This is a genomic window from Paenibacillus sp. DCT19 (genome assembly GCF_003268635.1).
Classification (GTDB): domain Bacteria; phylum Bacillota; class Bacilli; order Paenibacillales; family Paenibacillaceae; genus Paenibacillus.
Map to the genome: position 1 here is coordinate 17,501 of NZ_CP029639.1, position 57,671 is coordinate 75,171.

Here is a 57,671-nt window from a genome sequence, read left to right on the forward strand (position 1 = left end):
CGGAAAGAAAGCATAAAACCAGTATAATAGGACTATGTTAATTATGCTAAAAGTACCTCAACACAGAGCTGGAATGTGCAGCTGTGAAAAGGAGGGTGTGTGTGTTAAGTCGGCGAAGACTCGGACTATGTTCATTTCTTATGATCTGCATGTTGGTTATACTAACCGCTTGCGGTGAAACAGGAGTCGCATGGACTTCTTATGAAGGAGCGGTTAATGAAAAAGGATTCCCCGTTCCCAAGGTAGCCAATAAATCTGACCAATCTGAAGGTAATTCAGATATGGATTATGTTCGATATACATTGTCTGGTATTAGTGAAAGCACAAGCTTGCCTGAAGTATATCTAAACGAAATCAAAAATTGGGGCTGGACAGAGGAGCTGGCTAAGAGTAATTCCAATACCTCAAGTTCCCTACGTGTATTTGCTAAAGAGGGACATATCGTACAGTTAGCTGTGCATGATGGATTCTTTACGCTAATGGTTCCAAAGAATGATACAGCTCAAACGACTGTAAAATCATTGGATGACGAGGACTAGCGATGTCCGTGCATGATCATGAAGTAGTTTAGATTGATGAGTTCAAGCCTATATACAAAAGCACTCGTTACATTGACGGGTGCTTTTTTGTTTGCATGTAATGGATTTTATTTTGGTGTGAGAAGATGCAGTTGATCATTTGCTATCCAATAACCTCATAATTGAACGGAAAAGCCTAATGACGATTAGCGATCTGCTCACGACTAAGACTAAGGTAGCCAATGGGGAATTAAGCGCAGATGGGGTAGTGGAAGACAGAAGCATTAAGGTAAAGCGTATCACGGATATTTAAGGAATAGAGAGGTACAGAAGCCGAGCAAGTGCGGTGTCGGTCATATGTAGCCTAGGTCATAAAGGTCATGAGTTTTGACGTCCATTCTCACTTTCCTCCGGTTTGACCTAGGCAGTCCCCTTAGATCGAGGAGAAGAGTGAGCGACAAAGTAGCTAGAGGGCAGGATGATATGAAGCAAAATTGAAACTAAATGTTGGGGATAACTCTGATGGATTGTACCCAGCGTGTGGATAAAGGAGAAGTTAGGCGAAATAAACAAAGGTTATCCACTGTGGATAACCTTTGTTGCTATGTTGGTTGATGTATTGATTGAACATGAAATAAAGTAGAAGGAAAAGATGAATTAGCAAAGCAATATGTAGTACTAAAAGGGATGGTTCTCAATCAGAATGAGACCGGATTCATTATTGAAGATAATAAGAAACATCTTGATTAGTCAATTTGATCAGACCATCTTTGCGTTCTCTGGAAAGAAACAGAATTACATATAAACGAGGGACAAGCAGCCAGATATGCCAGAATATTAGCGCAAACGAAAAAGAAAGCGGTGACCAGATCAGACATACTGTGATGATGCATAGGCCAATCCAGCAAATATTAAAGTGTACGCGTACAAACATACGGTAGCTGAAATGCTGGTCAGGGATATACCCGAGCCAAGGCATACGGAGGCTCCAACGCCAGCGTTTGGTGTAAGAGCTACGCACTAGAAGGAGTATCGTTCTAGCGATGACATAGTGAATCCAAATTGTAATGGGGCCTGCCAGTACAAAAGATAAGAGACCCATCCAGGAGAATGCGAGTAGATTAAAAAATAGCATGATAACAGGCAAGCAGAGATAGCTGTAGATGACACTACGAGCGATGACCTTTTTTTTCAGAAGCCGGTATTGATAGAATGTAGCTTTATTCTCCGGTTCGGCGACCATACGTGGACAAATCCTCCTTCAGGGATCACGTTGATGTGCAAGATGCTTCAATCTAGATGTGGTGTGAGTCCTTATGCTTATATGAACCTTGTAAGTCATGATGAGATGATATACAAGATGTTTAACCTTAGCGAGTCTAGAATCAATTATACTCTCGATGAGACATACTGTCAGTTTCCAATGGTGATGTATTATATATCGGCTGTAAATCAAAGATTTTTTAAGATAATAGAATATTAGTTTTGGAGTGCATCCTAATGGGTGGTATTTATCGTTTAAATCTTAAGCACATCGACTATGTAATCCAGAATAAGTTTGTAGAACAGGCATGAATAGACGTTTTCTAAAGTGATGATGATGTTTATTATAGGTACAGACACCCAAGAGGGGAGAAGTGAATATATATATTTTGTAAAAGAAATGCACTATGAAAAGGTTTAAAATAATAGAAACTGTGCAATACTGATAGTAAACGTAAAACAAGGTGGGATGGTTGATGGAAGGACACGCCGAACACACATGTATCATATGCGAGCAACGTAAACGAGACGGCATTTTTATTGTATCCGAATTTATATGTGATACTTGTGAAGCTGAAATGGTTCATACCGATGCACAGGATGCAAAGTACAACTATTTTGTCCATCAGATGAAGCAAATATGGGTACAAAAGAACGCTTAAAGACAACATACAATATATAGGTGTAGGTATGATCGAGACCCCGTGAGGGTCTTTTTTCTGTGTGTTCAGGGGTTTGAGGGAGACCATCTCTTGAGTGCGTTAAAAAGGGATATGCTAAAATGGAAATTGAATTAGGAAATGAATTGGTTCAACGGACGGAGGAACATTGGTGTAAGAGCTACAACTAGAAGGAATATCGTTCTGGAGAAGACATAGCGAACCCAAATTGTAATTGGGCTTGTAGAGGAATACCGTTAAATTGATATTTTATCGTATATCATATAGGAAGAGTTATGAAGTCAGTGTTAATTTGAAACTGAAAAGAATGATGGACTAGTACTAGGTTTATTAAAATACTGAGCATATGGGAAGGGTAAGATATGGAATTGGAATCACATCGTGCACCGTTGTATGAAGCATTACTCGCATATCGGAACTCTGGACAACGTTCATTTCATGTACCCGGACACAAAAATGGACAAGTATATCGAGCTGTATTGCAAAAGGAAGAACATGTACATTCTGATGATCAAGCTGCAAAGTATAATGAGAGCCATTTAGGGAGAGAGCCGTTAGAGCAATCACAAGTAGATATAGTAGAGGGAGAGCATGTTGTTGCTGCCTATAAAAGACAGAAGTCTCCACAAGATACTACGCTATGGGAAGAGAAGCATCAGGAGAGGCAGTCCCAGTCTAATGTTGTACCTACGAGAGCATTTCTAGAGATGATGCGTATGGATGTGACGGAGATCTCGGGTACGGATGATTTACATCATCCGGAGGGGGTTATTTTGGAGGCACAGCAGTTGGCAGCGGATTGTTATGGTGCTGAAGAAAGTTTCTTTTTAGTTGGGGGAGTACAGCTGGTAATCTATCATTGCTCTTAACCGTGTGTGATGAGCCGGGAAGTATCGTGCTGGTACAACGTAATGTACACAAGTCCGTTATCCATGGGCTGATGCTGGCCGGTGCCAAGGCTGTATTCATGGAGCCTTGGGTTGATCCTACGTCTGGACTTGCCGTTATGCCGTCTGTTAAGACGGTACAAGCTGCTGTCCAGGCATATCCTGAAGCAAAGGGACTACTTGTCACGTTGCCTAACTATTATGGGATGGGCGCTGATCTGTCGCCCATTGCCCGTATTTGCCACGAGGCCAGCATGCCGCTGCTCGTGGATGAAGCGCATGGCGCGCATTATGGACAGCATCCGGAGCTGCCTGCATCTGCACTGTCCTGCGGAGCGGACGGTGTAGTGCAGTCTACGCATAAGATGCTGTCTGCCTTCACCATGGGAGCCATGCTGCACGTTCAGGGAACACGGATTAACCGTTCCCTGCTGCGTCAGCGACTGGCCATGGTGCAGAGCTCAAGCCCATCATACCCTGTGATGGCTTCGCTCGATCTTGCGCGCCGGCTCCTGCATGTGCAGGGCGCGCAGACCTTCACGGCGGGGCTCGCCGCCGTGCACACCTTCAAGCGCGGCCTCGCGGAGCTGCCGCGCTTCCAACTGCTGCAGCCTGCGGCGCTGCAGCAGCAAGGGCTGTCAGCCGAAGTAGAGCCGGCTGACCAAACCGCCCATGCATCTGCTGCACAGCCAGAGCAGATGCATGGGCAAGCGGCGGCGGCAGAGCTAGGCCACGCCGCCGCAGGATACACCGCTCAGGATCCATTCAAGGCCGTCATTTATGACGGGTTAGGAATACTGAGCGGTTATGGCTTGCAGCAGCAGCTTGAAGCGCGCGGCTGCATACCCGAGATGAGCGACGAACGGTACGTCGTCTTGCTCTTCAGCTTGGGCTCTACAGAGGAGGATGCCCATCATGTGTTACAGGCTTTGCAGGACATCAGCTTAGCTTCTGCTGCTGAGAACGGTTCGCTCTCGTCTGAGGGCTCAGAGGAGCATATGAGAGAAGAGAAGCACTACATTTCCACGTGGAACAATTTTCAAGAAAAGGTGTCTCACTCGGAGCCAATCCCATTTTCACTCCAGCCCATCAGAGAAGAGCACACCATAGAAGTAACTATTAATGAATGTGCTGGATGCCGTTCTGCAGAGATGGTTATTCCATACCCTCCAGGCATTCCTCTCGTATATCCTGGGGAGCGTATCAGCCCAACGATCCTTGCGCGTATACAGCTTCTGCGGGATGAGGGAGCCAAGTTCCATGGTGTAGCGGACGCTTCTCTGCAAACGATGAAGGTAATGAAGGACAAACAAAAGTAGGCGACCCAGCTGTCTCGCAACGCTCTAAAGCCAACTCGCGTAACGCTTTAATGGACGCATAGCCACCAAAATCTTGGTGAAACTTATTTTAGCCACAGAAGATGAAACGGCATAGAGGTGCCAAGTATTTTTGTTTCAATAAATGGGTGATAGAAATGGGAACCAACGCTATTAGCTAGAAGTTTAAAGTTCTACCCTTGAACTACCCTTCGAGGTGGACTTCTGGGACATATAACTTGTTATCCGCAGGGGAGACTTAACGTTAGAGCGATGACCTTGGTTTAGGGAATAGAACAGCTATTTATACCGATACCGCTGGGCGATTATAATATTAATTTTTCCACAGAGAGTTATTTATTTTAGGTAAAGAGAAAGAAGGTACACCGTTGGGTATTCCGCTAAAAAAATATATAGGAATAGTCCTACAAGTCATATGTATGTATGGCTTCTATTGGATAGGAAACATGATTCAAACTATACTCAATCTACCGCTTACGGGTAGCATTATAGGAATGTTAGTTTTGTTCATTGTCATTCAACTAGGCTGGATCAAAATCAGCTGGGGTGAAGAAGGCTCATCCTGGCTTCAATCCAATCTACAATTGTTATTTGTTCCACCAACCGTCGGTATTATCAATCATTTCGATTTCTTCCGAGCCAATACCATCTTACTTGTCCTCGGTTTAATCGTAAGCACACTAATCACCTGTCTGTTATCTGCTCTGACTAGTCATTGGATTATAGCTTGGCGGGCAAAGTATCAGCGTAAGGAGGAACTCTCATGTCATCCATCCTCCTTGGACTAGGAATGATTATATTGACGATTGTGATGTATGCGGGAGCGACATATGTGTATCGCCGATTGAAGTGGCCTATTGTGATGCCTGTTCTAACGACAACGGTTGTCCTTGTTCTAATTTTGGTTATAACAGATATCTCGCTAGATACGTATATGCTTGGGGGCAATGGATTCAGGAACTGCTCGGACCAGCTGTTGTTTCCTTGGCGTTCCCTTTATCCAAACATATCCATATGTTAAAAAAGAATATCTTCCCCGTTATAGGTGGCACTATTATAGGTAGCATTACAGGCATGTTTTCAGGTGCATCGGTTGCAATCCTGCTAGGGTATCCGAAAGAGATGGTTATCGCCATTTTACCCAAATCCGTAACTACACCTGTTGCCATTCAACTTGCTGATCAAGTTGGCGGGAACTCCTCTTTTACTTCACTGTTTGTGATGATTGCAGGTTTCTCGGGAATATTACTTGGGCCAATGCTATTAAGGTGGGCAAAAATAAAGAGCAGCCATGCCTATGGGGTTGGTCTAGGGTCAGCATCTCATGCCCTTGGGATGGCCAGATCTTTCGAGTATGGAGAGAATGCTGTGGCATTAAGCTCTGTTTCGATGATCATGAGTGCGATTATTGGTTCCATGCTGCTTCCGCTCTGGGTATGGGTGCTCTACGGTATCTGAGGTGTACCACTTGAAAAATCTAAGAGGTTGTCCTTTTTGAACATGATTATAAGGGAATTGCTGACCATCAGCCGTCGATCATGTATAGTAATATAAATAGAGCTTGTACCAAAGTAGACAGTGAGGGTTCTGTGTACATGGGCATACACCTTCAGGTGGGCTGCTTCATAATCTGGAGTATAGAGCCCATTGTACAGCATGATAAATTCAGCTATGTGAATTCAACTAACGGCGATCTTCATGAATTGCTGTCTCAAGAGAGGAAGTCGTAGAAGATATTTAGCTGAGCTTATACAGAGCATACTTATTACACAATACGCATTACTCATGATCACACAATTAGACGCAATAATCGATATAGAAAGCAGGGAAGCATATGCAGGGCAGAGGTAAATTCATTACGCTAGAAGGGGGAGAGGGTTCCGGAAAAACAACGATGATCAGCAGGTTAGGTTCTTACTTGGAAGAAAAGGGTATACCATTGCTAGTTACTCGTGAACCTGGTGGGATTGAAATTGCTGAGAAAATACGTGCCATCATCCTTGACCCTTCTCATACGTCAATGGATGCAAGAACCGAAGCGCTGCTCTATGCGGCTGCACGTAGTCAACACTTGGCAGAGAAAGTTGAGCCAGCACTCAAGGCAGACAAAATGGTCATCTGCGATCGATTTGTTGATAGCAGTCTGACTTATCAAGGGTATGCTCGCGGACTTGGCATGGATCAAGTATGGGCCATTAATCAATTCGCAATCGGTGATCTGATGCCGGATGTTACACTTTATCTGGATATTGAACCCGAAAAGGGTCTTGCCCGGATCGATGCTCATGCTGGACGTGAGGTAAATCGTCTAGACTTGGAAAGTCTGGAGTTTCATCGAAAGGTACGTGAAGGTTATTTCCTTCTAAAAGAACAATTTCCGGAGAGAATTCAGATCATTGATGCTTCTCTTACGCCAGATGAGGTTTTCGCTTCAATCATTTTGTCGCTTAAGACAGGGATTTTGAAGGATTTTGACGAGTAATTGTCTAATATATAAACATGGCATTTATGAAGTGCTTATTATTGAAGGAGGTTATGCAGGATGAAACTAATTGTTGCGATTATACAGGATAAAGACAGCAACCGATTATCCAGCGCCCTGGTTAAAGCGAACTATAGAGCTACGAAGCTGGCCAGTACCGGTGGGTTTTTGAAGGCAGGCAACACGACGTTTATGATCGGTGTCGATGATGGTCAGGTCGAATCCGTAATGAACGTCATTCGCAGCAGTTGTAAGGTTCGTGAACAGCTCGTAACGCCAGTTACGCCAATGAGTGGTACAACCGACTCTTACCTGCCGCTACCTGTTGAAGTTCAAGTCGGTGGAGCAACCGTATTTGTTCTGCCAGTTGATCGTTTTGAACACTTCTAAGCGATTAAGCAATCTCCATTGAGCCTGGAATGATTCATACAAAAAGGCTTTATTTCTCAAGGTCGTAATTTCCAAAAGTTACGTCCTCTTGAGATTCAACAATCGACGTTCTTCGTCCAAGGAAAATAATCCACATTAGTGTGTGTTCAAAAACCTTCTGAACAACCTCTTCTACAGGACGGCTCTTCTTGGACGAAGGCTGACTATTCTAGAATTGCACAAATGGTACATGATGGTGATTTTTTTCTACCATTATATATAGAGGTTTATACAGCTCATATACAGGTTGATTTCACGCACAGGCGCAATGCGCACTGTGCTGATGGGCGATTGACCTACTGAGAACGGATTTTTATAACACGTATTATAATAGAAAGCAGGCGTATCCATGAAAATCAATCCTGGGTTCCGGCCAATGCAGAGCGGTATCAGTTCTTCCGATTCCAGCTCCAAGCCGGTTCAATCCAAAAATTTCTCCGATATGATGAATCACCAGGGTGAACGAGCTTCACAGGCTGAATTGAACCGTAGATTAAGTGAAATTCAAATGCAGGGTGACCGATTGGCTCGATCCATGACGATCCGCGAACTCAAAGCCTATAAGCAGCTCGTAAAGAGGTTTTTGGAGGAGACGGTACGTCGCGGTGTTTCTATGAAAGAAACCCGGGGATGGGATCGCAGAGGACGGGGCAAACGGTATAAATTGATTGATGAGGTCGATGCAGCCCTGTTATTAATGGCGGATGAACTGCTTGAGACCGAGGATGGAAAAATTACACTGCTTCAACAAGTCGGTGAAATTCGGGGAATGCTTATTAATTTAAGCTTCTGAGGAGGAAGTATGTCTTTTCAACAAATTATGGGTCAGCAGGCAGCGAAGCAGATGTTACAGAGTAGCTTAAGGCGTAAGGCGATCAGCCATGCATATTTGTTCAGTGGGCCATCGGGCAGCGGGCAATTGCAGACAGCGATTACGTTTGCCAAGGCTATATTCTGTACAGAGCTAGAGGATGATGCCTGCGGTCAATGTTTAGAATGTAGAAAGGTAGAGCATGGTAATCATCCTGAACTAACTATGCTTGCTCCGGATGGAAATAACATCAAAATTGATCAAATTCGGGATTTACAGCGTATTTTCTCTTATCGTTCAGAGGCTGGACATCCTAAAGTGTACATTATAGAGCAAGCTGAAAAGATGACGGTCCAGGCGGCCAATAGTTTGCTGAAGTTTCTAGAAGAGCCTCAGGTGCCTGCAGTAGGCATTCTGATTACCGATAACGGGCAGGCAATGCTACCAACCATTCGTTCTCGTGCGCAACTCGTTCCATTTAACGCGCTTATTCCGGAAGAAATGCTGCAAATATTGATTTCGGAAGGACATCCGGCTAATCTAGCTCGTTCTGCAGTCCATTTAGCGTCAGGTTTGGAAGCATGTAGAGAAATTCTCCAGCAGAATTGGTTTGCAGAAATTAGAAACGTAATGTTACAATTAGGGAAGGAGTCCCTGGGTAGAGGAAGTACATCTTTGATCTCTGCACAGCAGAAGCTTTTCAAAACCGGACTCTCAGAACATCTGGATATGCTGCTTAGTCTATTCCACTTATGGTTTAGAGATATGCTTTATATTCAGTACGGTAGGCATGAACATATCGTTTTTATAGATCAGTTGGACATGCTGTCTCAATTGGCTCGAACCCGCAGTACAGATCAGTGGGTCTCCTATATGGATTCGGCCGCGGCATGTAGAAAAAAATTGCGTTTCAATGTCAATGGCCAGCTTTGTCTGGAGCAATTTTTGATCGGTTTGGCATAAGACTGGGAGAGGGCAGGTTGTTCCAATCATATGCGAACGGTTATAACTTCGGGGGTTCCTTAAGAAGATAGGGCTTCAGACGAAGTGGGATTGGCTTACAAGGGGGTTAATTTTTTGTATAGTGTAGTGGGTGTCCGTTTCAAAAAAGCGGGCAAAATTTATTACTTCGATCCCCTGGACCTTCCCATTGAGAAAGAAAACTGCGTTATCGTGGAGACAGCGCGGGGGTAGAGTACGGTAAGGTTGTAGTTGGTAAGAAGGAAGTAGGCGAGTCCGATGTGGTATTGCCGCTGAAGAAAGTCATCCGCGTAGCAGGTGAGACAGATGCTCGTGTGGTAGATGAGAACAAGCGTGCAGCCAAAGAAGCATTCGGTACTTGTTTAAATAAAATCAAAGACCATGGCCTCAAAATGAAGCTGGTCGATGTGGAATTTACGTTTGATCGCAATAAAATTATTTTTTATTTTACAGCTGAAGGAAGAGTTGATTTCCGAGAGCTGGTCAAGGATCTAGCCAGCATTTTTCGAACTCGGATTGAGCTTCGTCAGATTGGCGTTCGAGATGAGGCGAAGATGCTTGGAGGAATCGGACCTTGCGGCCGTGTGTTATGCTGTTCTTCCTGGCTGGGAGACTTTGAGCCGGTATCAATCAAGATGGCTAAAGATCAGAGCCTGTCACTGAATCCGACGAAAATTTCCGGGTTGTGCGGAAGACTCATGTGCTGTCTGAAGTTTGAGCATGATAACTACGAAAGTGTGAGAGAAGAACTTCCGGCTGTAGGCAAATTGGTTGTCACCTCAATGGGTGAAGGAAAAGTTGTCGGAATCAATGCCGGTAATCGCACAGTCCATGTTCAACTGTTCGACATCAGTAAAGTCAAAGAACTTCCGCTGGATGACGTCGTTATCAAGTAAACCATAAAGGTTGCTTCGGGGTGGAAACTTGGAAAAGAAAAATCTGTTTACGCACATTCATGAAATGGAAACCCAATTGGGTCAGTTGCACAGTGATTTAGGTGAGTTGAAAATGATTGTCAAAGAGCTGCTTGAGGATAATCAGCGGCTTACGATTGAGAATGAGCAGTTGCGTAAACTGCTCAAGCGTGAAGCTCCAGCTGATCTGCCCGCTGCTTCTGCACTAGCTCCGATTGCAAGACCCGCAGGGCCGGCTACCGGAGAAGATGTTGTAGGTGAAGGGTATGATAACTTAGCTCGGTTGTATCACGAAGGCTTCCATATCTGCAATGTCTATTATGGACATTTACGTACGGAAGGCGATTGTCTGTTCTGCCTGTCTTTTCTTAATAAATGAAGTGACCGTAGGGAAGATACCCTACGGTTTTTTTTAAGGTTAAAATATTTTAAGGTTAAAGAATGTAACGAAGCATAGCTTACCGGAGGATGAGTGCATCATATGACAGAAAATTCAGTAATGTTACAGGAGTCAGAGCGAATTGATGACTTGCTCTCTCACGATCTAAAGATTATTCAAAGTGACGAAGTGTTTAGCTTTTCCATGGATGCTGTGTTGTTAGCGAGATTTGCCTCTGTTCCTAAACGTGGTCGGGTGCTTGATCTATGTACAGGTAACGGGGTAGTTCCGATTTTATTAACGACACGCACACAGGCTAATTTGGAGGCAATTGAGATTCAGCCACGATTAGCAGATATGGCAAGACGTAGTGTGCAACTCAATGGACTGGGCGAGTCGATCACCATCCATGAAGGGGATTTGCGCGAGCTTGTCAAAGTGACTGGACATGCAGCTTACGATGCAATAACGGTTAACCCACCTTACATGCCACTGAATGGCAGTGATCTGAAGATGAATACTCATCAAGCTATGGCACGCCACGAGATCGGATGTACATTGGAAGAAGTGATTCAAGCGTGTAGTAGACTGCTTCGTAATGGCGGAAAAGTGTCGATGGTTCATCGTCCTCAGCGTATTGCCGAGATCATTTCTCTCATGCGGGAATACAAACTGGAACCCAAACGGATTCGAATGGTTCATCCTCGCTCACATCTAGAAGCAAATATGGTATTAATAGAAGCTTCTAAGGATGGAAAGCCAGAAGTAAGGATGCTTCCACCACTCATTGTGTACAATGAAGAGGGAACCTACTGTGAAGAGATTATGGATATCTACTATGGCTCACAAAACAAATCGCACCCCGTGGAAGGAGGGCTATAGATGACATTGAACGTTCAGAAAAGCTATGTAGATCGAACGGAAGGCTCAGGAAATTTATATTTGGTCGGAACCCCAATTGGTAACCTGGACGATATGACCTTCAGAGCGATCAACACATTGAAGGAATGTGACATCATCGCGGCCGAGGATACGAGACAGACAAGAAAGCTCTTAACCCATTTTGATATTACACCTTCCATGCTGTTTAGTTACCATGAGCATAATAAGGCCGCAAGCGGGCCTGAACTGATACGCTATATAATAGAAGGAAAAAATTTGGCACTCGTCAGTGATGCAGGTTTACCGGCTATTTCTGACCCTGGTTCTGACCTAGTACAGCTTGCCATTGAAGCTGGAATTCGTGTCATTCCGATCCCAGGACCGAATGCAGCATTGTCTGCTCTGATTGTGTCGGGGCTACCGACAGAACGATTCACCTTTGGTGGTTTCCTGCCGCGAGAGAAAAAAGATATGCGAAAAGTGCTGGAGGCTTTTGACGAATCAAACGGCACTTTGTTGTTTTATGAGTCACCTCACCGCATTCGTAAAACACTATCCTATTTGGAAGAGATCTTGGGTGATCGTCCTGTAGTTTTGGCTCGAGAATTGACTAAGCGCCATGAGGAGTTTGCAAGAGGTAGCATCCGAGAATGTATCGAATGGCTCGAAGAGCATCCACCACTTGGAGAGTACTGTCTTCTGGTTGATGGGATCAAGGAGCATGAACGGAAAGCAGAACGTGAAGCATGGTGGCAACAGCTTTCATTGGAAGAGCATGTAGCCCATTATGAGTCCGAGGGTCTAGGTCGTAAGGATGCGATGAAGAAAACGGGTACAGATCGAGGGTTAACGAAAAGAGACGTGTATAACGCTTTATTATAAATCCAGCCAAATCTATGTATCGAGTGACATAAAAAAAACCTTAAAGCAACCTTAATTGGAAACTTAAAGAAATATTAAAACGGAGATGCGGTGGAAAAAAATTTTATAAATGAATCAATGGTATGAGTTATGAAATTGATTCAGGTATATGGCATCAATAGTTAATCTATGTGTTGTCATATTGAATCCACCGCTTACTTCGAATGTGCCTCAAGAGGCAAGACAAGTAGGCTTCTTTGGGTAAATAGACAAAAAAAGACCTTCCAGCGGTGGGGTTCACACCGGGAAGGCAATCAAGGAATATAAAAAGGTTAGAAATAACAATTGAATAAGTCCATTATACCTGATATTTCTTATTTTGTCACAGGTGCAGGGATCTCGGAAATACATTCGTTACAAACAATTTTACCTTTGAAGTAAGTTACGTTCTCAGCATTACCACAGAAGATACAAGCTGGCTCGTATTTTTTCAACATGATGCGCTCACCATCAACATAGATCTCAAGAGCATCCTTTTCACCAATACCCAGCGTACGGCGCAATTCGATTGGAATAACTACCCGTCCCAGTTCGTCGACTTTTCTTACAATACCTGTTGATTTCATCATTATAATCAGTGCTCCTCTCAGCTACTTATCATTGTCATTATTCGACATTATTTTATGTTTTATGATACCCATCATACCAACGATTCCCAAAACAGTCAACCTTAAAATTAGCTTAAAATTAAGGCTGTTTTTGATAAAATTAAGATGGGTAAGGGATTAGAAGCTATTTTTCACATTTAAACACGAAAGTGAGCTTTGTCGATTTGGAAAACATTATAACCCCTGTGTTCGACAACATTCGACAAAGTATGTCGAATCAATGTTGGATTTCGGGGCGGAAACGACAAAACAAAATAAAATAAACTAAAAGGAGTGACAATTATGGAACAGCGTTTAACGGAGGAAAAGGTATTCAAAGATCCCGTACATAATTATATCCATGTGCAAGACCCGATTATCTGGCAGTTGATTAATACCCCCGAGTTTCAACGCCTACGTCGGATTCGCCAACTAGGTACATCGTATCTGACTTTTCATGGAGCAGAACACAGCCGCTTTTCTCATTCGCTAGGTGTGTACGAGATTACACGTAAAATTATTTCACAATTTGAAAGAAGTCATTATTCGGATTGGCCGAAAGAGGAGAAGATTGTGGCTCTCTGTGCTGCCTTACTACATGATTTGGGACATGGCCCATTCTCTCACTCCATTGAAGAAGCATTTGATATGAATCATGAAGATTGGACTTGCCGCATCATTATGGGCGATACCGAGGTAGGGGCCATCTTAAGACGGTATGCGCCAGATTTTCCAGAGAAGGTTGCATCGGTGATACAAAAAACGTACGAAAAACCTATTGTGGTCAATTTGATTACAAGTCCACTTGATGCTGATCGCATGGATTACTTACTTCGCGATGCGTATTTCACAGGTGTTAACTATGGTACGATTGACCTTGATCGGATTTTGCGTATGCTCCGTCCCTACCACGGACGAATCGTGGTCAAGGAGTCGGGTATGCATGCTGTGGAGGATTACTTGATGTCTAGGTACCAGATGTATTGGCAGATCTACTTCCATCCAGTTACCCGCAGTTCTGAGATTATATTGCGTCAAATTTTTAAACGAGCTAAAACGCTGGTGAAGCAGGGATTTAATTTCCGTTTCATGATTGATCCTTTGCCCCAGTTGTTTGAAGGTGAACTTGCTGTTCATGAATATCTGCAACTGGACGAAGCATTGATCCAAACGGCATTCATGCAATGGCGCAAAGAAGACGATGCTGTTCTAAGTGAGCTCTGCGAACGATTTATGGATCGCAGATTATATAAGTATGTAGAGGTAGAACAGATCGATGTAGAGACGATTGAAGAGATGCGAGAAGCTTTCGCCAAGGCAGGATTAAATCCTGAGTATGATCTAGAAATTGATTTTCCGACCGATCTTCCGTATGATGTGTTTCGTCCGAATGAATCGACGGATAAGCAAATCTTGTTGCTTGATCGGCAGGACCAGCTGCACGAGCTATCAGAGGTTTCCGATATTGTCCGTTCAATCAGTGGCATTCATCGTGGAAAGCATCATCTATACTACCCACAGAACAAGGTTGATGCCATTCTTCATGAGTTGCCATCTCATTTGCGCCCCTACTTCTCATGATTTGGGTGGTGCGGCTTTATGCCAAAGTAGCTATGCTAAAAAGCATTTCTAACCTGAGATGTTCTCATGATACAGTAATCTGCTTTAATGGAGAGGATATGTAGATCGACATAATTTTGTAATCTTAGGTTTTTTTATAAAATTATATTTCCCTAAACAGATCTACATATAGAGTATGTTGTCGCTAATTCAATCCACATATTGTAGGTAGTTAGGGTCAAATCGTTTAAAAAAAACCTTTATAAGCCCATTTTATCTAACTGAAAAATTCACTTTTTTAAAAAAAATTTAATCAGATATGATTGCACGTGCATAAGCGTGAATACACTATTCAATTTATTCTGATTCGACAGAAAGGGAGAACGAAACATGATGTTATTCGACACCCATACCCATCTAGATGCGCCCCAATTCGACGAGGATCGTGAAGCTATGATCAAGCGGGCTGTTGATGCAGGGATTAGCCGCATGATTAATGTCGGTTTTAACCGAGAAACAATTCCATCCACTATGAAATTAGCCGAGACATATGACTTTATTTACGCAGCTGTTGGGTGGCATCCGGTGGATGCAATCACGATGCAAGAAGGTGACTTGGAATGGATTGCATCTTTATGCAAGCATGAAAAAGTCGTGGCGATTGGCGAGATTGGTTTAGATTATCATTGGGATACGTCACCAAAGGATGTACAGCAGCGTGTGCTTCGACAGCAGATTGGACTAGCTCGTGAGTTGAACATGCCCATCGTCATTCATAATCGGGATGCACATGAGGACATTGTAAAAATTTTGCGAGAAGAAAGGCTGGAGACGTTGGCGGAGTAATGCACTCCTTCTCAGGTAGCTGGGAAACCGCGAAACTATGTCTTGATCTAGGATTTCACCTCTCATTCGGAGGGCCAATTACGTTCAAAAATGCGAAGCAACCCAAAGAGGTACTGGAGAAGGTTCCGATGGATCGATTTTTCCTTGAAACAGATGCTCCTTATCTGACTCCACATCCATTTCGTGGTAAACGAAATGAGACAGCGCATGTACGTCTGGTTGCAGAAGCAGCTGCGGAAATTAAAGGCATTTCGCTAGAGGAAATTGCCGCAATAACCACCAAAAATGCCATGGAACGATTTGGTATTCGTTAAAAAATGGAGCAAATGGGATGAAAAAGTGAGCTAGACGGAGGTAATTTGCTTTTTGATCCAAATAAATCAAGAATATTACAATATTTTAACCAAATATTTAGAAAAACGTACTTGAACAACGCTTTACAACATGCATCGAAACAGGATATCATCTTTTCAGTGAATTGTTGTGCGGAAAATTGGACAGATGTTCGGGGGATGAACAAAGGGACACTTTCCGATGAACAACATTACTTTCATGAATCAATCTCGCTGAGTCTCCGTTATCGGAGAGCGGGGGAACCAATAGGGCTTAAACATCGGTGAATATAGCCGGTGCGCATCGTTCGCTGACCCAAAAGCAGCGGAATGATCTGCGAAGCCACTATTTGATTTCTTCTTTGGGTCTCGGGGTGAATTCAAGGGCGTCCGCCATGAGCGGGTGACCGGAGATAGGGCGGCTCTCTTTCGCCCGAACCCGACAGCTAACCTCGCAAGCGGAAAAAGAGAGGCAACCTCGTGCATGAATTTCCGATATTCAAAATCATTCGGAAGCCACGAAAGAGTCCTCTTACACTCTTTCTTTGGCTTTTTTTGTTTTTGAATAAAAGAAATACTGTCATCATACGGTAAGTATTCAGGAGGATGACATCATGTTGCGAAGATTGATTCATGGTGCAGAACCGGCTAGGTTGGTCTAACCCGTGTTCTGTAGAAAATCAGGTATAGTCGCGTCAAAGACATCATGCATTACTCTAGACGGCGAGGCTATGAAGGAGGACGGAGAAGTGGGCACATTCCAAACAGAAGAGACCCATGAGTCACGATCATCCAGTAAGTCTTTCGCGTTACGGTGGAAGCATGAGAACATGCGTCAAATGGCATTGATCGCGATATTCTCAATTGCGCTTACAATCATGATCTTGTTAGTCGTTTATGGTCAGGCCGGGAAACAAATTTCGCTGGTTATCGATGGCAAAGCTCAGGCGGTAGAGACTCGTACAGGAATGCTTCAAGAATTGTTAGAGGAGCAGTCAATCACAGTCAGCCCTCACGATCAGGTATCCATGCCCTTGAATGGGGCGATTGCAGATGGAGACCGCATCGTTATTGAGCGGGCCATTCCAGTAAATATTACGGCAGACGGAGACACCAAGACTCTGTATACAACCGATGCATCGGTAGAAGAGGTAATTCAAAAGTCGGGTATTGAAATTGCAAGCGATGATAAAGTTTACCCTGCACTTGGAACTTCAATCAAAGAGGATATGAAAATCCGTGTAGTGCGTGTAACAAAGCGTACAGTTGATGTGGAGCAGCCCATCGCATTCAAAGTCATCAAAACGGCTGACCCTAGCTTGTACAAAGGTGACAACCGCGTCATCGTAAGTGGTAAAGAAGGTACACTCGTACAACATATTGAGAAAGTGTTCCAAGATGGAGAATTAGTCTCCAAGAAAATGGTAGGCAAGTCGGTATCGACCAATCGCGTAGATAAGGTCATCGCTGTCGGAACCAAAGCTAAACCTGTACCTGTCGTGAAGGAGCCTGAAATCCAGACGGTATCAGCTAGCACTTCGAAGACAAAAACAGCAACAAAAACAGCATCATCGAACTCGGATAAATCTTCTGCCTCGGGCAGCAAAGTTATTACCGTTTCAGGTACTTCTTTTAAATATTCTAAAGTCCTCAAAAATGTGTCTATGACGGCATATTCTTCTGAAGAGCCTGGCATTGGCACCAAAACAGCCTCCGGTACTCGGGTAACAGAAGGTCGCACTATTGCGGTCGATCCGAAAGTCATTCCCATCGGATGGTGGGTATACATTGAAGGTCTCGGCTTCCGTCGTGCCGAAGATACGGGCGGAGCTATTAAAGGTAATAAGATTGACGTATATTATGACAGTGTGAAGCATGCCATTAACTTCGGACGTAAAAAAGGTAAAACGGTCTATGTGATCGGTCCGGTGAAGCCGGAAGCAAACTAAAATCGTTTTACTTTGAAATGGGAATGCTATAAAATATAAGGCATGAATGATTCATGCGGAATATGCGGCGGGAGGGTCTGAATTCAGTCTCGCCCGCCGTTTGCCAGAGAAGAGGGATATTCCTCTTCTTTTTGCGTTAGAAAGGAAGAATTGGAACATGATAAAAGAAGTGATCGTGGTTGAAGGACGTGACGATACGGTGGCGATAAGGCGCGCCGTTCAGGCGGATACCATTGAAACAGGCGGCTCAGCCATTAATCAGCGGATTCTAAAGCGCATTGCACTTGCTCAGGAGCGAAGAGGTGTCATTGTCCTGACCGATCCAGATCATGCTGGCGAGCGGATACGGAAAATTATTGCCAATAAGGTACCAGGTTGTAAGCACGCCTTCATTCCTGAGGCTGACGCAACGCGCAAAGGAGATATCGGGGTCGAGAACGCTTCGCCAGAAGCTATTCGCCATGCCTTAGCACGTGTGCATACGTCCTATGAAGGAGCACCGAGTCTGATTGATTGGGAGGATCTGATCGCTGCTGGGCTCATTGTGCATCCCCAGGCTGCCGCACGTCGCATGGAGATGGGGAATATACTCGGCATCGGATATTGTAACGGGAAGCAGTTTCACAAGCGGCTAAGTGTGTTTCAGATCACCCGAGAAGAATTCTCTGCCGCATTATCGCAAATCGAATGTGAAGGATTGTGAAGTAAATGAAGGGTATGGAAGAGACGTTGGAGATTGCAACACCCAAGCGAACCAAAGAAATTATTCAGAAGCATGGATTTTCATTTAAGAAGAGCCTAGGACAGAACTTCCTAATTGATCAAAATATATTGAACAAGATCGTTAACGCTGCAGATTTGGACGAGTCCAAAGGTGCACTTGAGATCGGGCCGGGAATCGGAGCACTAACGGAGCGGCTTGCTAGGGTTGCAGGACCTGTAACGGCAGTAGAGATTGATCAGCGGCTCTTGCCGATCTTAGGTGAAGTGATGGAGCCTTATCCCAATGTACGGGTTCATCATGGTGATGTATTGAAGCTGGATCTGGAGGAGTTATTCCGAACGGATTTTGGTCAAGTGGACAAAGTCAGCGTTGTTGCGAACTTGCCTTACTATGTGACAACGCCGATCATGATGAAGCTACTGGAAGAAAAGCTGCCCGTGGACAGCATCGTGGTCATGATTCAGAAGGAAGTAGCTGAACGTATGGCTTCTGCACCTGGTTCCAAGGACTATGGCAGTCTGAGTATTGCCGTACAATACTACAGTGTGCCTGAACTTGTCTGTGTTGTTCCACCAACAGTGTTCATCCCACAACCTAATGTGGAATCGGCGGTTATTAAACTCAAGGTTCGGGAACAACCTCCAGTGCAGGTGCCAGATGAAGCACACTTCTTCGAGGTGGTACAGGCCTCTTTTGCACAGCGGAGAAAAACCATTTCCAACAACCTAAAATCTCGCTTTTTTACAAAGGATAATCGGGAGCAGGCTGACCAATTATTGGAGCAGGCCGGCATTCAGCCATCTAGACGTGGCGAGACTCTCAGCTTGGAGGAATATGCAACGTTAAGCACGGTGATGTGGGAAGCTGGAGTTCGTGCAGCGCTATAGGCATTTCCAGTACAGGCGACTCCTTATAAACAGGTCTTCTTATGAAATTGATCTGTAGAATTGTAGGTTTGCTATGTAATGTATTTAAATTCGGATGAACCAATCCGGGTTCTAGCCCATACGATGGGGTAGAGGTGATTATGTTGATGAATATCGGAGACTTGGTCGTTCGAAAGTCATACGGTGGAGATGTGACTTTTCGGGTGGAAGGCCTTCAGGTGGACAGTGCCGTCATTAAAGGTACCGAGTTCCGACTGCTTGCCGATTCCCCAGTGGATGATTTAATACAGGTTCCATATGAACCGCAGAGCGCTAAGACCCGACAGGCGCATGTCAAGGCTCATCAGACGCTTTCTCGTCTGCAGCAAAACCGGATGGAACAGGCAGAGCGTAATCGAGAAGGATTGGTTCAGGAATGGACTCAGCAGCAAGAGCCTGCTTATTTCGAGATGCCTGGCAAAGTACTTCATCTGGACGGAGATCCAAACTATTTGAAAAAAAGCATGAATCTCTACGAGCAGCTTCGCGTTCCTGCAGAGGGACAGTATGTACACGAGTCTGCTATGGCCGATACGTTGTATCATCTTTTACCTAAGGTTCGGCCGGACATTGTGGTTATTACAGGACATGATGGCGTGCTGAAGACTCGCCAGCCTTACGATCTGTATAGTCTGGGAAGCTACAAGAACTCTCAGAACTTTGTGGCAGCAATCCAGGTTGCTCGGCAGTACGAACGTCACCTGGATGCGCTCACGATCGTTGCAGGGGCGTGTCAGTCTCATTTTGAGGCTCTGCTGCGGGCAGGGGCGAACTTCGCCAGTTCACCAGGCAGAATTCTGATTCATGCGCTTGATCCGGTATATGTGGCGGCCAAAGCCTCCTTTACTTCAGTCAGAGATACGGTGAATATGAATGACATTCTGCATAATACCATTAGCGGAAGCCAAGGCGTGGGTGGTGTAGAAACGCGTGGCAGTTACCGTGTCGGGTTACCTGGATTGAACGATTTGTCCACGTTAAAAGTGAACCCATCTGCGGTTTAAGGTTGTGCGAAGAAAGTCCCAGTTTGGGGCTTTTTTTATTTGCAAAAAAATTCATTGACAGGAACTTTTCCATGCTGATATAATAATTGGTTTTGATTTGACATAGACTGTAAATTAAGGTATAATGGACAAGAAAAGAGGTGGTCGTCGACAATGGCTAAAAATACGCTGTTGGATATCAAACGCAATCTCGACGCTCATATAGGTCAGAAAATTATGTTGCGGGCTAATGGTGGCCGCCGTAAGACTATCGAGCGTACGGGTGTATTGGAAGAAACGTACCCTTCTGTTTTTATTGTTAAGCTTGATGAGGAACAAGAAACCTTCAAGCGAGTATCTTATAGTTATGCAGATATACTTACGGAGTCGGTGGAAGTCATGGTATTTGATCCAGGCAGCCAGACGCATAGTTCTTATATGGAGCCGTAAGCATCGTTTTACAGGCGATTCGCCCCACAAGGCGGATCGCTTTTTTATTTTCATAAATGAGGAATTCCATCTCCCCATCTTATTAGGAATGAGGTTTAAGCAGTTACGACATACTACATAGACAGGTTCAAGTGATCCTTAGGATTGTTTCTCCACAATCTTGAGCCTGCTCGTCCGTCATTTCTGCCAATTAACGAACTGGACTAATTGATGAGCTTAATCTAAGGGGGATGGTTGTATGAGCCGCAGAAGAAGAAGTGTAATGTCAGAGGAGCTTAAATACGAACTGGCGAAAGACCTCGGTTTCTACGATACTGTCCAGCAAGAAGGCTGGGGCGGTATCAAGGCCAAAGATGCGGGCAACATGGTGAAGCGAGCGATCCAACTCGCCGAGCAGGCAGCACGCAAATCCTAAATTGAATTCATCTGGTTTGGAGAGCGGGGCAATCCATCAGGATCACCTCGCTTTTTCCCCATAGATGCGGAATAGAAATGACTTGACAGCCCTATTTTGATATAATATGTTAAGTTGTCTTAGGGAAAAGGTGAGGACGGGTGAACGTCTTGAAAATTTACGAAAAAGCGCCTGCTAAAATTAATTTAATGCTTGATGTTTTACATAAAAGAAATGATGGATTCCATGAAGTTGAAATGATTATGACCATGGTCGATTTGGCTGATCGGTTAGAATTCTCCGAGCTTCCTCGGGATACGATCTTTATCTCCAGTCAGGCTGGATATATTCCGCTGGATGAGAAGAACTTGGCTTTTCAGGCAGCTAGGCTGATTAAAGAGCGTTATGATGTTCGATCAGGAGTGCATATTCATCTGGATAAGAAGATTCCAGTCGCTGCCGGTCTTGCAGGCGGCAGTAGTGATGCAGCAGCAACGCTGCGCGGCTTGAATCGTCTCTGGCGTCTAAATATTCCCGATCATGAGCTACAGGAGCTTGGAGCCGAGCTTGGATCAGATGTACCATTTTGCATTACTGGAGGTACCGCTTTAGCAACAGGTCGAGGGGAGAAGCTGACGCCGATCCCCAATCCGCCGCAATGTTGGGTCATACTGGCCAAGCCGCCTATTAATGTATCTACGGCAGATGTGTACGGTCGTTTCCGCAGTGACAAGATTGTTCGCCATCCAAGTGCTGTCAAAATGGAACAAGCGATTCGCAATCAGTCGTTTGCTGAAGTATGTGGACAGATGGGGAATGTGCTTGAAGATGTAACCCTGAAGTTATATCCGGAGGTACAGCATCTGAAGGATGCCATGATCAAATTGGGAGCAGATGGGGTATTAATGTCAGGAAGTGGCCCAACTGTTTTTGGGCTAGTGTCCAAGGAGTCCAAGGTCGCACGGATCTATAACGGGCTTCGTGGCTTCTGTAAAGAAGTATACGCTGTGCGAATGCTGACATAGCATTCGCTTTTAGTGGTTGTTCAAAACAAATTTGCTGTGGAATACCTACTTTTATGATGTACAAACACGTATAAAGGTGATATATTTTTATATAATTATTCGGATTTGGATGTTTTCCGTGATCGTGAGGATGGATCTCTGTGAAGAAATTAAAACGAAGCGCAAGGCTGGTTGAAATGACGCAGTACTTATTGTCTAGACCGCATACGGTGATTCCGCTCACCACATTTGCCGAACGTTATGGGGCTGCGAAGTCGTCGATCAGTGAAGATTTGGCGATTATCAAGGAAGTGTTCGAAGAAGGTGGGTCAGGAGAGCTGCAAACGTTGGCCGGAGCAGCCGGGGGAGTGAAGTGGATTCCTAAGGTGTCCAGAGAACTGGCTCTTGCTTTTGCTGAGCGACTCAGTACCCAATTGGAGCAGCCGGATCGGATCTTGCCTGGTGGATACCTCTACATGTCTGATTTGCTTGGTCAACCTGCATTAATGAATGAAGCAGGCAAAATTTTTGCCACTGCATTTGGTAATATGGGCATTGATGTAGTGATGACGGTAGAGACTAAAGGCATACCACTCGCATATGCGACGGGTGCCCAGCTCAACCTGCCTGTTGTGCTCGTACGCAGGGACCATCAGGCTACGGAAGGATCGGCCGTAAGTATCAATTATGTATCGGGTTCACATAAAAGCTTGCATACGATGTCCCTATCGCGCCGGGCGATGCGTGAGCATTCGCGGGTACTTATCGTGGATGATTTCATGAAAGCCGGGGGCACGGTTCAGGGAATGATCGATCTACTCGCTGAGTTTAATGCGACTGTAGCCGGTGTAGGGGTCTTGGTGGAATCTGGTTCTATCGATTCAGAAGAACGCCTGTTGACCGATTATGTTTCCTTGGCGAAGTTAACAGCAGTAGATGCGAAGAGCAGACACATTTCCGTCAAGCCTGGCAACTATTTTGATGTGTAGAAAGATGGCGAATAGCATGTCGGGAAAGCTTCTTTTCCATCGACCTGGCACTAACGTTGTCGAATTGTGTATTAAATAAAAAAATTCCTGAAATTAGGACATTTTTATGGTTATAAAAAGAAGGAGTTCGTATAGGCTGTGTGGAATTATACACCAAGTTCTGATGGAAAAAGGTGGTGAACACACACATGCAAATTACGGATGTCAGACTCCGCCGCGTTAACTCGGAGGGGAGAATGAAGGCTATCGCATCCATTACCATCGATAACGAATTCGTCGTTCATGACATTCGTGTCATTGATGGTAACAACGGAATGTTTGTTGCTATGCCGAGCAAGCGGACTCCTGACGGAGAGTTCCGTGATATCGCCCACCCGATCTCTTCCGGTACTCGTGAGAAGATTCAGGCGGCTGTATTGACTGAATATGATCGCGCTGCTACTGAGGAAGAAGTCATTGAAGAAGGTGCCTGAGAACATTATTGGGGTTCGAAGGAAAAGAGAGCCATGTCTTATGGCTCTCTTTTCTTTTTGACCGGAATAAGATATATTCAGTATTGAGTTTATTCGCAGAGTAGTGTTTCATAACAATTCGTTATGAATGTTGGAAGAACAAAAAAGCGCAGCGTGCGCTTGGTGACAGGGCGGCATCTTAGGAATCATGGGATTCGGTTAAGCTCGCAGGTACACGGCGTATACATATAGGTCACGATTGTTGGTGTCCGCGTTGTTACGCGTGAATACAGGACAGCAAGCGATGAACAAGACCGGCGTAGAACCGGCTGAACGATACTCATTGAAAAGGGAGTTATAACCCCAGATTGATGAGATTTTCAGAAACAGGAGGTCGTGAATTTTGAAACGAATGGCTATTGTTCTTGCCGCAGGGCAAGGAAAACGGATGAAATCCAAATTGTACAAAGTACTGCATCCCGTATGTGGTAAACCGATGGTGGGTCATGTGCTTGATGCGGCTCTACGCGCAGGCGTAGAACGCAGTGTAGTCGTGGTAGGCCATGGTGCCGAAGCGGTGCAGTCATTTTTGGGTTCAAGAGCAGAATACGCTCTTCAGGCAGAACAACTGGGAACAGGTCATGCCGTTCAACAGGTGAAGGCTCTGCTTGGTAATGAAGCCGGATCGACGATTGTAGTCTGCGGTGACACTCCGCTTGTAACGAGTGAAACGCTGGAAGGTCTAATGAAGCTTCATGAGAGTCGCGGTGCAGCAGCTACCGTGCTTACAGCTGAATTGGACAATCCCAAAGGATACGGACGCGTTATTCGCGGAGAAGATGGTTCTGTGCAACGAATTGTGGAGCAGAAGGATTGTAATGAACAGGAAGATGCTGTGAAGGAGATTAACACAGGCACTTACTGCTTCGATAATGCAAAACTGTTCGCAGCTTTGGAGAAAGTAACGAATCAGAATGCCCAAGGAGAGTACTATCTTACTGATGTTGTTGGCATTTTTAAGAGCGGTGGAGAAGTGGTCGAAGCCTACATGTCAGATGATATTGCAGAATCGATCGGGGTAAATGACAGACTTGCTCTTTCACAAGCCGAAGCATTCATGCGTGAACGTCTAGCCGTTAAACATATGTTGAACGGTGTTACAATCATCGATCCGTCATCGACATATATCGGAGCGGATGTTACGATTGGATCAGACACAGTGCTGTACCCAGGAACCATTCTTAAGGGCACGACTTCCATTGGTGAAGCTTGTCATATTGGTCCGCATGCAGATATCGAAGACAGCAGTATTCAGGATGGAGTTACAATTAAACATTCTGTGCTGTTGAAAGCTGAGGTTGGTGCCGAAGCTTCTGTAGGTCCATTTGCTAACTTGCGTCCAGGAACTAAATTGGGCCGCAGTGTAAAAATTGGTGACTTTGTTGAAGTGAAAAATGCTACAATTGATGAAGGCTCCAAAGTGTCTCACCTTAGTTATATTGGGGATGCTCAAGTAGGGAAAAACGTAAATGTTGGTTGTGGTGCAATAACGGTCAATTATGATGGTTATAATAAGGCTGTGACAACCATTGAAGATGATGCCTTTGTAGGGAGCAACGTCAATTTGATTGCACCCATTACGGTAGGAAAAGGCGCTTATGTCGTTGCAGGCTCTACCGTTACCCATTCCGTTCCCGAGAATGATCTCGCCATTGCTCGTCCACGCCAGGAGAACAAACCGGGTTATGCGGAGAAGATCCGTGGACGTGCCAAAGCCAAGAAACAAAACGCCAAACCCGAATAAGGGTTTTGATAACAACATTGCCTCCCGATTTTTGGGAGGTGCCGACATGTCGCAGACGCTTATAGATTCCAATGAACCAGCACGGAGGGTTTTTATTTTATGACTTATTTTGATTCGAAATTAAAAATATTTACTTGCAATTCTAACCCAAAGCTTGCCCATCAAATTGCTGATTATATCGGAATTCCTATGGGTGAATCTCACACAACCAGCTTCAGTGATGGTGAGATCCAAGTGAAGCTCTCCGAGAGCGTACGGGGCTGTCACGTTTATATCGTGCAGTCAACCTGTTTGCCAGTTAACGACAACTTGATGGAAATGCTCGTCATGATTGATGCACTTAAACGTGCTTCTGCCAAAACAATTAACGTTGTAATTCCTTACTATGGCTACGCTAGACAAGATCGCAAAGCACGTTCCCGTGATCCTATTACAGCGAAGCTGGTAGCTAATCTGATTGAAAAAGCAGGCGCAACGCGTGTAATCGCGATGGATCTTCACGCTATGCAAATTCAAGGATTCTTCGATATTCCAGTTGATCATCTGCTTGGTGTACCGATTCTGGCACAATACTTCCGGTCAAAACAGATCGAAAACCCAGTTGTCGTATCACCTGACCATGGTGGCGTAGTCCGTGCACGGAAACTCGCTGACTTCCTGAACGCACCGCTGGCTATTATTGACAAACGTCGTCCTGAGCCGAATGTCAGTGAGGTCATGAACATCATTGGTAACATTGAAGGTAAGACTGCAATTCTGATTGATGATATCATCGATACAGCAGGAACGATTGTATTGGGGGCAAATGCGTTGATGGAAGGCGGCGTGAAGGAAGTATACGCATGCTGTACTCACCCAGTATTGTCTGGCCCTGCTATGGAACGTCTGGAGAATGCGCCATTGAAGGAAGTTATCGTAACGGATACGATTCCAATTACGCATGCTAATCCGACAAGCAAACTCAAAGTGTTGTCTGTAGCGCCTTTACTCGGAGAAGCAATTATCCGGGTTCATGAGGAATTATCAATCAGCAAGCTGTTTGAAATTGAATAAGGATGTCTGCATAAAGTAGTAGAGGGGTTACGTTTTCCGGTTCAATGGAAAATGTAACCCCTGTCGGCGTGCCGTATGATAAAAGTGGAATTAACCGCCCAGTTATCTTATATATGTTGAATCTATATAATTAAACTATACATTTACACGAGAACGAAGAGGACAGAAATAACATGGAGAAGCGGAGCGTTCGCCTTTATCGCCGGATTTTCCCTTAGGAAAAGGGAATCAGAAAAATCTGGGGATAACAGCGATCGGAAGGTTATTCTGTCATCGGAGTGGCAAGTGTGAATATTCTTCGGTTCAATTAATATAGACTCATATATCTAATAGCCGGGGCGGGAAATGAAACGGAATCGGCGCCGATGGAAAAGCGTGTCGGCAATTTCGACAAATTGATTATCGAAGCGTGTAATTAATCCGATCTCAATATGAGTGTCGCGGTCATATACCTGTACAGGTACGTGATATTCAAGATGATAGATAAAATCGCTATGTTGAGTCAGTTGTCCAGTGTCTTCGCGCAAAACCCGCTCACCTTCCTGGGTTAATAAAATATATGATGTATACACGTATATAAGATCAATTAAACATGCAGCATTTGAAATTATATATCGCAAAACGGAACTTCACTTTCTAGATATTATATGAAATATCACAAATGAAGTCTATGCTACAGCTCAAGTGATGCCAAGGAGGAAACGAGATGAAGTGGATTGTTGGCCTCGGAAACCCGGGCTCTAACTACGCCAAAACCCGTCATAATATTGGCTTTATGGCGCTCGATCGACTGGCAGATCGTCATAATATCTCCATTACCCAGAGTAAATGCAAAGCGTTGATTGGAGAGGGCAACATTGGCGGTGTCAAGACGGTATTGATTAAACCAATGACATTCATGAATTTGTCCGGTGAGTCGGTACGAGCCTATATGGATTTTTATAAAGTAAGTCTGGAAGACCTGATCGTGGTGTACGATGACATGGACACGGAAATTGGTAAAGTGAGATTGCGGTATCAAGGTAGTGCTGGTGGACATAACGGAATTAAGTCTATTATTCAGCACACAGGTACTCAGCAGTTTAACCGGGTACGCATGGGAATATCCCGTCCAGAACCTGGACACGCCATTGTAGACTATGTTCTTTCGACATTCATGAAGAAGGAAAAGGAAGCACTCGAACAGACGATTGAACAGACCTGTGATGCACTTGAACATAGCCTGAGTCATACGTTTGAGCAAACGATGGCTAAATTCAACGGATAGTTGTTGATTCTAGCATTATTGGCAAAAATGATCATAAACCGGGTTCGATTCGGCCTTAATGGGCATACTGGACGTATAAACTAGGTTCAGGAGGCATAAACATGTCAGTGAATTATGTATGTAGGCATTGCCGTACCTTTATAGGACAAATCGATTCTACCCGTATAACGGAAGCGCAATTAGGCTTTCATTTCTTGACCCCCGACGAGCGTAGGGATATAATAGCGTATAATTCGGGTGGAGATATCACCGTTCGGATTACATGTGACTATTGCAAAGAAGCACTGGAACTTAATCCTGAGCTGAGTCTGCTCGCTAGTCCTCTTCAATAGAGTGACGTGGTAGCGACAATACGTAATGACAGATGATGGAGGTAGCGGAATACCGCTCCACCTTTATAGCCTTGGCAGCCTGCTGAGGCTTCTTTTCAGTTGAACTGGAATCGTATTTCGGTTGATCAACGTCACGGTATATCAAGCCGATGTGGCAAAACAGCAAATAATCCTTTATGATGAAACAGGGTAAAAAGGGATTTGTATCCAATTTTAAGAATGTTGTATTGCGCTTAGTGCGCTAGATAACCAAGTAAGTTATAAGAGAGGTGCCCCTTTTGTTACAAGCACTTATACAAGCTTTTTCCAAAGATCCTGACTTCGGATCCATTACCGCCGGTATTACATCAGGGATGAAAGAGCAGTTGGTGTCCGGGCTTTCCGGATCAGCACGTCAAATCATGCTGGCTGCCTTACATCAAGAGATGAACCGGCCTTTGCTCGTCGTTACGCACAATATGTTTGCTGCACAAAAAATTGCAGAAGATTTACAGGAAGCGCTTTCACCCGATCGAGTGTTACTCTATCCTGCCAATGAACTTGTCGCCGCTGAAGCTGCTGTTTCCAGTCCGGAAACACTAGGTCAGCGTATTGATGTGTTGGTTCGCTGCGCCCAAGGTTTTCGGGGCGTTGTTGTTATTCCTTTTTCCGGAGTACAGCGATATCTTCCACTTCCAGAAGTCATGGCAAACGCCCAAATCACAGTTAAACAAGGAAGCACGCTAGAGCTGGATACTTTCCTGCTGGAGATGGTGAAGCTGGGATATGAGCGCGTAGAACGTGTAGAATCCCGTGGTGAAATGAGTGTACGTGGTGGAATCATTGACTTCTATCCAGTTACATCACCGATTGCTTACCGGGTGGAGTTATTTGACGATGAGATTGATTCGATTCGAACCTTTGACCCTACGGATCAGCGCTCTATTGAGCGGATAGAAGAAGTCGTTGTATTGCCGTGCAAAGAGTTGATCGCAGATCGTGAACGCATGGAGAAGGCTGCGGATGCGGCCGTTATTTTGCTGGAACAACAGCTTGAGAAGATGACAGATCGGCAGGCGAAGCTGCGTCTTCGTGAGGAGATTCATCGCGAAATTGAGATGCTCCGTCAGCATGTTTACTTCTCCGAGATGTATAAATATATCTCACCACTCTATCCGGAACACAAGACCATTTACGACTACATGCCTGAGGATACGTTACTTGTACTTGATGAGCCTGCAAGACTTGCCGAGACGTCTAAACAGTTGGATCGGGATGAATCCGAATGGAACCTGCATTTGATGCAAAATGGAAAGACACTGCCTGACCTGCATCTATCGGCTGATGGAGATGAGCTGCTGTATGAGCGTCCATTCCAGACGATATTTATGTCCATCTTCTTACGTCAGGTTCCACACACGCAGCCTCAGAACATTCTGAACTTTATTAGCCGGGGGATGCAGGATTTCCATGGTCAGATGAATGTACTTAAGGCAGAGATGGAGCGCTGGCAGAAAGCTGGAGTTCATGTATTGATGCTGGCGAGTGGCGAGGAAAGGCTCGACCGTATGCGCCGTGTATTGTTGGATTATGACATACCAGAACCTGAGATGCTCATTGGTAATTTGCAGACAGGATTCGAGATGCCATCCATTCAACTGGCGGTTGTTACGGAAGGGGAGATGTTCTCCCAGAAGCAGCGGAAAGCACGGAAACCGATTCGAAACGTGGACAATGCGGAGCGAATTAAATCATATAGTGAGCTAAAAGTGGGCGATTATGTCGTTCACCAAAATCACGGTATTGGTAAATACATGGGGATTGGTACCCTTGAGGTAGCCGGGATCCATAAGGACTATATGCATATTTTGTATGCAGGTGGAGACAAACTGTCTGTACCGATCGAGCAGATTGATCTGATTCAGAAATATGTGGGCTCAGAAGAGAAGGAGCCTAAGATTTACAAGCTCGGTGGTAACGAATGGACACGGGTAAAAAACAAAGTTCGTTCATCGGTTCAGGATATTGCAGACGATCTAATCAAACTCTATGCGGAGCGGCAAACGTCCAAGGGATACGGCTTCGAGAAGGACTCTGCAGAACAGCAGGAGTTCGAGGACATGTTCCCGTATGATGAGACGCGTGACCAGATGCGTGCAATTGAAGAAATTAAGAAAGACATGGAACAAAACCGCCCAATGGATCGTTTATTGTGTGGGGATGTCGGATACGGTAAAACCGAGGTTGCGATCCGTGCAGCCTTTAAAGCAGCGATTGAAGGGAAACAGGTGGCTGTGCTCGTGCCTACCACAATCTTGGCACAACAGCACTATGAGACATTCCGTGAACGCTTCTCAGGTTACCCGTTCAATATTAACGTGCTTAGCCGATTTCGTTCTCGCAAAGAACAAAATGAGACAGCCAAGGGCATCAAGCAGGGTACGGTTGACATTGTGATCGGCACACATCGCTTGTTGTCACAGGACCTTGTGTTCAAGGATCTGGGATTGCTCATCGTGGATGAAGAGCAGCGCTTTGGTGTAACGCATAAGGAAAAACTGAAAAAACTTAAAACAAACGTGGATGTGTTGACCCTTACGGCAACGCCGATTCCTCGTACATTACACATGTCTATGCTTGGAGTCCGTGATCTGTCTGTCATCGAGACACCGCCAGAGAACCGCTTCCCTGTGCAGACCTATGTGGTTGAACACAGTCAAGCGCTGGTTAGAGAAGCGATTGAGCGCGAGCTGGCTCGTGGCGGTCAGGTTTATTACCTGTACAATCGTGTTCAAGGCATCCAGGAAATGGCCGCTGAAATTTCTGAGTTGGTTCCAGAAGCCAAGGTTGGCGTGGGACATGGTCAGATGTCTGAAACGGAGCTAGAGAAGACGATTCTCGACTTCTTGGATGGCGAGTATGATGTGCTGGTCAGCACCAGTATCATTGAGACAGGTGTCGATATTCCAAACGTTAATACGTTAATCGTTCATGACGCGGACAAAATGGGGCTCTCTCAGTTGTATCAGTTGCGTGGACGTGTGGGTCGGTCTAACCGGATTGCGTATGCGTATTTTACGTACCAACGGGATAAGGTACTGACTGAAGTGGCAGAGAAACGGATGCAATCCATTAAGGAATTCACCGAGCTGGGCTCTGGATTCAAAATTGCAATGCGTGACTTGTCGATTCGAGGTGCAGGTAACCTGCTTGGAGCAGAGCAGCATGGCTTCATTGCTTCCGTGGGATTCGATCTGTATTCTCAGATGCTTGCTGAGGAAATTAATAAACGGAAAGTGACGATGCTGGGTGAAGAGCCTGTACCTTCCGACCAATGGAATACAACGCTTGATCTTAGTATTGATGCATATTTGCCGTCGGATTATATCTATGACAGCATCCAGAAGATTGAGATTTACAAAAAGGTGGCCGTCATCTCTTCCTTCGACGATGCAATGGAGCTGGAAGATGAGTTAGTGGATCGTTTCGGTGATCTGCCAGAAGCCGTTATTAACCTAATGGCTGTAGCAAGGCTCAAAGTCTACGGCAAAATCTATGGAATAGAATCGATCACACAGCGTGGAGATGACCTTACAGTGAAGTTTTATGAAGGTCGTGAGCATGCATTCGAGCTCTCCAATATTGCACACATTGGAAATCAGTTCGAAAGACGTGTACAATTTGAACAAGGACCCCATATGCTTATTCATGTCAAAGGCAAGGGGCTTGGGGACAAGCAACTCATGGAGCTGGTGGAGAAATTCCTGGAATCCATGAAAAGTGCTTTTAAATCAAAGGGGGAACTAAAAGATGTTACAAAAGTATAAAACAGTGAGGAAAGTACTGTCCGTGGGTATGATTGCAGTGCTGTCCGTATCACTGCTAGCAGCATGCGGTAAGAAGGAAGAAGCACAAACACCGGAACCAACAGACACAAGTGCAGTTGTAGCAACGTATGATGGCGGTACAATTACAGCCAATGAATTCGACATGGAACAGCGTGTAATGAAATTCTTGTACCCAGAGTATGCACAAATGATGGACATGGATGACTTCAAGGATTACTTGGTTCGCCAAGAAATTGCATACAAATATCTGAGTGAAAATGCGAGCGACGAAGCGAAAGCAGAAGGTGCCAAAGTGGCTACTGAGCAATTCGACAAAATGAAAGCTCAAGTTCCAGAAGAACAATGGCCGGAAATGCTGAAGGCGCAGAACCTGACGGATGATAACATCAAGGATTATATGACTCGGATCATGACCGTGATTAAGGATAAAGAGACTGGCGTCACAGAAGACGACATGAAAGCCGAGTTCGATAAAAATAAAGAGCAGTACACGACAGCTTCCGTTCGTCACGTACTGATCAACTTCACAGATCCAAAAACACAAAAAGAGCGCAAAAAAGAAGATGCGCTTAAAATTGCCAAAGAAGTGAAAGCTAAACTGGATGGGGGAGCAGATTTCGCAGAAATCGCGAAGGAGTACTCCGAAGATCCAGGCTCTGCGGACAAAGGCGGTTTGTATGAAAATGCTGCAGTGTCTCAATGGGTAGAAGCATTTAAACAAGCGGCAATCACATTGCCTTTGAATAAAATTAGTGATCCTGTGGAAACCGAGTATGGTTACCATGTCATGAAAGTAGAAGCACGTACAGATGCTTATGACAAAATGACAGCAGAGCAAAAAGATAGCATTAAGAGCTCTATTGCGGCTGCCAAAATTGATACATTCATGACAGGTGGCGAATTGGATAAACTCGTAAAAGAAGTGAACCTGCCAAAAACAGACAAAGCTGAAGAAGGCAGCACTGAAGGTACGGATGGAACAGGTACAGACACACAAACAGGAACCGAAGGTGAATCCAAAACGGATGACACTAAAGGTACAGATACCAAAACAGATGCAGGTACAACAGATAAAGATGCAACAACAAATGAAGGAACAGATTCAAGCAGTAAGTAAGGGATTAAACGTTGCATAAGCTGCCATCTGGACAAGCATGATAAGGAGTAAGGGGGACTTATAGCCTCCCTTGCTCCTTTTTGTATTTAATCTCAGAGCGCATAGGTAGATGGTCACCTTCTTGCAAAAGAACACAACTATATTCAGCAAACCATGTATAAGGAAATGGGAACAGATGAATACTATGGTCAAGATATCACACTAAACGTTCTGGGACTTTCCTCTACCCATTAAGGAACAGTAGTTGAAAAATCTTCTCGAGAAAGTGGGGCAACATGTAAATGAAAGCTACTGGTATTGTCCGTCGTATAGATGACCTCGGTCGTGTGGTCATTCCAAAAGAAATTCGTCGTACGTTACGTATTCGTGAAGGAGATCCGCTTGAGATTTTTGTGGATCGAGATGGAGAAGTTATTCTCAAAAAATATTCACCTATTGGTGAGCTTGGTGATTTTGCTAAGGAATATGCTGAGTCGTTGTATGAAAGCACAAATCATGTCACGTTAATCTCTGACCGGGATACCATCATCACGGTGGCAGGTGGCTCTAAGAAGGAATATTTGGACAAGCAGGTAGGTCAGTTGGTTGAGAACTGCATGGAAAACCGTAAAACCATTATCGAGACCAATAATGGATCTTATGAAATTAGCAAAGATCATGACGAGACGTTATCTTCCTTTGTTATTGCGCCAATCATATCCGGTGGAGATCCAATCGGAACCGTCGTTCTGTTCAATAAGGATGAGTCGGTGAAGATGTCACAGATGGAAGTCAAAATGGCAGAGACTGCTGCTGGTTTCCTCGGTAAACAGATGGAACAATAAGTTCAGACAACTCCTGGTGCCTATAGGCAGACAGGAGTTTTTAATTTTTGAGAATTTATTCCTCAAGCTCACACACAAATACAAGTGCGTGTTCAAAAAGGTCGGACTTTTTGAACAACCTCTACAAACAGTAAAACGGAATTCGTCTACGCAGCCCCAGCCAGTTATAATAACAAGAGATTGTTATTGATCCAGATGTATGGATACGCAGGAGGGACTTATGAAACAGCCATCAACAGGATCAAGGCTGCTGCAGGGCGCATTTGTGCTAGGGCTTGCCGCAATTATCTCCAAAATTATAGGCGCCTTTCAGAAAATTCCGTTACAGAACCTAGGCGGAGACGGCGTCTTCGGTATATATAACACGGTGTATCCGTTCTATATGATGGTGATTACCATTGGGGCTGCTGGGCTACCTGTGGCCATATCTAAATTCGTGGCTGAACAGCATGTACTCGGTAGACCGGAAGAGGGAAGGCGAATCATACGAATATCGTCTATGCTGCTAGGTGGAATCGGATTGGTGTTAGCAGTCTTGATGTATACAGGAGCTCCACTGATCGGAAAGTGGATCGGGAATGGTCATGTTATTCCATCGATTCGTGCAGCAGCACTAGCTCTACTCGTCGTGCCGTTGATGACGGGGCTGCGTGGGTATTTTCAGGGGATGCAGCAGATGGTACCTACAGCCGTTTCACAGGTCGTAGAACAGATCATTCGTGTCACAGTGATGATTGTGCTGCTATTGTGGCTCATGGCACGCGAGGCTTCGCTAGATACGATTGCTGCTGGGGCAATGCTGGGTTCATTTGCGGGTGGTGTAGCTGGGCTACTGGCGATGCTTGTATTTGGATACCGTCATCGGAAGCGGGGTCAAGGAAAGAGTCAGCAAGATAATAGCGGTAGTGAGGATGATATGAAATCTGCGCTAGCTACCATAGATCATTCGGAGCGTACTGCCTCAACAGTGACAATAGAAGGTAACGTATTGAGTCCAGAAGTTGTTGGTGTGAATGCAGAAGGTCGAATGGTTGGAGCCGCTGAGCCCCAGCGTTCCAATCGGGAGTGGATTCGAGTCTTGCTTGTGTATGCAATCCCGGTCTGCCTTGGATCACTGGCTGTGCCTTTGATGAATCTGGTGGACACGTTCACCGTACCGCGGTTGTTACAGAAAGAGGGATTAAACGAGCTACAGTCTATGGTCTCGTTCGGCATATATAACCGTGGATTGCCGCTCGTGCAGATGGTGACGATGCTGGCGATGTCACTGTCGGTGCTCTTTATTCCGGCGATGGCTGAAGCCAAGCTTCGTGGCGGGCCAGAAGCCGTGAGACAGCAAGCGAGCCTCGCGCTGCGCTGGTTCTGGTTGATCGGCTTGGCAGCATCCGCAGGACTCGCGGTGCTGGCGGAGCCGATTAACCGCATGCTGTACGGGGATGCCGCAGGCACCGAAGCACTGCGGTATATGGCGCTGACGGCAGCGGGCAGCACCGTCAGCATCATTGCAGCAGCGCTGCTGCAAGGCCTTGGCAGCGTGCGCGCACCCGCGTTCAGCATGCTGGCCGCCGCAGGCGTCAAGGTGCTGCTGAACGTCTGGCTTGTGCCGACGCTAGGCATCGTCGGCGCGGCCATGGCTGGGGCAGCCGCCTATATGCTGGCGGCTGCCCTGAATGTGGCGCTACTGGCGCGATACAGCGCCCTGCGCCTAGCCCCTAGCGCCGTCCTGGCGAAGCCGGCGCTGGTGATCGCCGCCATGAGCTTGGCGGCGGCAGGTATGGCCTGGGCCACCGAAGCGTTGCTCGGTGGCATGGGGATCGCGGCTGACCGCAGGATCGCCGCGGTAGGCGTCAGCCTGCTTGGCGTAGCCGCAGGCGCAGCCGTGTTTGTGCTGGCGGCCGCGCGCATAGGCTTGCTCACCGCAGCAGAGCTGGTGGCTGTGCCCAAGGTGGGGGCACGCCTAGTCAAAGTTTTACGCAGCCTGCGGGTGCTGCGCTAAACGGCCGCACGGCAGGCCAGCATGATGTGCCAATCTCATTACACCGTCTCTACAGCAGCTACAACGAGCCATTCAACCTTCACCGGTTCGAGTGCGGCTTATTTTTAAAATGAATGCGGTGTATCCATACTCAACAGATTGAGATTTTGAAGAAATACATCAGTAGAATCGCAAATTATAGGATATCGCCTGATTCTGGTATAATACGTTTAATTATAGAGCGCTGCCCTGCGTAAAGTTTTTTATGCATGTCCCATTTCGTACTCTGCAGTTCAGTTATGAAATGGGTTGCTTATCAAGCAATTCGCAAAAGGCAGGTTGGTTCGGATGGAGGACTGGAACGATGAGTGCAGCTTTAACCGTAGTGGGTCTCGGATCAGGAGATGCAGATCAACTAACTGTAGGCATTATCAAAAAATGAAACAAGCGGCCATATTGTATGTCCGCACATTGGATCATCCCGTATTGAATGATCTGAAACAGGAAGGACTGGAGATGACATCGTTTGATGCCATCTACGAGGCGAAGGACTCCTTCCCTGAGGTGTACGACGAGATTGCAAATCGCCTAATTGAAGCGGCTCGTCAAGGCGAGCCTGGAACAGAGATCGTCTATGCTGTACCAGGTCATCCTATGGTGGCAGAGGCGAGTGTGCGCCTGTTGAAAGAACGCTGTCCTCAGATGGGTATTTCGCTTCGAGTGATGGGCGGGGAGAGTTTCCTCGACGAGGCATTTATAAGGCTGGGCTTTGACCCGATTGAGGGGTTTCAGCTTCTCGACGCTAGTAGCTTAAACACGGAGCTAGTGCAGCCGCAACTGCATACGCTCATTGGACAAGTCTATGATGTATTCACTGCGTCAGATGTGAAGCTGTGCTTGATGGACGTGTATCCGGACGATTATCCTGTATTTGTTGGACATGCCCTGGGGTTCAGGGTCAAGAGGTCATTCACAAGATACCGCTCCACGATCTGGATCGCATCGAGGGTTACGGTAACCTTTCACTCATCTATGTGCCGAAAAATACAGATGATGCATTACGTCGGCGCTCATTTGCCCGTTTGCATGAGATTGTCAACATTCTGCGTAGCCCAGGCGGTTGCCCTTGGGATCAGGAGCAGACGCACCAGTCTATCCGCAAAAACCTGATTGAAGAAACCTACGAGGTCATTGAAACCATCGACGAAGATGATCCCGACCATATGAAGGAAGAGCTGGGTGATCTGCTACTTCAGATTCTGCTTCACTCCCAGATGGAGGAAGAGGTAGGTACATTTAATGTGTACGACGTTATTGAAGGATTGAATGATAAGCTCATTTTCCGTCATCCGCATGTGTTTGGTGAGAATCAGGCAGAAGATGCGAATGAAGCTCTGCAAAACTGGGAACAGATGAAGGCAGAGGAGAAAAAGCGCAAGGGGCTGGATCAACAGCATGTTTCCATTTTGGATGGAATACCGCGTGACTTGCCTGCTCTGATGAAGGGGTATAAGTTACAGAAAAAAGCAGCGAAGGTCGGCTTTGATTGGGACGACGTTGATGGTGTATTCGCCAAGATTGAAGAAGAGCTGGCTGAGCTGAAAGAAGCTGTACAGCAGAATCAAACGGCAGAGGAACAGAAGCTGGAGCTAGGCGATTTGTTATTTGCTGCTGCCAACGTGGCGCGATTCATTCATACCGATCCAGAAGAGGCACTTGCAGCGACAAACCGCAAATTCACTCAACGCTTCCAATACATCGAGGCACAATTGCGTGAACAGGGTCGTACCCTTGCAGATAGCAATGTAGACGAGATGGAGCAATACTGGCAGGCTGCTAAGAAAGCAGGGCTATAGCAAACTTTTGTTTTGGATCATATTGGGAAAACGTATTCCAAGATTGCAGCTAGTGTGTTATGATACGAACAAGTGTTTTCTTTGAATAGGTAGACATACATGATTAAACCTTGGCTGTTTTGGGTACTGGACTTAGACTGCTGTTGGACAAGTAACTGCACGAAAGAAAAAAAGTCGTGGACCAAGGCAGGAATTCAGTTACCAAGCCAGAATACATGTGTAGTAACCATACGCGGGTCAAGAGCAACGAAACGTTGCCAAGGCATCGCAGATACTTTTTTTTCAATTTGGGAGGCTTTTAAAAATGAACAAAACAGATCTGATTAACAACATTTCCACCAAAAGCGGTTTGACTAAAAAGGACGTTGAATCCGTATTGAACGGCTTTTTGGGAGAAATTACAGATGCACTTGCTAGCGGAGACAAAGTACAATTGATCGGCTTTGGCACTTTTGAGACCCGCAAACGTTCCGGTCGTACTGGCCGTAACCCACAAACAGGGAATGAGATCGTGATTCCTGAGTCCATCGTTCCTGCATTCAAAGCAGGTAACAAACTTAAAGAAGCCGTAAAATAATGCGTCTTGATAAATTCCTGAAGGTCTCCCGACTGATTAAACGCCGCACAGTAGCCAAAGACGTCTCTGAACAGGGACGTGTTCTAGTGAACGGACGTGAAGCGAAACCTAGCGCCGCTGTCAAAGTGGGCGATGAGCTTACCGTTCAGTTTGGTCAGAAGTTAGTTACGGTGAAGGTGGAACGTCTAGCGGAGAGCACCAAGAAGGATGAGGCAAGCAGCCTCTATACCTTGGTTAAGGAAGAGCCGATTGCCAAGGACAACGGGCTGGACTGGTAACAGTACTGCCTGGCATACCCTTTTACAAATGAATAACCTTTGAATAGAAACGTCTTTCCCGCATCGGGGAAGGCGTTTTTGTATTGTTTCATAGGTAATGCTGTTGTTCACAATCCTATGGTTCTATTCCATACCTTTGCTCCATAAGCTAGGTGTATGAAGGAGGGGTACATGCTATGGTTGAGCACGGGAAGGCGAAACAGCATCATTTGAGCATGCAAAATCGGAAACTGTTAGATCTGACAGGCGTCTCCAATGTGGAGAGCTTCGACAGTGAAGAATTTTTGCTTCAGACTGAACTTGGGCATCTGACCATCCGGGGGCACAATTTACATATCAAAAACCTGAGCCTGGAGGAAGGTCTACTGTCCATTGAGGGCACGGTGAGCTCGCTGCAATATCTTGATCCCGGTTCTCAGAGTAAGAACAGTAAAGGCCTGTTTGGCAAGATGTTCCGATGAGTCCAGACACGCAATGGATCACACTGATGTGGATGCTGCTTTCGGGAGCCGTAATGGGAGTGGCCTATGACAGTTACCGGGTGCTGTCCGGTCAACTTCGGTTTCCAAGATGGAGCATCCACACGCTCGATCTTTTATATTGGGTTGCCTCCGCGCTGTTCGTTTTTCGGATGCTATACGCCGGGAACCACGGACAACTGCGGTTTTATGTCTTTTTGGGGCTGATTTTAGGGGTTTGCTTCTATTTTTGGCTTTTAAGTGTTACAACCCAGCGTTTTGTGGTAATGTTAATTAAACTCGCAAGAACGCTGATTCATTGGTGTGGACATATCCTTAACATCCTGATCGTTATGCCAGCTAAAGGAGTGTACAAGTTAGTACGTGTGCTGTTAGGTTTTTTGCTCGCGATACTGCTTTTCCTCGGCAAGTTGGTATTGCAATGTTTGGTACCATTCGGTAAGTTGTTCCGCTGGATGTTTAGGCCGCTCCTGAAGTATTGGGTAACGCCACGCTTTTTGATCCGTGCGGGTGCAAGTATTGCAGCGATATGGAGACGCTTGTTTTAAGGAGGTCCGATAATGGGTAAAACGCCTGTGGGTAGATCCACGGTTCCAACAGGTCAAGTTAAATCTGCCGGTGCACGAAGACGTCTAATGCTATGGATGACATTTGTGATTGTTTTTGTCATTTGGGCAGGGTACACCTTCCTTGTTCAGGGTGCGCAGATTTCGGACAAGAGCTCACATCTAGCTACACAGCAGGCTTCTAAGGAAGATACGTTGAAAAGGCTGGATCAGTTGAAGTATGAGGTCAGTCGGTTGAAAGACCCTGAATACATAGGACAACTGGCGCGCAAAAAAGGTTACTATTTACCTGAAGAGACACCAATTAAGGTGGAAGAGTCAGGTAACTGATGGAATTAGGCTCATTACGGAGCAAGGATCATAACTCATATATCTGAAGACGTTAAACCGGAAAAAATAGGCTCCCTTATAGGGTAGTGCTCAGTTGACCTTGGTTTGCGGCATAAGGTATAATTAAACCAGCACAGCATTGATTTTGGCATTCAAAAAAATCGGGTTGTATATTTTTAAGGGAGGATCATTTTATTCTATGGCAATTGAAGTGGGCACCAAGTTAGAGGGCAAGGTGACAGGAATCACGCATTTTGGAGCATTTGTGGATCTGTCAGGAGGTGTCACGGGTCTCGTTCACATCTCGGAAATCGCCGACAATTACGTCAAAGATGTCAACGACCACCTGAAGCTGAATGACCAAGTTACAGTAAAGGTTATCAACGTTGACAAGGACGGCAAGATCGGACTTTCCATTAAGCAAGCTGTTGACAAACCGGTTGAGCAACAAACACAATCCAGACCTCCGAGAGCTCCTAGACCGGAACGCAGTGGAGGAGATCGCGAACGATTCAGCGGCGGCGGTCCAAGTGGTGGCCAAGGTCGTGGCGGCGGTGGCGGATTCAACCGTGATCGCGGAGGCCGTTCTTTCAAGCCCGCAGCAGGCAAACCTTCATTTGAGGATAAAATGTCACGCTTCCTGAAAGATAGTGAAGAGCGGATTTCTTCGCTCAAGAAAAACACAGAAGGCAAACGCGGAGGCCGTGGAGCTAAGCGCGTATAGTCTGTCTCAACCTGATATCTCATATAAGAAAAGCCGTTGTCCCTCGGGGCAGCGGCTTTTTTGCGTTCTCTGTTATTCGGAAAGGTAAAGGCTATGTGCACGATACAGCAACATTCTTACACATTTTGAGGTTTCCCGTCGTCCTTGTACGACAGACGGGATTGGTCGTCTTTTTTGTAAACTTATGCTTGGTCTCACCGATTTTCTGCACGCGGTTGAACAAGATATAAGAACATTTGTCGTCTACCATTTTTTACCGACATGTTTCCATGGCATTCCGCAGGTATCCCGGTTAATACGAGCTTATGCTGGACACATGGCCACTCATAATCAGACATATTGGCTTTCGCTTCAGAACGCCCGAAAGGGAGAAATGACAGTAAGGCCGGGGGATTGAATCCACCGCGCCAGTCGTGTTTCTTTTGTCGTAAACTTTTTGAGCCCTACTCACCTATTATGACAAACTACGTCTCTCAATCTATTTATAATCAGAACCATCGAGAACGAAACACGAAAATAACAATTATGCGAATGGGGTGCCTTGGGATGATGGAAAAGTGGAATGTCATTCAATTTCCGGGAATGAAAGCTGGTAAAGGGAGTGCGGAAGCTCGGGAGGAGCTGTCGGTGCGGCTCAAACAGTGGATAAGTTCCCGCAAGGCCGTCCAGGTGGTGGCTACACGCAAATGGGTAATCCTGCTCACTTTTATGGGTTTCCTGCTCGGCAAGGCAATGATCCTGAATGAATTGTCACCGTTCGCTATTGCTTACTTTGCAGTTATTGCGTTCATGCGTAGAGATTACATTATTCCTGTTGGTGCTGCATTGTTAGCGGGAAGTCTTTTTGCTCCATTTCCAGTCCCACTCATCGTTGCTACAGAGATTGCGATCTTCTATCTCTTCTTTAGAGGTTTGGAGTCTTATGACCGTGCTGAATTATCTTATGCGCCAGCGATGGTGTTTACGACTACTTTTATGGTCAAGTTGTTCGCCGTTGTCATTGGGCCATCGTTCAGCTGGTACGCCATGCTGATGCTTACGATGGATTCCGTACTCAGCTTCGTGTTGACACTGGTGTTTATCCAGGCAATACCGATTTTTACTTATCGCAAAAAAAAGTTCAACCTAAAGAACGAGGAGATCCTTTGCCTCATCATCCTACTAGCTTCTGTAATGACAGGAGCGGTTGGATGGACGATTCAGTCTTTATCCGTCGAGCATATGCTCTCCCGATATCTGATTCTAATCTTTGCGCTAGTGGGCGGAGCCCCCCTTGGTGCATCGGTGGGCGTTATCACAGGGCTTATCCTGAGCCTGGCTGATATGACAGCCATATATCAGATGAGCTTGCTCGCATTTGCAGGGATGCTGGCAGGAATGCTACGAGAGGGGAAACGAGCAGGGGTAGCGTTAGGGATGCTGCTTGGATCATCGATTCTGGCAATATACTTGGGCGGACCAGGTGATGTCATGAATTCATTATGGGAGACTTGTGCGGCTATCGTGTTATTTATGTTAACGCCTAAAAGCATGATGACGGCTATATCCAAATATGTGCCGGGTACCCAAGATCATACCAAGTCGCAGCACGAATATGCGAAGAGAATCCGTGATGTAACCGCGGAGCGAGTAACTCGTTTTTCGCAAGTGTTTCGGCAATTGTCACGTAGCTTTGATCAGATGTCTGGCACAGGAGAAGTGGCACAGAATGAAGGCGGAATGGAGCATTTCATGAATGCTGTAGCCGAGGGATCGTGTGCTAACTGCTTCAAACGCGCTCAGTGCTGGGATGCAAAATTTATTCAGACGTACAAATATATGACCGATGTCATGAGCTCCATTGAAGCCAATCCTGAAATGTCTGGCAAGCAGATTCCAGCTGAGTGGAACCGGGTTTGTGCCAAGCCTGAGGAGGTTCTTGAGGTAATGAGAGCCCAATATGGGCTGTATCAGCATAACATGCAGTGGAAGCGTCAGATCGTCGACAGTCGGCAGCTCGTTGCAGAGCAACTATCCGGGGTTTCCCAAGTCATGGAGGATTTAGCGAAGGAAATTCAACGGGAAAGTGAGGAGATGGTTCAGCAGGAGGAGCAGATCCGAGATGCACTTGAATCACTGGGGCTATCTATCCATTCTATTGAAATTATTAATCTGGAAGCAGGTAATGTAGAAATTGAAATTGTACATGCTTATACGCGTGGGTTCGATGAGTGCCGCAAAATGATTGCGCCGTTAATATCAGATGTATTAGACGAGCACATCGCGGTGCTGCATGAAACGATGATGGATGCCCGGCAAGGCTTAGCGACGGTAACCTTCGGGTCGGCTAAGACATTTGAGATCAGCACAGGGGTAGCTGCGGCTGCCAAAGGAGGAGATCTGTTATCAGGGGATAGCTTCAGCACGGTTGAACTGGGCAATGGTACGTTTGCAGTGGCGCTAAGCGATGGCATGGGCAATGGGGAACGTGCACGCATGGAGAGCAGTGCGGCGCTAAATATTCTGGAACAATTACTTCAATCGGGAATGGATGAGAAACTGGCAATTAAGTCAGTAAATTCTGTACTCATGCTTCGGTCACCTGAAGAGATGTATGCCACAGTAGACATGGCTTTGATTGATGAATATACGGCAGAGACCACATTTATGAAAATTGGTTCGACACCAAGCTTTATTAAACGAGGGCAGGAGGTTATTCAGGTATCAGCTAGTAATTTGCCTATTGGCATTATCAAGGATATAGAGGTCGATCTGGTAACCGTACAGCTTCAGCCTGGAGATATTTTGATCATGATGACCGATGGCATCTATGATGCACCTGGCTATGCTGTTAATAAAGAACTATGGATGAAGCGACTTATTCAAGAGATCGATAGTGAGGATCCGCAAGATGTGGCAGACTGCTTGCTTGAAAGTGTTATTCGATATCAGCAACATGAGATTTATGATGACATGACTGTGGTCGTAGGCAAAGTAGAGCATTATCGCCCGGAGTGGGCTACGCTTCGCGTGCCTGGCATTAATCGAATGGAACGACCAAGAACGGTGAGTTAATTCTCTCGACTCTGTTTGAACTCTCTCCAATCTGGCAATGCTATTCATAGAGTTGGAGAGTTATGAAGCGGAGGGATATCGAATGAAGCAAATTTTGTTGATAACCGACGGTTGTTCAAATGTAGGTACAAGCCCTGTACTCGCTGCTTCTGAGGCGAACGAGGAAGGGATTACGGTCAATGTTGTTGGCGTTATAGATTATGGCACAATAGGTGAACTAGGAAGCCGGGAAATAGAAGAGATTGCGAAGGCTGGGGGTGGGATCAGTCAGATTGTGGGGACGAGGCAGCTTGCTCACACCATGCAGATGATGACGAGAAAAACCGTGGTTCAGACGATTCAGCAGGCGGTTAATAGAGAGTTAACACAAATTTTGGGAGATCAAAATCCCAAAACGGTGACTGATCTTGACCCAGAACGGCGTTCTCAGGTTGTGGAAGTGATGGATAATATGGCGGAGACAGCCCCACTGCAGGTCATTCTGTTAATCGATGTAAGTGCGAGCATGAAGCCTAAGCTCGCAGCTGTAGAAGAGGGAATTCGAGATTTGATGTTAAGTCTCCAAGCACGTGCTGGATCAAGCCGACTTTCGGTATTTCATTTTCCTGGACGTCACAGTGGTGAAGAGGCGGTTATGGATATCAACTGGACAAGCGATCCAGGGAGTATCCGGTCGTTGTTCGGACGTTTGCAGATGAGGGGGGCGACGCCTACAGGTCCTGCGATTCAGAAGGTGATTGATTTTTACCGATATGGTACACTGGAGGAACAGCAGGAAATAGAAGGGAAATATCGCATTGAAAGAGAAGGGATGCTCGGTGACAACGTTGTCTGACGCCTCTTTCCCGCCAGGAACAGTAATTACCGGGAAATGGAATCGCAGCCGTTATACGATTCGAAAGTTGCTGGGCAAAGGAGCCAACGGCATCGTCTTTCTTGTCCAGCGAGGTGAAAATGGCAAGCACTATGCACTTAAAATGGGGTTTGATCCCGTAGATTTGCAATCAGAGATCAATGTGCTCAAATCTTTTCAATTACAGCGCAATCATGAGGCCCTTCGGCAGAGCGGCATTCCCTCCTATCTCAAAGATGTGGATGATTATGCCGTTCGTGGCCGTGATATTCCTTTTTACGTGATGCGTTATGTTCGAGGTGAGGCTCTACATCACTTCATTCGACGTCAGGGTACGGAATGGACACTGTTGGTTGGACTCAGGCTTCTGCAAAAACTAGCACAACTGCATCAGGCGGGATGGGTATTTGGTGATCTTAAACCGCAGAATGTACTTGTATCGGATTATGGTCATGTGGAACTGATCGATTATGGTGGAGTTACATCGATTGGCCGTAGTGTCAAGCAGTTTACAGAGTGGTATGACCGAGGATTCTGGAATGCCGGAAGTCGAACTGCTGATAGTACCTATGATGTGTTTGCTTTTGCGATGCTGATGATTCATGTATTGGAGGCTGACGCGCTCAAGGCACTTGCTGCCGAAGGGTTACCACAATTGCGGAGTGTGAACCAACTGGTGAGACTGGTGGAGCGGAGTGAACGACTAAGACCGTTTCGTCATTGGATGATCCAGGCGTTGCGAGGTCAATTTCGGGATGCCGAACATGCGACCAAGGGTTGGAAGGAGCTCATGGCTCGGCCGATTCCTTCGAGACGTCGTTCTCAGCATTCGACGCCAAGATGGCTCAAAAATGCATTTGCTATATCTGTTATATTACTTATTGGAGTTCTGATCTATGCACTTCGGTTCTAGTGTACATGGTGCATATACATAACGTAAGGAATGAGGAAAAGGTATGGAAGCTTTACGCTGGGACAAGCTGGTGAGACATGTTTTGGATGCAGCGGAAGAGCATCAATTATGGGTTCCTGGGGATCGGATTGTCGTCGCTGTGTCGGGCGGACCGGACTCGGTGGCTTTTTTGCATATCATGCACGATATAAGCTCAAACCATGTACCGTTAGAATTGATCTGTGCTCATGTACATCATGGATTTCGAAGTGAATCCGATCAAGAAGCGGAAATGGTGGAGGCACTGGCAGCCCGTTTGGGATTGCCGTTCGAGTGGATACGAGCAGATATTCCTTCTTATATGAAGATGACAGGTCAAGGATCTCAAGAGGCTGCACGTGATCGACGGTATGCATTTTTGCATGAGGTGGCGAGTAAATACGATGCAGCAAGCATCGCACTTGCTCATCATGCCGACGATCAGGCGGAGACGGTCATGCTTCATTTACTGCGTGGCAGCGGCCTATCCGGACTGAGTGGAATGAAGTTTAAACGGCGTGAAAAAAATGTGGAACTTATTCGTCCATGTCTTCGTATAAACAAGACAGACCTTGTAGAAGCTTGTAATACCAGGGGATTTCCGTACTTTACGGATGAGAGCAACGCTCTGCGTAAATATCGGCGTAATGCCATTCGCTTGGATGTCCTTCCTTTTTTGGGGCAGTATAATGGACAGTTAACGCCGTCATTGAATCGACTCGCTGAAATAGTAAGCGATGAAGACGATTTCATGGAACAAGGTGCATATGACGCATACAGGTGTCTAGTGCAGGAGAACGGCGGAAGGCTAACCTTTGAGGTGCCTTCCTTTTTGAAGTTACATGTCGCTTTACAACGAAGGTTGATTAAACTAATATTGAATTATCTGCCTTTGGACAGTGATTTTGTCGACTTTACCCGTATCGAAACCATTCGTCGGAAGGTGATAGAGCCCTCTGTGACGACCTGGAGCCTGGATATCGGACAGACACTTGTCTGTACCCGGGAGTATGATTTGATCTCCTTTGGCATACGGAATGACGTACAGGATCAAACCTACGAGTATCGTCTAACGAATTGGAGTGAAACGCATGAGTTTCCTCTCTCCGAAATCAACCGATTTCTTCGCTTGACGACCGTAATCCCCGAGGACTATCTTGCACCGGAATCAGCGAACCAAGCCGCATTTGATGCGGATCAACTGGTTATGCCGCTGATTGTGCGTTCACGGTTACCTGGAGATACCATGAAAGTCATGGGATTAAACGGAAGCAAAAAGGTGAAAAATATTTTCATCGATGAAAAAATCCCACCCTCTGTCCGTCCACGAATTCCAGTGGTATGTGACGGAGCGGGCAACATTATTTGGTTGCCTGGTGTTCGTCGCTCGAACGTTGCACCGGTTCAAGAGGATACTTCCGCAATTTTATACATGACTGTAGGCGATTCAGCGATTCAGGGGTAGTGGTTATGGTTCAGGTAAGGCTTTCATAGTATAACTTTAGGAGGTTCGCACAGTTGCAGAACGATATTCAAGAAGTATTGATTAGCGAAGAAGAGATTCAGAGTAAGGTTAAGGAACTAGGCGCAACATTAAGTGCCGAGTATGAAGGTCGCAACCCTTTGGTCATTTGTGTGCTCAAAGGTGCGTTTATATTTATGGCTGATTTGGTTAAGAACATAACGGTACCTGTTGAAATGGACTTTATGGCAGTATCGAGTTATGGCGCTTCCACCAAATCGTCAGGGGTTGTCAAAATCATTAAGGATCTGGATGTTTCGGTTGAAGGTCGCGAGGTTCTGATTGTCGAAGATATTATTGATAGTGGACTCACACTCAGTTATCTGATTGATCTACTTGAAAACCGTGGCTCCAAGTCTGTGCGTGTAGTTACGCTGTTTGATAAGCCATCAGGCCGCAAGGTCGAGCTTGAAGCTCATTACACAGGCTTTGACATTCCTGACGCGTTCATCGTTGGATACGGTTTGGATTACGCTGAGCAGTACCGGAATCTCCCTTATATCGGGATTTTGAAGCCGGAAGTCTACACCAGCTAATATCATCCTGGACCCAAGCCTTGAGAGTTTCCTGGCTTCTGTTGAGAAGCCGTGTCGGGCTATGTTAAAATAATTAAAGTGTCTCGAGAGGAGGTAGGGGATGAATCGGTTCATCCGGAATTCTGCTTTTTATTTAATTCTTTTTTTAGTTGTGGTGGGCATAGTCCAATTCGTCAGCAATGGCGGCGAAGCCACCGATAATCCTAGATATGATCAGTTGCGCGCAGCAGTTAAGGCCAACAATGTCTCTGAATTGACGGTTCAATTCGACGGTCAGTCGTTTCTGGTAACCGGTCAATACAAAGAGAAGCCTGCAGAAGCCAAATCAGAAAACTTCTCAACGTATATTCCTCCTACGGATGAAGCGATTAGTGAGCTTGTAGCGGCAAGTGAAACTAATAATTTTCAGTTTAATCAGGAGCCAATGAGACGTGACAGCATCTGGCTGACACTGTTGACCTCTTTTATTCCTTTGATCATTATGTTCCTGTTGTTCTTCTTCCTGTTTAATCAGGCGCAAGGCGGCGGCGGTAAAGTAATGAACTTTGGTAAAAGTCGGGCTCGTCTCTATAACGAAGAGAAAAAACGGGTTACGTTTGAAGACGTTGCTGGTGCTGATGAAGAGAAGCAGGAACTTGTTGAGGTCGTTGACTTCCTCAAAGATCCTCGTAAATTTGCAGCAGTAGGTGCACGTATTCCTAAGGGCGTATTGCTCGTAGGTCCTCCGGGTACTGGTAAAACATTGCTCGCACGTGCCGTAGCCGGTGAAGCGGGTGTACCGTTCTTCAGTATTTCCGGTTCTGACTTCGTCGAAATGTTCGTCGGTGTCGGTGCATCACGTGTACGTGATTTGTTCGAAAATGCGAAGAAAAATGCCCCATGTATCATCTTTATTGATGAGATTGATGCTGTAGGTCGTCAGCGTGGAGCTGGCCTTGGCGGTGGACACGATGAACGTGAACAGACGCTCAACCAGTTGCTCGTTGAAATGGACGGATTCGGCGCTAACGAAGGTATCATCATCGTAGCTGCAACGAACCGTGCAGATATTCTTGACCCTGCCTTGCTGCGTCCAGGACGTTTTGACCGTCAAATTACGGTTGACCGCCCAGATGTTAAAGGCCGTGAAGCTGTCTTGAAAGTACACTCTCGTAACAAACCTCTGACCAAAGATGTGAAGATGGATGTTATCGCGAAGCGTACAACGGGCTTCTCTGGTGCTGATCTAGAGAATCTCTTGAACGAAGCAGCATTGCTTGCAGCACGTCGTAATCGTAGAGATATCTCCATGAAAGAAGTTGACGAGGCGATTGACCGTGTCATTGTTGGTACGGAGAAGAAGAGCCGTGTTATCAGTGACCGTGAGAAGCGGATTGTTGCTTATCACGAAGCAGGTCACACCATCGTTGGTTATTTCTTGGAACATGCCGATATGGTACATAAAGTTACTATCATTCCGCGCGGACGTGCGGGTGGATATGTAATCATGTTGCCAAAAGAAGATCGTATGCTTGTCACCAAGCAAGAGCTGCTCGACAAAGTAACAGGACTCCTTGGAGGCCGTGTTGCAGAAGAATTGTTCATCGGCGAAATTGGTACTGGTGCATACAGCGACTTCCAACAAGCGACAGGTATTGTTCGTAGCATGGTTATGGAATATGGTATGAGTGAAAAATTGGGTCCAATGCAATTCGGAAGTTCACAAGGACAAGTGTTCCTTGGTCGTGATATTGGACATGAACAGAATTACTCGGATTCCATTGCATATGAGATTGATCAGGAAATGCAACGCTTTATTAACGAATGTTACGAGAAATGTAAGGACTTGCTCGTAAAACATACGAGAGAGATGCATCTGATCGCAGAAACATTGCTTGAAGTGGAGACTTTGGAAATGGATCAGATCAAGCAATTGATCGAGACAGGTTCTCTGACTCCGGTAGCTGAGAGCAACAATGATGATGAAGGTACGCCGAGCGAAAGCGGAGAGCCAATCGTTGATAACCTCGGCGATGTGCGTGTCCGTATCCAAGGCAAGGATGAAACACCTGGAACACCATCGGGTGATATTCCTAACGAAACTCCGAATCTGGATAAACCTAACGGCAATGATCCAGATGATGGTGGAACGAAACCAACATCATAATTCAAATTAATGATCTGTCTAATGGCAGATACACAGAGGAGAGCCCAAGGGCTCTCCTTTTTTATGTCATAAGAATCAATTCAGGGATAATGATACGCATGCCGATTATTTTAAATTATATATAACGATAATGATGAGATTGAGGAAGAACCATGCAGAAAATGGGGGGTTATCAGGGAGTTCTGCAGCCTTTTCATTTATTGACAGAGTCGTGAACGTTGTGTACATTAGGTGTTAAACCGCTTGTGATTCGTTTCTCAAGCGAAAAATGATGACGTAGACAGTCATACGAAACAGTGAATAACGCTGTCCCGATAAAGGAGAGGATCACAGGTGGAAGCTCTGGCTTTAGAGCGCAAGGCTGAGATGAACCGTGAGCTGCGTGAGCGGCTGATGGAGTTGAAAAAGGAACGTAATGCTATTATTCTTGCTCATTATTACCAGCGTGATGAAGTACAGGAAGTTGCCGATTTTCGAGGAGATTCATTTCTGTTAGCTCAAAAAGCTGCAGAGACCGATGCAGATGTAATCGTATTCTGTGGAGTTCATTTTATGGGTGAAAGCGCTAAAATTTTGGCACCAAACAAAACGGTTATTATTCCGGATGAACGTGCAGGTTGCCCGATGGCTGATATGGTCAACGTTGAAGGGCTCCGTAAGTTAAAAGCACAACATCCAAATGCCAAAGTGGTTACGTATATCAATTCCTCGGCAGAGATCAAAGCAGAAACGGATATCTGTTGTACCTCAGCAAATGCAGTTAAAGTGATCCAATCTGTTGATTCCGATGAAATCATCTGGGTACCTGATAAAAATCTAGGTCATTATGTGCAGCAACATACGGACAAGAAGATGATTATCTGGGAAGGGTATTGTAATACCCACGATATGCTTACAGTTAAAGACGTTGTTGAGATGAGAGCGAAATATCCGAATGCTGAATTTGTTGTCCATCCTGAATGTCGCCCAGAAGTAGTGGAGATGGGTGATTTCGTAGGCAGCACTACAGCGATTCTTGAATACTGCAAGAAGTCTACAACGAAAGAGTTCATCGTAGGTACGGAAGATGGCACAGGGTATCAGCTTCGTCTGGATAGCCCAGACAAACAGTTTCATTTTGCCACCAAGTTTCTCGTTTGCCCTAACATGAAGGTGAATAACCTGAAGAAACTGGTGAAGTGTCTGGAAACGATGAAGCCGCAAATTTACGTACCACCAGCTGTTGCTGACAAAGCTAGAGAATCACTAGAGCGCATGTTACTGGTGAAGTAACGAGCGTTACTCTTGCTCCAAGACGGGTGAATAAAATGATACCTTCATACTTAGTTGATTTTGATCTGTCCTCACTGCCTGTAGTTGAGACGGATGTGCTAGTGATTGGTTCAGGCATTGCGGGATTGTTCACTGCCATCAAAGCCGGTGAAGAACGCCGTGTGTTGATGATCACGAAGAAATCGTTATTGGAAAGTAACACACGGTATGCCCAAGGAGGAATTGCCGCTGTCATTGCAGAGGATGATTCCCCCGCATACCATTTGCAGGATACCTTAATCGCTGGAGCAGGCTTATGCCGCTCCGCAGCGGTTGAGGCGTTGGTGAATGAAGGCCCAGACGGTGTTAAGGAATTAATCAGACTGGGGACAGCATTCGATGAGGAGAACGGCGTGCTGGCGTTGACGCAGGAAGGAGCGCATAGCCACCGCCGTATTTTGCATGCAAATGGAGATGCAACAGGGTATGAAATTGTGCGAGCGCTGGCTGTGGAAGTGAGTGAGCACCCAGGCATTGAAGTATGGGATGAACATTTTGTTATTGATTTGATCACGGATCATGGTGAATGTATAGGAGCCCTTGTCCAAAAGGCAGATGGCTCACAGGTGTTTGTAAAAGCTCAAGCAACAGTTCTATGCTCTGGCGGTGCAGGGCAGTTGTATCGATATACTACGAATCCAGAGGTCGCAACGGCTGACGGGGTAGCTATGGCTTATCGTGCCGGAGCTGTCATTCGGGACATGGAGTTCATTCAATTCCATCCGACCTCCTTATGTTACCCAGGAGCCCCGCGTTTCCTCATATCGGAGGCGGTACGGGGTGAAGGTGCTGTTTTGCGTAACGTGAAGGGCGAACGCTTCATGGAACGCTATCATGAACAGCTTGAGCTGGCTCCTCGAGATATTGTAGCTAGAGCGATTGTCAGTGAAATGGAAGCCACCAACAGTACCTTTGTCTACTTAGACATTACGCATGAATCAACAGAACTAATCAAGCATCGCTTCCCCACAATTTATGAAACCTGCATGCGGTACGGGCTTGATATGACCACAGACTGGATTCCAGTTGCACCTGCAGCCCATTACATGATGGGTGGGGTGAAGACAGATCTTAGCGGCGAGAGCAGTATTGGCAGGTTGTTCGCATGTGGTGAGGTTTCATCTACAGGGGTACACGGGGCGAATCGCCTGGCGAGCAACTCCTTGTCCGAAGCCATCGTGTTTGGGCGAAGAATAGTGGAGCGAGTTCTTTCCCTTCCTCCTCTAGCTCCAATCCGTTATGAGCATTTTGCTGGAGGTATCGGAAGAAAAGTCGTGGCAGAGCAAAGACCTGTATCTGAACGACGTCTACGACTACAGAAAATGATGGTTCGTTATGTTGGTCTGCGCCGTAACGGGGTTAATCTGCAAGGAGCTATAGAACAGCTTCAGCATGAATTGCACTATTTTGACCAGATGCTTACACAAAGGGAAGAGATGGAGTATGCCAACCTTTTGACATGTGCATGGCTAGTGACTACAGGTGCGTTACATCGGCAGGAAAGCCGAGGGGCACACTATCGGGAAGATTTCCCGCAGCGTGATGATGTAGTCTGGCAGAAGCATAGTCTGCAGCAGCGAGAACAAGCGATTGTGGAGGAATTGATGTCATGATATTGAACGGATATAATGAAGAACTCATCGAAAGAATTAAAAGCTGGCTTCGTGAGGATGTTGGTGCAGGCGATGTGACCTCTAGTGTAACGATTCCGGCAGGCCATCAATCCAAGGCGGTTATTCATGCCAAAGACAAGGGTATTATTGCAGGTATCACTGTAGCTGAACTGGTGTTTCAAGTGGTAGACCCTACGCTAGTGTTTAAACCGATGGTTCAAGATGGCGACTTGGTTACAAAGGGCACCATTTTGGCTGAGGTAGAGGGAAGCACACACCGTTTGTTAACGGGTGAACGGCTGGCTCTGAACCTGCTGCAACGGATGTCGGGTATTGCCACGCGTACACGTTCTTATGTTGATGCACTTGAAGGCCTAGCGACGAAGCTAGTAGATACACGCAAGACTACACCGGGTCATCGATTACTTGAGAAGTACGCCGTGCGTGTGGGTGGTGGATCGAATCATCGCTTTGGTTTATATGATGCGGTTATGATCAAAGATAATCATATCAAGGGTGCAGGTGGCATTACACCCGCAGTTGAGCGTGCTAGAGAAGCTATCCCGCATACCATGACCATTGAAGTGGAGACGGAAAACCTGGATCAGGTACGAGAGGCATTGCAAGCTGGAGCAGATATCATTATGCTGGATAACATGCATCCGGATCGCATGCGTGAGGCAGTTGCATTGATCCACGAGCAGTCTCCGCATGTAAAAGTTGAGGCTTCAGGTAACGTCTCTTTGAAAACCATTCGTGGCATTGCCGAGAGCGGTGTGGATGTAATCTCGGTTGGCAGGTTAACCTACTCTTTTGAGAGCCTGGATATTAGCCTTGATTTAAACGAAAAGAAAGAGGGGTGAACCTCTTTGATTCTTGTAGTAGACGTGGGCAACAGCAATATCGTTCTTGGTGTATATCAAGGCCGAACGTTGCTCCACCATTTTCGCCTGAGCACATCTCGTCAGTCCACAGTGGATGAATATGGCGTATTGATTTATAATTTATTTCATATGTCCGGTATCTCTACACGTGACATTGAAGGAGTTATCATTTCATCTGTCGTTCCACCACTGGTGAATGTGATTGAAACGATGTGTGCTAAGTATGTTGGCAAAAAGCCAATGCTTGTTGGACCTGGAATTAAGACAGGACTTAATCTGCGTTACGAGAACCCTCGTGAAGTAGGTGCAGATCGGATCGTTAATGCAGTAGCAGCCGTTCATAAATATGGAGGGCCACTTGTTGTTGTTGATTTCGGAACAGCGACGACGTTTGACTGTATTGACGAGAAGGGCAATTATCTAGGGGGGGCCATCGTACCAGGCATTCATATTGCCACAGAAGCACTGTACGAGCGGGCGTCGAAGTTACCCCGTATTGAGCTAGAGAAACCCAAGAAGGTCATAGGCCGTAATACGGTTCATGCCATGCAAGCGGGTATTATCTATGGTTATGCAGGGCAAGTAGACGGGATTGTGGAACGCATTCGCGAGGAGCTGGGAGCGAAACCAAAGGTTATCGCAACTGGTGGACTTGCTGCCTTGATTGCAGAAGAAACCCGCAGCATCGAAGAAGTTGATCCGCTGCTTACGCTTGAAGGGCTGCGTATCATTTATGAGCGGAACCGGGAAAGGTAAGAACAAAGGGCGCAGACAGCGGGCTGATTAGACAGTCTTACGTGTTGTGCCGTTTTTTTCTTCTACATTAGATGGATACACAATAATACATGGCAAAACGCCAAAGGAGGCTGAATGACTTGGAAAACAAAAAACAAGATCGATTAATTCGAGGTACAGCAATGGATGGACGGGTTAGAGCATTTGCTGTCCAAACGACAGAATTGGTTGAGGAGCTGCGCAGAAGACACGATACGTTTCCCACGGCTACAGCTGCCATGGGGCGTACCCTTACAGCTGCGGCTATCATGGGTGCTATGCTTAAGGGAGAAGAGAAGCTCACCATCCAGGTAAAGGGCGATGGCCCAATTGGCCAAATTGTAGCAGATGCTAATGCGAAAGGCGAAGTGCGTGGCTATGTCTCCAATCCACACGTGCACTTGCCTAGCAATAGTATGGGCAAGCTTGACGTTAGGGGTGCAGTAGGAACGGAAGGCTTCGTCAATGTAACGAAAGACCTTGGACTGAAAGAACCTTACCGTGGTAGTGTCCCAATTATTTCTGGTGAACTGGGTGAAGATTTCACGTACTATTTTGCTAAGTCAGAGCAAACGCCGTCTGCTGTAGGTGTAGGTGTTCTGGTTGATACGGATAACTCAGTGATCGTGGCAGGTGGATTTATTGTACAGCTCCTTCCGGGATTGTCCGATGATGAGATTACAGTTATTGAAAAGTCCATCGGTACACTGCCGCCAGTTACAACTTTGCTGGATCAAGGACTTGAGCTCGAACAATTGTTGACTCGAATCCTCCCTGATGTACAAGTACTAGATGAAATGGATATTCGATTCCGTTGTGAGTGTTCACGGGAACGCGTAGAGCAAACGCTCATTAGCTTAGGCCAATCCGAGATGGAGCAATTGATTGAAGAAGAAGGTCAAGCTGAAGTGGTATGTCAATTCTGTAATGAAGCGTATGATTTCAACAAGGAACAACTTGAGACCATTCTGGAGCAAGCCAAGAACTGATTCTAGCGGGGACGGGATACGGAATGACAAGGCAAGAAAAAGGATTGTGGACGGCTGTCATTGTCTTGACGCTTGGTATGCTTATGATGGGTTCGGTCATGGTGTTGCAGGGTCTCAGAACAGGTCGTGAAGAGGGGGAACTGCCCCATGATTCTGGTCAAGAAGAAGGTAGCGCTGTAGCCACTATTAATGGAGAGGTAATTACGGATAAGGAATGGACAGATGCTTTGAAGAAGCGCTATGGCAGTGAACTACTGCTTCAGATGCTCAACCGCAAAGCAGTATACGCCGAAGCCATTGCCCGTAATCTAACGGTATCACCTAAAGAAATTGCGAAGGAACTTCACAATGCCATGGATGGATATGATTCGGAACAATCGTATTATGACGAGATGCAGTCTCAGCTTGGTTTATCTAGGCAGGATCTTGAACTGGAGGCGGGGTATAGGCTTCTACTGGAGAAGATTGCAACGAGCAGCATTCAGATTAAGGATTCAGATATCGAGCGTTACTGGAATGAGCATCGGGAAGATTACGTTTCTCCGGAGAAGTATGATCTGTCCATGATCGTGGTGAAGGATGAAAGAGAAGCGGATTCCTTATTGGAAGCTCTGGAAAACGGGGCGGACTTCGAGCAGACCGCACGTGTCGAATCGACCGACAGCTTCTCTCGTGATTTGGGCGGAAAACTAGGCTGGATTGAGCAGAATGATCCATTTCAACCTGAAGAAGTATTGAACCTTGCAGGTCAATTGGAGATTGGTGATATTGCAGGACCTGTAGATATTCAAGAAGGGTATGCCATCATCAAATTGAACGATATTCAGGAACGTCAGGAGCAATCGGCAGAAGAGGCTCACGAAGAAATTCGGATGCAACTGGCATTAAGTCAAGCAGACCCGCTTCCCCAGGTGGAAGAAAGACTTCGAGACAAGTATGAAGCGGTGGTCGTGTCCGATATTCCGGCGTCATAATTTATGAATAGATCTTGCGAATTAACTTCATCGTGATAAAAATACTCTGTCTACAGGCCTAAGGCCCAGGGCAGAGTATTTTTTTTAAGTACTCATATTGACAATAGGGCGTAAGGTTGATAAGATGAAAATAATCAAATACCTACTCGTTTACTCGGAATAAAAAATAAAAACCAAAAAAGAAACCTACGGAATCCCCATACTGGTTAGAGAATATGGCTGACAGCATGGACGTTAACGGATTTCCGCAGTTCTTCTATAACAACCAGAGGCTGCTTCAGCCGTACATGTATAGGTAACCGCACCAAGTATTATTCATCCAACTAAGGAGGGCATTCATATGGCTAAAGTAGTAAATAACGTAACAGAACTCATCGGAGGTACTCCGCTTGTTCGTCTGAACCGTATCGTACCAGAAGGCAGTGCTGAAATATTCGTGAAGCTGGAGTATCAGAATCCAGGGTCAAGCGTTAAAGACCGTATTGCAGTTAGCATTGTAGAAGAAGCGGAAAAAGAAGGCAAGTTGAAACCAGGTGATACCATTATTGAAGCAACAAGTGGTAACACAGGAATCGGTCTCGCGATGGTGGCTGCAGCTAAAGGCTATAAGTCCGTTATTGTTATGCCTGAAACAATGAGCTTGGAGCGCCGCAACTTGCTTCGTGCTTATGGTGCTGAGCTTGTGCTTACGCCTGGAGCTGAAGGTATGAATGGTGCTGTCAAAAAAGCGGAAGAACTCCTGAAGGAGAATCCGACCTATTTCATGGCTGAGCAATTTAAAAATAAAGCGAACGTGAAGATCCACCGTGAAACGACTGGCCCTGAGATTGTTGAAGCGATTCAATCCGTGGGTGGTACGTTGGATGCTTTCGTTGCAGGGATTGGTACAGGCGGTACAATTACAGGAACAGGTGAAGTGCTGAAAGAAGCGTTCCCTTCTGTAAAAGTTATTGCTGTAGAGCCAGCGGCTTCGCCAATTTTGGCTGGCGGTAAGCCAGGACCCCACAAAATCCAAGGAATTGGAGCCAACTTCATTCCTGAAATTTTGGATCAAGAAATCTATGATGAGATCATTCACATTGAGAATGATGATGCATTCGAAACAGCTCGCCTGGTAGCCAAAGAAGAAGGTATCCTGTCTGGTATCTCTTCTGGTGCAGCAATTCGCGCAGGTTTGCAAGTCGCTAAACAATTGGGTGAAGGCAAGCGTGTAGTGGTTATTGTACCAAGTAACGGCGAACGTTATTTGAGCACACCGCTATACAATTTCGAAGCTTAATTCTGTACCGAATATACATTCAATCCTCCCTGCCCGTATGAAGGGCGAGGAGGATTTTTTGCTGAACGCTTTTAAAAGGAGCGGTGCTTTAGTATACTATCAGACAATAGAACTAG

50 protein-coding genes, 5 pseudogenes and 1 riboswitch are annotated in these 57,671 nt (G+C 45.8%); of the genes and pseudogenes, 52 read left to right on the forward strand and 3 right to left on the reverse strand.

Translation table 11 applies throughout. From position 1 onward, the window contains the following. Window positions 1-101: 101 nt before the first annotated feature. Window positions 102-539 carry a hypothetical protein gene (locus DMB88_RS00065; protein WP_251384645.1) on the forward strand — a complete coding sequence of 146 codons (438 nt, stop codon included), beginning with the start codon at window positions 102-104 and terminating at the stop codon, window positions 537-539. A gap of 697 nt (window positions 540-1,236) precedes the next feature. Here DMB88_RS00065 and DMB88_RS00070 read toward each other — a convergent pair. Continuing rightward, on the reverse strand, window positions 1,237-1,761 hold the full coding sequence (locus DMB88_RS00070) for a hypothetical protein (RefSeq protein WP_128099746.1): 525 nt from the start codon (window positions 1,759-1,761) through the stop codon (window positions 1,237-1,239). A gap of 496 nt (window positions 1,762-2,257) precedes the next feature. Here DMB88_RS00070 and DMB88_RS00075 point away from each other — a divergent pair, with 496 nt between their 5' ends. The 12 genes and pseudogenes from DMB88_RS00075 to rsmI all read left to right on the forward strand — a co-directional run bounded on the left by DMB88_RS00075 (window position 2,258) and on the right by rsmI (window position 12,445). Then, window positions 2,258-2,443, forward strand: coding sequence for a sigma factor G inhibitor Gin (locus DMB88_RS00075; protein ID WP_128099747.1), 186 nt, complete (start codon window positions 2,258-2,260; stop codon window positions 2,441-2,443). A 380-nt stretch (window positions 2,444-2,823) separates the two neighbouring features. After that, a pseudogene (locus DMB88_RS00080) lies at window positions 2,824-4,667 on the forward strand (aminotransferase class I/II-fold pyridoxal phosphate-dependent enzyme). Window positions 4,668-5,131: 464 nt separating this feature from the next. Then, on the forward strand, window positions 5,132-5,473 hold the full coding sequence (locus DMB88_RS00085; RefSeq protein WP_164848571.1) for a CidA/LrgA family protein: 342 nt from the start codon (window positions 5,132-5,134) through the stop codon (window positions 5,471-5,473). A 74-nt stretch (window positions 5,474-5,547) separates the two neighbouring features. After that, window positions 5,548-6,143 (forward strand): annotated as a pseudogene (locus DMB88_RS00090) (LrgB family protein). A 376-nt stretch (window positions 6,144-6,519) separates the two neighbouring features. After that, complete coding sequence (gene tmk, locus DMB88_RS00095; RefSeq protein WP_128099749.1) at window positions 6,520-7,167, forward strand: dTMP kinase; 648 nt, start codon at window positions 6,520-6,522, stop codon at window positions 7,165-7,167. Between the two features lie 60 nt (window positions 7,168-7,227). Next, entirely contained in the window at window positions 7,228-7,557 is a 330-nt protein-coding gene (locus DMB88_RS00100) for a cyclic-di-AMP receptor (protein WP_056697375.1), read from the forward strand. 388 nt (window positions 7,558-7,945) lie between these two features. Next, complete coding sequence (locus tag DMB88_RS00105; protein ID WP_128099750.1) at window positions 7,946-8,389, forward strand: YaaR family protein; 444 nt, start codon at window positions 7,946-7,948, stop codon at window positions 8,387-8,389. Between the two features lie 9 nt (window positions 8,390-8,398). Next, a complete protein-coding gene (gene holB, locus DMB88_RS00110; RefSeq protein WP_128099751.1) occupies window positions 8,399-9,370 on the forward strand; it encodes a DNA polymerase III subunit delta' in 972 nt (323 codons plus the stop codon). 114 nt (window positions 9,371-9,484) lie between these two features. Beyond that, window positions 9,485-10,284, forward strand: a pseudogene (locus DMB88_RS00115) (stage 0 sporulation family protein). 28 nt (window positions 10,285-10,312) lie between these two features. Next, window positions 10,313-10,681, forward strand: a complete 369-nt coding sequence (gene yabA, locus DMB88_RS00120) for a DNA replication initiation control protein YabA (RefSeq protein WP_056697385.1) — start codon at window positions 10,313-10,315, stop codon at window positions 10,679-10,681. Window positions 10,682-10,783: 102 nt separating this feature from the next. After that, window positions 10,784-11,563, forward strand: coding sequence for a tRNA1(Val) (adenine(37)-N6)-methyltransferase (locus tag DMB88_RS00125; protein WP_128099752.1), 780 nt, complete (start codon window positions 10,784-10,786; stop codon window positions 11,561-11,563). Continuing rightward, entirely contained in the window at window positions 11,564-12,445 is an 882-nt protein-coding gene (rsmI, locus tag DMB88_RS00130) for a 16S rRNA (cytidine(1402)-2'-O)-methyltransferase (protein ID WP_128099753.1), read from the forward strand. A gap of 353 nt (window positions 12,446-12,798) precedes the next feature. Here the strand turns inward: rsmI and DMB88_RS00135 are convergent, their stop codons facing one another. Continuing rightward, window positions 12,799-13,053 (reverse strand): AbrB/MazE/SpoVT family DNA-binding domain-containing protein, encoded by a 255-nt coding sequence (locus tag DMB88_RS00135; RefSeq protein ID WP_024633700.1) that lies wholly within the window; start codon window positions 13,051-13,053, stop codon window positions 12,799-12,801. A gap of 321 nt (window positions 13,054-13,374) precedes the next feature. Here DMB88_RS00135 and DMB88_RS00140 point away from each other — a divergent pair, with 321 nt between their 5' ends. The 13 genes and pseudogenes from DMB88_RS00140 to DMB88_RS00200 all read left to right on the forward strand — a co-directional run bounded on the left by DMB88_RS00140 (window position 13,375) and on the right by DMB88_RS00200 (window position 26,537). Then, complete coding sequence (locus DMB88_RS00140; protein WP_128099754.1) at window positions 13,375-14,652, forward strand: HD domain-containing protein; 1,278 nt, start codon at window positions 13,375-13,377, stop codon at window positions 14,650-14,652. A gap of 369 nt (window positions 14,653-15,021) precedes the next feature. Beyond that, window positions 15,022-15,791, forward strand: a pseudogene (locus tag DMB88_RS00145) (TatD family hydrolase). A gap of 240 nt (window positions 15,792-16,031) precedes the next feature. Further along, window positions 16,032-16,286: riboswitch (cyclic di-AMP (ydaO/yuaA leader) on the forward strand. Window positions 16,287-16,558: 272 nt separating this feature from the next. Then, window positions 16,559-17,758 carry a resuscitation-promoting factor gene (locus tag DMB88_RS00150; protein WP_128099755.1) on the forward strand — a complete coding sequence of 400 codons (1,200 nt, stop codon included), beginning with the start codon at window positions 16,559-16,561 and terminating at the stop codon, window positions 17,756-17,758. Window positions 17,759-17,915: 157 nt separating this feature from the next. Further along, window positions 17,916-18,461 (forward strand): ribonuclease M5, encoded by a 546-nt coding sequence (gene rnmV / locus DMB88_RS00155; RefSeq protein ID WP_128099756.1) that lies wholly within the window; start codon window positions 17,916-17,918, stop codon window positions 18,459-18,461. A gap of 5 nt (window positions 18,462-18,466) precedes the next feature. Beyond that, window positions 18,467-19,369: a 16S rRNA (adenine(1518)-N(6)/adenine(1519)-N(6))-dimethyltransferase RsmA gene (gene rsmA / locus DMB88_RS00160; protein ID WP_128099757.1), complete on the forward strand. Its 903-nt coding sequence runs from the start codon at window positions 18,467-18,469 to the stop codon at window positions 19,367-19,369. Window positions 19,370-19,515: 146 nt separating this feature from the next. Beyond that, window positions 19,516-20,412 (forward strand): sporulation peptidase YabG, encoded by an 897-nt coding sequence (gene yabG, locus DMB88_RS00165; protein WP_128099758.1) that lies wholly within the window; start codon window positions 19,516-19,518, stop codon window positions 20,410-20,412. A gap of 153 nt (window positions 20,413-20,565) precedes the next feature. Further along, entirely contained in the window at window positions 20,566-20,841 is a 276-nt protein-coding gene (veg, locus tag DMB88_RS00170; protein ID WP_056697400.1) for a biofilm formation stimulator Veg, read from the forward strand. Between the two features lie 238 nt (window positions 20,842-21,079). After that, window positions 21,080-21,256, forward strand: a complete 177-nt coding sequence (locus DMB88_RS00175; protein WP_056697402.1) for a small, acid-soluble spore protein, alpha/beta type — start codon at window positions 21,080-21,082, stop codon at window positions 21,254-21,256. Window positions 21,257-21,405: 149 nt separating this feature from the next. Then, window positions 21,406-22,260: a 4-(cytidine 5'-diphospho)-2-C-methyl-D-erythritol kinase gene (gene ispE, locus DMB88_RS00180; protein ID WP_128104245.1), complete on the forward strand. Its 855-nt coding sequence runs from the start codon at window positions 21,406-21,408 to the stop codon at window positions 22,258-22,260. A gap of 140 nt (window positions 22,261-22,400) precedes the next feature. Then, window positions 22,401-23,228 carry a pur operon repressor gene (gene purR / locus DMB88_RS00185; RefSeq protein WP_128099759.1) on the forward strand — a complete coding sequence of 276 codons (828 nt, stop codon included), beginning with the start codon at window positions 22,401-22,403 and terminating at the stop codon, window positions 23,226-23,228. Window positions 23,229-23,416: 188 nt separating this feature from the next. Further along, window positions 23,417-23,701 (forward strand): septation regulator SpoVG, encoded by a 285-nt coding sequence (gene spoVG, locus DMB88_RS00190; RefSeq protein ID WP_017691372.1) that lies wholly within the window; start codon window positions 23,417-23,419, stop codon window positions 23,699-23,701. Window positions 23,702-24,083: 382 nt separating this feature from the next. Then, window positions 24,084-25,484, forward strand: a complete 1,401-nt coding sequence (gene glmU / locus DMB88_RS00195; RefSeq protein WP_128099760.1) for a bifunctional UDP-N-acetylglucosamine diphosphorylase/glucosamine-1-phosphate N-acetyltransferase GlmU — start codon at window positions 24,084-24,086, stop codon at window positions 25,482-25,484. Window positions 25,485-25,583: 99 nt separating this feature from the next. Next, window positions 25,584-26,537: a ribose-phosphate diphosphokinase gene (locus DMB88_RS00200; protein ID WP_017691370.1), complete on the forward strand. Its 954-nt coding sequence runs from the start codon at window positions 25,584-25,586 to the stop codon at window positions 26,535-26,537. Window positions 26,538-26,863: 326 nt separating this feature from the next. On the opposite strand, the gene DMB88_RS00205 is transcribed toward DMB88_RS00200, so the two are convergent. Further along, complete coding sequence (locus DMB88_RS00205; RefSeq protein WP_056697408.1) at window positions 26,864-27,064, reverse strand: hypothetical protein; 201 nt, start codon at window positions 27,062-27,064, stop codon at window positions 26,864-26,866. 179 nt (window positions 27,065-27,243) lie between these two features. On the opposite strand from DMB88_RS00205, the gene pth reads away from it, so the two are divergent. From pth to cysK, 26 genes and pseudogenes are all read left to right on the forward strand, one after another. Continuing rightward, window positions 27,244-27,804, forward strand: a complete 561-nt coding sequence (pth, locus tag DMB88_RS00210) for an aminoacyl-tRNA hydrolase (protein WP_128099761.1) — start codon at window positions 27,244-27,246, stop codon at window positions 27,802-27,804. A 101-nt stretch (window positions 27,805-27,905) separates the two neighbouring features. Next, window positions 27,906-28,136: an anti-sigma-F factor Fin gene (locus DMB88_RS00215; RefSeq protein ID WP_128099762.1), complete on the forward strand. Its 231-nt coding sequence runs from the start codon at window positions 27,906-27,908 to the stop codon at window positions 28,134-28,136. 278 nt (window positions 28,137-28,414) lie between these two features. Further along, window positions 28,415-31,942 carry a transcription-repair coupling factor gene (gene mfd, locus DMB88_RS00220; RefSeq protein WP_128099763.1) on the forward strand — a complete coding sequence of 1,176 codons (3,528 nt, stop codon included), beginning with the start codon at window positions 28,415-28,417 and terminating at the stop codon, window positions 31,940-31,942. After that, window positions 31,926-33,080 (forward strand): peptidylprolyl isomerase, encoded by a 1,155-nt coding sequence (locus DMB88_RS00225; RefSeq protein WP_128099764.1) that lies wholly within the window; start codon window positions 31,926-31,928, stop codon window positions 33,078-33,080. The genes mfd and DMB88_RS00225 overlap by 17 nt, the downstream gene beginning before the upstream one ends. 281 nt (window positions 33,081-33,361) lie before the next feature. Beyond that, window positions 33,362-33,904, forward strand: coding sequence for a stage V sporulation protein T (gene spoVT, locus DMB88_RS00230; protein ID WP_128099765.1), 543 nt, complete (start codon window positions 33,362-33,364; stop codon window positions 33,902-33,904). Between the two features lie 220 nt (window positions 33,905-34,124). Continuing rightward, window positions 34,125-35,900, forward strand: a complete 1,776-nt coding sequence (locus DMB88_RS00235; RefSeq protein WP_128099766.1) for a putative polysaccharide biosynthesis protein — start codon at window positions 34,125-34,127, stop codon at window positions 35,898-35,900. Window positions 35,901-36,243: 343 nt separating this feature from the next. Continuing rightward, window positions 36,244-37,735: pseudogene (gene mazG / locus DMB88_RS00240) on the forward strand (nucleoside triphosphate pyrophosphohydrolase). A 304-nt stretch (window positions 37,736-38,039) separates the two neighbouring features. Continuing rightward, a complete protein-coding gene (locus DMB88_RS00245; protein WP_056697421.1) occupies window positions 38,040-38,312 on the forward strand; it encodes an HU family DNA-binding protein in 273 nt (90 codons plus the stop codon). Next, entirely contained in the window at window positions 38,312-38,590 is a 279-nt protein-coding gene (locus DMB88_RS00250; protein ID WP_056697423.1) for an RNA-binding S4 domain-containing protein, read from the forward strand. Before DMB88_RS00245 ends, DMB88_RS00250 begins: the two co-directional genes overlap by 1 nt. Window positions 38,591-38,766: 176 nt before the next feature. Beyond that, the gene (yabP, locus tag DMB88_RS00255; RefSeq protein WP_056697424.1) at window positions 38,767-39,051 is read left to right on the forward strand and encodes a sporulation protein YabP; all 285 of its coding nucleotides are present in this window, start codon (window positions 38,767-38,769) and stop codon (window positions 39,049-39,051) included. Further along, on the forward strand, window positions 39,048-39,617 hold the full coding sequence (gene yabQ / locus DMB88_RS00260) for a spore cortex biosynthesis protein YabQ (protein WP_128099767.1): 570 nt from the start codon (window positions 39,048-39,050) through the stop codon (window positions 39,615-39,617). Before yabP ends, yabQ begins: the two co-directional genes overlap by 4 nt. A 12-nt stretch (window positions 39,618-39,629) precedes the next feature. Further along, window positions 39,630-39,965 carry an FtsB family cell division protein gene (locus DMB88_RS00265; RefSeq protein ID WP_128099768.1) on the forward strand — a complete coding sequence of 112 codons (336 nt, stop codon included), beginning with the start codon at window positions 39,630-39,632 and terminating at the stop codon, window positions 39,963-39,965. 199 nt (window positions 39,966-40,164) lie between these two features. Further along, window positions 40,165-40,689, forward strand: a complete 525-nt coding sequence (locus DMB88_RS00270) for a S1 domain-containing RNA-binding protein (RefSeq protein WP_056697430.1) — start codon at window positions 40,165-40,167, stop codon at window positions 40,687-40,689. Between the two features lie 546 nt (window positions 40,690-41,235). Next, entirely contained in the window at window positions 41,236-43,743 is a 2,508-nt protein-coding gene (gene spoIIE / locus DMB88_RS00275) for a stage II sporulation protein E (RefSeq protein ID WP_174715261.1), read from the forward strand. Window positions 43,744-43,825: 82 nt separating this feature from the next. Then, window positions 43,826-44,578 (forward strand): VWA domain-containing protein, encoded by a 753-nt coding sequence (locus DMB88_RS00280; protein WP_128099769.1) that lies wholly within the window; start codon window positions 43,826-43,828, stop codon window positions 44,576-44,578. Further along, the gene (locus DMB88_RS00285; protein ID WP_128099770.1) at window positions 44,562-45,509 is read left to right on the forward strand and encodes a serine/threonine protein kinase; all 948 of its coding nucleotides are present in this window, start codon (window positions 44,562-44,564) and stop codon (window positions 45,507-45,509) included. The genes DMB88_RS00280 and DMB88_RS00285 overlap by 17 nt, the downstream gene beginning before the upstream one ends. A gap of 43 nt (window positions 45,510-45,552) precedes the next feature. Further along, window positions 45,553-46,992: a tRNA lysidine(34) synthetase TilS gene (gene tilS / locus DMB88_RS00290; RefSeq protein WP_128099771.1), complete on the forward strand. Its 1,440-nt coding sequence runs from the start codon at window positions 45,553-45,555 to the stop codon at window positions 46,990-46,992. Window positions 46,993-47,045: 53 nt separating this feature from the next. Beyond that, window positions 47,046-47,585: a hypoxanthine phosphoribosyltransferase gene (gene hpt / locus DMB88_RS00295; RefSeq protein WP_056697438.1), complete on the forward strand. Its 540-nt coding sequence runs from the start codon at window positions 47,046-47,048 to the stop codon at window positions 47,583-47,585. 100 nt (window positions 47,586-47,685) lie between these two features. Further along, window positions 47,686-49,731 (forward strand): ATP-dependent zinc metalloprotease FtsH, encoded by a 2,046-nt coding sequence (gene ftsH, locus DMB88_RS00300; protein ID WP_128099772.1) that lies wholly within the window; start codon window positions 47,686-47,688, stop codon window positions 49,729-49,731. A 333-nt stretch (window positions 49,732-50,064) separates the two neighbouring features. Beyond that, window positions 50,065-51,003: a quinolinate synthase NadA gene (nadA, locus tag DMB88_RS00305; protein ID WP_056697442.1), complete on the forward strand. Its 939-nt coding sequence runs from the start codon at window positions 50,065-50,067 to the stop codon at window positions 51,001-51,003. A 35-nt stretch (window positions 51,004-51,038) separates the two neighbouring features. Then, complete coding sequence (gene nadB / locus DMB88_RS00310) at window positions 51,039-52,655, forward strand: L-aspartate oxidase (protein ID WP_128099773.1); 1,617 nt, start codon at window positions 51,039-51,041, stop codon at window positions 52,653-52,655. Then, on the forward strand, window positions 52,652-53,518 hold the full coding sequence (gene nadC / locus DMB88_RS00315; RefSeq protein ID WP_128099774.1) for a carboxylating nicotinate-nucleotide diphosphorylase: 867 nt from the start codon (window positions 52,652-52,654) through the stop codon (window positions 53,516-53,518). The genes nadB and nadC overlap by 4 nt, the downstream gene beginning before the upstream one ends. Window positions 53,519-53,524: 6 nt before the next feature. After that, a complete protein-coding gene (locus DMB88_RS00320) occupies window positions 53,525-54,295 on the forward strand; it encodes a type III pantothenate kinase (RefSeq protein ID WP_056697447.1) in 771 nt (256 codons plus the stop codon). 119 nt (window positions 54,296-54,414) lie between these two features. Then, window positions 54,415-55,302 (forward strand): Hsp33 family molecular chaperone HslO, encoded by an 888-nt coding sequence (hslO, locus tag DMB88_RS00325; protein WP_285859245.1) that lies wholly within the window; start codon window positions 54,415-54,417, stop codon window positions 55,300-55,302. A 23-nt stretch (window positions 55,303-55,325) separates the two neighbouring features. Continuing rightward, window positions 55,326-56,276 carry a peptidyl-prolyl cis-trans isomerase gene (locus DMB88_RS00330; RefSeq protein ID WP_128099776.1) on the forward strand — a complete coding sequence of 317 codons (951 nt, stop codon included), beginning with the start codon at window positions 55,326-55,328 and terminating at the stop codon, window positions 56,274-56,276. Between the two features lie 340 nt (window positions 56,277-56,616). Further along, window positions 56,617-57,555, forward strand: coding sequence for a cysteine synthase A (gene cysK / locus DMB88_RS00335; RefSeq protein ID WP_128099777.1), 939 nt, complete (start codon window positions 56,617-56,619; stop codon window positions 57,553-57,555). Window positions 57,556-57,671: the final 116 nt, after the last annotated feature.

What these genes read in the sequence shown, in the direction of transcription:
- DMB88_RS00175 (WP_056697402.1), top strand. Translation starts at nt 21,080, where the DNA reads ATGAGCCGCAGAAGAAGAAGTGTAATGTCAGAGGAGCTTAAATACGAA.
- DMB88_RS00100 (WP_056697375.1), top strand. Translation starts at nt 7,228, where the DNA reads ATGAAACTAATTGTTGCGATTATACAGGATAAAGACAGCAACCGATTA.
- yabG (WP_128099758.1), top strand. Translation starts at nt 19,516, where the DNA reads ATGAATATCGGAGACTTGGTCGTTCGAAAGTCATACGGTGGAGATGTG.
- DMB88_RS00265 (WP_128099768.1), top strand. Translation starts at nt 39,630, where the DNA reads ATGGGTAAAACGCCTGTGGGTAGATCCACGGTTCCAACAGGTCAAGTT.
- pth (WP_128099761.1), top strand. Translation starts at nt 27,244, where the DNA reads ATGAAGTGGATTGTTGGCCTCGGAAACCCGGGCTCTAACTACGCCAAA.
- holB (WP_128099751.1), top strand. Translation starts at nt 8,399, where the DNA reads ATGTCTTTTCAACAAATTATGGGTCAGCAGGCAGCGAAGCAGATGTTA.
- DMB88_RS00125 (WP_128099752.1), top strand. Translation starts at nt 10,784, where the DNA reads ATGACAGAAAATTCAGTAATGTTACAGGAGTCAGAGCGAATTGATGAC.
- DMB88_RS00075 (WP_128099747.1), top strand. Translation starts at nt 2,258, where the DNA reads ATGGAAGGACACGCCGAACACACATGTATCATATGCGAGCAACGTAAA.
- DMB88_RS00135 (WP_024633700.1), bottom strand. Translation starts at nt 13,053, where the DNA reads ATGATGAAATCAACAGGTATTGTAAGAAAAGTCGACGAACTGGGACGG.
- DMB88_RS00225 (WP_128099764.1), top strand. Translation starts at nt 31,926, where the DNA reads ATGTTACAAAAGTATAAAACAGTGAGGAAAGTACTGTCCGTGGGTATG.
- DMB88_RS00270 (WP_056697430.1), top strand. Translation starts at nt 40,165, where the DNA reads ATGGCAATTGAAGTGGGCACCAAGTTAGAGGGCAAGGTGACAGGAATC.
- tilS (WP_128099771.1), top strand. Translation starts at nt 45,553, where the DNA reads ATGGAAGCTTTACGCTGGGACAAGCTGGTGAGACATGTTTTGGATGCA.
- DMB88_RS00245 (WP_056697421.1), top strand. Translation starts at nt 38,040, where the DNA reads ATGAACAAAACAGATCTGATTAACAACATTTCCACCAAAAGCGGTTTG.
- DMB88_RS00250 (WP_056697423.1), top strand. Translation starts at nt 38,312, where the DNA reads ATGCGTCTTGATAAATTCCTGAAGGTCTCCCGACTGATTAAACGCCGC.
- DMB88_RS00330 (WP_128099776.1), top strand. Translation starts at nt 55,326, where the DNA reads ATGACAAGGCAAGAAAAAGGATTGTGGACGGCTGTCATTGTCTTGACG.
- DMB88_RS00280 (WP_128099769.1), top strand. Translation starts at nt 43,826, where the DNA reads ATGAAGCAAATTTTGTTGATAACCGACGGTTGTTCAAATGTAGGTACA.
- spoVG (WP_017691372.1), top strand. Translation starts at nt 23,417, where the DNA reads ATGCAAATTACGGATGTCAGACTCCGCCGCGTTAACTCGGAGGGGAGA.
- DMB88_RS00200 (WP_017691370.1), top strand. Translation starts at nt 25,584, where the DNA reads ATGACTTATTTTGATTCGAAATTAAAAATATTTACTTGCAATTCTAAC.
- rnmV (WP_128099756.1), top strand. Translation starts at nt 17,916, where the DNA reads ATGATAAAAGAAGTGATCGTGGTTGAAGGACGTGACGATACGGTGGCG.
- DMB88_RS00105 (WP_128099750.1), top strand. Translation starts at nt 7,946, where the DNA reads ATGAAAATCAATCCTGGGTTCCGGCCAATGCAGAGCGGTATCAGTTCT.
- yabQ (WP_128099767.1), top strand. Translation starts at nt 39,048, where the DNA reads ATGAGTCCAGACACGCAATGGATCACACTGATGTGGATGCTGCTTTCG.
- DMB88_RS00235 (WP_128099766.1), top strand. Translation starts at nt 34,125, where the DNA reads ATGAAACAGCCATCAACAGGATCAAGGCTGCTGCAGGGCGCATTTGTG.
- DMB88_RS00140 (WP_128099754.1), top strand. Translation starts at nt 13,375, where the DNA reads ATGGAACAGCGTTTAACGGAGGAAAAGGTATTCAAAGATCCCGTACAT.
- spoVT (WP_128099765.1), top strand. Translation starts at nt 33,362, where the DNA reads ATGAAAGCTACTGGTATTGTCCGTCGTATAGATGACCTCGGTCGTGTG.
- ftsH (WP_128099772.1), top strand. Translation starts at nt 47,686, where the DNA reads ATGAATCGGTTCATCCGGAATTCTGCTTTTTATTTAATTCTTTTTTTA.
- DMB88_RS00215 (WP_128099762.1), top strand. Translation starts at nt 27,906, where the DNA reads ATGTCAGTGAATTATGTATGTAGGCATTGCCGTACCTTTATAGGACAA.
- DMB88_RS00085 (WP_164848571.1), top strand. Translation starts at nt 5,132, where the DNA reads ATGATTCAAACTATACTCAATCTACCGCTTACGGGTAGCATTATAGGA.
- spoIIE (WP_174715261.1), top strand. Translation starts at nt 41,236, where the DNA reads ATGATGGAAAAGTGGAATGTCATTCAATTTCCGGGAATGAAAGCTGGT.
- rsmA (WP_128099757.1), top strand. Translation starts at nt 18,467, where the DNA reads ATGAAGGGTATGGAAGAGACGTTGGAGATTGCAACACCCAAGCGAACC.
- DMB88_RS00070 (WP_128099746.1), bottom strand. Translation starts at nt 1,761, where the DNA reads ATGGTCGCCGAACCGGAGAATAAAGCTACATTCTATCAATACCGGCTT.
- veg (WP_056697400.1), top strand. Translation starts at nt 20,566, where the DNA reads ATGGCTAAAAATACGCTGTTGGATATCAAACGCAATCTCGACGCTCAT.
- yabP (WP_056697424.1), top strand. Translation starts at nt 38,767, where the DNA reads ATGGTTGAGCACGGGAAGGCGAAACAGCATCATTTGAGCATGCAAAAT.
- nadC (WP_128099774.1), top strand. Translation starts at nt 52,652, where the DNA reads ATGATATTGAACGGATATAATGAAGAACTCATCGAAAGAATTAAAAGC.
- rsmI (WP_128099753.1), top strand. Translation starts at nt 11,564, where the DNA reads ATGACATTGAACGTTCAGAAAAGCTATGTAGATCGAACGGAAGGCTCA.
- nadB (WP_128099773.1), top strand. Translation starts at nt 51,039, where the DNA reads ATGATACCTTCATACTTAGTTGATTTTGATCTGTCCTCACTGCCTGTA.
- cysK (WP_128099777.1), top strand. Translation starts at nt 56,617, where the DNA reads ATGGCTAAAGTAGTAAATAACGTAACAGAACTCATCGGAGGTACTCCG.
- tmk (WP_128099749.1), top strand. Translation starts at nt 6,520, where the DNA reads ATGCAGGGCAGAGGTAAATTCATTACGCTAGAAGGGGGAGAGGGTTCC.